The sequence below is a fragment of the Actinomadura rayongensis genome (assembly GCF_009831215.1).
GTDB lineage: Bacteria > Actinomycetota > Actinomycetes > Streptosporangiales > Streptosporangiaceae > Spirillospora > Spirillospora rayongensis.
This window is the reverse complement of the sequence record NZ_WUTW01000002.1, coordinates 1,378,954-1,435,712: the sequence shown is the minus strand read 5'-3', so window position 1 is coordinate 1,435,712 and position 56,759 is coordinate 1,378,954. Positions and strand designations below refer to the sequence as shown.

The following is a 56,759-nucleotide window of genomic DNA, read 5'->3' as shown; positions in this document are numbered from 1 at the left end:
GCGCGTGCGCCGTCCGGGGCGGCGAGCGCGGCCACGCCCGCCGGGGTCGGCGCGGCGAACAGCGCGCGGATCGGGACGTCCACCTCCAGCACGGCCCGGACGCGCGCGATCAGCCGCATCGCCAGCAGCGAGTCGCCGCCGAGCGCGAAGAACCCGTCGTCGGCGCCGACCCGCTCCAGGCCGAGGATCTCGGCGAACAGCCCGCACAGCACCTCTTCGACCGCCGTGCGCGGCTCCCGGCTCCCCACCGCGTCCGCGAAGTCCGGCGCGGGGAGCACCGCGCGGTCCAGCTTCCCGCTGGGCGTGAGGGGCAGCGCGTCCAGCGGGACGACGGCGGTGGGCACCATGTAGTCCGGGAGGACCGTGCCGGTGTAGGCCCGCAGTTCGGCGGTGTCCACGGCGCCGTTGGCCGGGACGACGTACGCGACGAGGCGCTTGTCCCCCGGCTGGTCCTCGCGGGCGATCACCGCCGCCCGCGCCACCTGGTCGTGGCCCGACAGCACCGTCTCGATCTCGGCGGGCTCGATCCGGAAGCCCCGGACCTTCACCTGCGTGTCCGCGCGGCCGACGAACACGAGCTGCCCTTCACCGTCCCATCGGACGAGGTCGCCGGTGCGGTACATCCGCTCGCCCTCGCCGTACGGACACGCGACGAACCGCTCCGCGCTCAAGCCGGGACGATCCAGATATCCCCGCGCCAGCCCGGACCCCGCGACGTACAGCTCACCGACCACGCCGACCGGCGCGGGCTGGAGATAGGCGTCCAGGACGAGTGTGCGCGTGTTGTCGCGCGGACGGCCGATCGGCAGCACCGAGGGGATCTCCGCGCCGGTCGCGAGCAGGTGCGTGGTGGCGCACAGCGTGACCTCGGTCGGCCCGTACAGATGCCGGACGGCCACGCCGGGACACGCCTCCATCACCGCAGCCACCGCGCTCGCGCTCACCACGTCGCCGCCGGTCAACACCTCGTCCAGACCCGCGAAGCAGTCCGGCGCCTCCTGCGCGAGCGCGCCCAGCAAACCCGCAGTCACATGGACGGCCGTCAGCTCGAACTCCTCGATCAGCCGCCGCAGCACCCCGGCGTCCACCGGGCCGGGCGGAGCTACGACGATCTGACCGCCCGACAGCAACGGCACCCAGATCTCATACGTCGAGGCATCGAACGCGACGGGCGCGTGCAGCAACACTCGGCTCCCCAGCTCGACGCCCCACCCGCCGTCGAGCGCCAGACCGCACACACCGCGATGCGTCGCCGCCACGCCCTTCGGCACGCCGGTCGAGCCTGACGTGTACATGACGTAGGCGAGATCGTCCGGCCCCACCACCGGCAGGGCGCTCTCCGCACCACCGGCCAGCGTCTCCACCAGCACCGCCGACGACCCCGCAGGAACCCGGTCCAGAAGGCCGGGCTCGGTCACCACCACGTCCACGTCGGCCTCGGCGAGCACCCGCTCGATCCGCGCCGCAGGCCACCCCGGATCCACCGGAACGTACGCCGCGCCCGCCTTCACGGAACCGACCAGCGCCGCCACCAGCCACGCCGACCGCTCCAGCAGCACACCGACCCGCCGCGCCCCGGCGAGGCCGGACGCGATACGCCCGGCCACCGCGTCCAACTCGGCATACGTCCACGACACGTCACCGGCCACCGCCACCGCACCCGGCGACCGCTCCACCTGCGCCGCGAACGCCGCCACCAGCGTCTCCGGCCCGGCGGGCGCGGCGGTGGTGTTCCACGACGCCACCACGAGTTCCCGCTCACCGTCACCCACCACGCCGATCCGCCCCAGCGGCAGCCACGGGTCGGCCGCGACCTGTTCGAGCACGTGCAGGAGCCGTCCGACCAGCAGGTGGGCGGTCCACGGGTCGAACAGGTCGGCGGAGTACTCCAGGACGCCGTCGATGCCCGCCGGGGCGCCGTCCGCGCCCCGGCGCTCGGCCAGGCTGAACGCCAGGTCGAACTTGGCGACCTCACCGCCGACCTCGGTGACGCGCGCGTCCAGCCCGGGCAGCTCCCACACCGTGTCGGGCGTGTTCTGGAACACCAGCATGACCTGGAACAACGGATGCCGCGCCAGGGACCGGACGGGGCTGAACTCGTCCACCAGCCGCTCGAACGGGACGTCCTGATGCGAGTACGCGGCGAGGTCGGTCTCCCGGACGCGGCCCAGCACGTCGGCGAACGGAGGATTGCCGCTGACGTCCGTCCGCAGAACCAGGGTGTTGAGGAAGAAGCCGACCAGGTCATCGAGGGCCGCGTCCGTGCGGCCGGCCGTCGCCGTGCCGATCGGGACGTCCTCGCCCGCGCCGAGCCGCGACAGCAGCACCGCCAGCGCCGCCTGGACGACCATGAACACCGTCGCCTGGCCGGTCCGCGCCACGTCGGTCAGCGCGGCGTGGACCTCGGCCGGGACCCGCACCGGCACCGTCCCGCCCCGGTGCCCGGCCACGGCGGGACGCGGCCGGTCGGTGGGCAGCGCCAGTTCCGGCGGCAGCTCGGCCAGCGCGTCCCGCCAGTGGGCGAGCTGCGCGGCGATCAGGCTGGACGGGTCGTCCTCGCTCCCGAGCGCGGCGCGCTGCCACGCCGCGAAGTCCGCGTACTGCACCGGCAGCGGCGCCCAGCCGGGGGCGCGGCCCGCGCGGCGCGCGGTGTACGCCGTCGCGAGGTCCCGGACGAGGACGTCCATCGACCACCCGTCGCCCGCGATGTGGTGCACGACCAGCAACAGCACGTACTCGTCCGGGCCGAGGACGAACAGGTGCGCCCGCCACGGCAGCTCCCGCCCCACGTCGAACCCGCGTCGCGCCGCCGCGGCCAGCGCCTCGTCCACCTCGCCCACGCCGACCAGCGCGACCGAGAGGACCGGACGGCTCTCGTCCCCGTCCAGGATCCGCTGGACGGGCGCGCCGCCGCGATCGGGGAAGATCGTCCGCAGGCTCTCGTGCCGGTCCGCGACGTCGCCCAGCGCGGCCTGGAGCGCGGCCCGGTCCAGGGGGCCCGACAGCCGCGCCGCCCACGGCATGTTGTAGACCGCGCCGGCGTCCTCCAGCCGGTTCAGGAACCACATCCGCGCCTGACCGAACGACAGCGGAACGACGTCGGGCCGTTCCACCGCCGTCAGCGCCGCCCGCGCGCCCCGCGTCCGGTGGCCCGCGACGAACGCCGCCACACCGGCCGGGGTCGGGGCCGCGAACAGCTCCCGGATCGGCACCTCGGTCCCCAGCAGCGCGCCGACCCGCGACAGCAGCCGCGTCGCCGACAGGGAGTCGCCGCCGAGGTCGAAGAAGCCGTCCTCGGCCCCGACCCGCGTCAGCCCGAGGACCTCGGCGAACAGGCCGCACAGCAGTTCCTCGACGGCCGTGCGCGGCGCCCGGCTCCCAGCCAGGTCCGCGAAGTCCGGGGCGGGCAGCGCCGCGCGGTCCAGCTTCCCGCTCCGCGTGAACGGGAACTCCGGGACGGCCACCACGGCGGCCGGCACCATGTACTCCGGCAGCACCGCCGCCACGTGCGCCCGGAGCCGCGCCGGATCCACGACGGCGGCGGGGATGACGTAGGCGACGAGCCGCCGGGTCCCCCGCTCGTCCTCGTGGGCGATCACGGCGGCCCGCGCCACCGCGTCGTGCTCGGCCAGGACCGCCTCGATCTCGCCCGGCTCGATGCGGAAGCCCCGGATCTTCACCTGCGTGTCGGCCCGGCCGAGGTACACCACCTCGCCGTCGGCGCTCCACTGCGCGACGTCCCCGGTCCGGTACATCCGCTCGCCGGGCGCGCCGAACGGGCAGGCCGTGAACCGCTCGGCGGTCAGGCCCGGCCGCTTCAGGTAGCCGCGCGCCAGGCCGGGGCCGGTGAAGTACAGCTCACCGGCCACGCCCGGCGCGACCGGCCGCAGGAACCGGTCGAGGATCAGCGCCCTTGTGTTGATCAGCGGCCGTCCGATCGGGACCTCGCCCGTGGCCGGATCGACGCCGGTCAGCGGCCCGGTGACCGCGGTCGCGATCGTCACCTCCGTGGGGCCGTAGGCGTTGATCAAGGAGCGGCCCGGGGCCCAGCGCCGGACGATCTCCGGCGCGCAGCGCTCGCCCGCCAGCAGCAGCGTCTCGACGCCGCGCAGGCTGCCGTCGGGCAGGGCGGCCACCACCGCGGGCGGCAGGGTCATGTGCGTCACGCCGAACCGCGCGGCGATGTCGGTGAGCGAGCCCTGGAGCGTCAGGCGGTCGGCGCCCGCCACCACCAGCGCCGCGCCCGACAGCAGCGCCATGCACGTCTCCCAGATCGAGACGTCGAAGCTCGGCGACGCGAACTGGAGCACCCGCGAGCCCGGCCGCGCGCCGAAATGGGCGCGCTGGCTCATCGCCAGGCTCTCCAGGCCCGCGTGCGACACGACCACGCCCTTCGGCGTGCCCGTCGACCCGGACGTGTAGATGACGTACGCCGGGTGCCGGAGCGTCAGCGGGACGGGACGGTCGGCGTCCCCGACGTCGCCGTCCGTCCCGGCGGCCAGCTCCGCGACGACGGCCGGGTCGTCCAGCACCAGCCGGGGCGGCTTGTGCGCCGGCACCTGCGCGGCGGTCGCGGCGGTGCAGAGCAGCAGGGCCGGGTCGGCGTCGCGGAGCATGAACTCGATCCGCGCCACCGGGTAGTCGGCGTCGATCGGCAGGAACGCCGCGCCGGCCTTCCCCACCGCGAGCATCGCGACCACGGTCGTGATCGAGCGGGGGAGCAGGAGCGCGACGGTCCGCTCGGGGCCGGCGCCGTGCTCGATGAGGTGCCGTGCGAGCCGGTTGGCGGCGGCGTTCAGCTCGGCGTAGGTCCATTGGACGTCGTCGTCCAGGAGCGCGATCTCGTCCGGCGTGCGGGCGGCCTGCTCGGCGAACAGGTCGGGGAACGTCCGTCCCTGCACCGGCTCGGCGGTGGCGTTCCAGTCGTCGAGCACCTGTCGGCGCTCGTCGGCGTCCAGGACGTCGACCGCGCCGAGGCGTCGGTCCGGGTCTTCCGTGACCTGGTCGAGGACGCGGACCAGGCGGGCCGCGAGCGCGTGGGCGGTGTCGGCGTCGAACAGGTCCGCCGCGTACTCCAGGTCGCCGTCGATGCCCGCCGGGACGCCGTCGGCGCGGCGCTCCGTCAGGCTGAACGCCAGGTCGAACCGGGCGGCGCCGGTGGCCGCGTCCAGCGGGCTCGCGTCGAGACCGGCGAGGTCCCAGACGGCCGCCGGGGCGTTCTGGAAGATCAGCATGGTCTGGAAGAGGGGGTGGCGGGCCAGGGAGCGGACGGGGCTGAGGTCGTCCACGAGGCGTTCGAAGGGGACGTCCTGGTGGTCGTAGGCGGCCAGGTCGGTGTCGCGGACGCGGTTCAGGATCTCTTCGAACGTGGGGTCGCCGCTGACGTCGGTGCGCAGGACGAGGGTGTTGAGGAAGAAGCCGACCAGGTCGTCCAGGGCGGCGTCGGAGCGTCCGGCGGTGGCGGTGCCGATCGGGACGTCCTCGCCTGCGCCGAGCCTGGACAGCAGCACCGCGAGTGCCGCTTGGACGACCATGAACACCGTCGCCTGGCGTTCCCGCGCCACCTCGGTGAGGCGGGCGTGGAGTTCCGCCGGGATTTGCACCGGGACCGTCCCGCCCCGGTGGCTCGCGACCGGGGGGCGCGGGCGGTCGGTGGGGAGCGTCAGTTCGGGCGGCAACTCCGCCAGGGCGTCGCGCCAGTAGGCGAGCTGACCGGCGATCACGCTGTCCGGGTCGTCCTCGCCGCCGAGCAGTTCGCGCTGCCACACGGCGAAGTCGGGGTACTGCACCGGTAACGGCGCCCAGTCGGGGGCGTCGCCGGCGCGGCGGGCGGTGTAGGCCGTCGACAGGTCGCGGGCCAGGACGCCCATGGACCAGCCGTCGCCCGCGATGTGGTGGACGACGAGCATCAGGATGTGCTCATGCTCGCCGAGGACGAACAGGTGGGCCCGCCACGGGAGTTCGCGCGCGACGTCGAAGCCCTGCCGCGCCGCCGCGCCCAGCGCCTCGTCCAAGTCGTCCGGGTTGACCTGCGTGACGGCCAGCTCGGGGCGCGCGTCCCGTCCCGCGCGGACCCACGGGATCGGCTCGCCGTCCACGTCGGGGAAGACCGTGCGCAGCGTCTCGTGCCGGTCCGCCACGTCGGCGAGGGCCGCTTGCAGGGACGTCCGGTCCAGGTCGCCCGACAGGCGGACCGTCCACGGCATGTTGTAGACGGCGCCGGTGTCCTCGAACCGGTTGAGGAACCACATCCGGGCCTGGCCGAAGGAGAGCGGGACCGTCTCGGGCCGCTCCACCGCCGCCAGCCCGGCCCGCGCGTTCGTCACGCGGTTCGTCTCCACGAACGCCGCGATCCCGGCCGGGGTCGGGTCGGCGAACAGCGTCCGGATCGGGACCTCGACGGCGAGCGCCGCGCGGATCCGCGCGATCAGCCGCATCGCGAGCAGCGAGTCGCCGCCGAGGTCGAACAGGCCGTCGTCGGCGCCGACCCGTTCCATGGCGAGGACGTCGGCGAAGAGGCCGCAGACGATTTCCTCGGTGACGGTGCGGGGCTCCCGGCCGCCCGCCGAACTGCCGAATTCGGGGGCCGGTAACGCCGCGCGGTCGAGCTTGCCGCTCGCGCTCAGCGGCCATTCCTCAACCCGAATGACGGCTGCGGGGACCATGTACTCCGGCAGGACGCGCCCCGCGTGGGCGCGGAGTTCCGCCGGATCCACCGGGGAATCCGTCCGCACGTAGGCGACGAGAATCTGGTCCGTGCCCCGGCCTTCGCGCACCAGCGTCACGGCCTCGGTGACGCCCGCGTATTCGGCCAGCGCGGCGTCGATCTCGCCGGGCTCGATGCGGAAGCCGCGAATCTTCACCTGGTCGTCGGCGCGACCCAGATACACCAGCTGACCGTCGGGGGTCCACCGGCCGATGTCGCCGGTGCGGTACATCCGCTCGCCCGAGCCGAAGGGCGACGCGACGAAGCGTTCCGCCGAAAGCCCCGGACGTCCCAGATATCCGCGCGCCAACTGGACGCCCTGGAGATACACCTCACCCGCCACGCCGGGCGGCACCGGACGCAGGAAAGCGTCCAGGACGAGAATCCGGGTGTTCCACACCGGACGCCCGATCGGCACCACGTCGAGGCTCGTCCGAGGACACTCCCACCACGTGACGTCGACCGACGCCTCCGTCGGCCCGTACAAGTTGAACAGCGGAACGTCCAACCGGGAGAAGAACCGCTCCACCAGGTCAGGCGGCAGCGCCTCACCGCTGCAGATCACGCGCCGCAGCCCCGCGCATTCCGCCACGGACGGCTCGTCCACGAAAACCCGCAGCATCGACGGCACGAAATGCGCCGTCGTGACCTTCGCGTCCCGGATCAGCCCCGCCAGGTACGCCGGGTCACGATGACTGCCCGGACGAGCCAGAACGAGCCCCGCGCCGGTCACCAGCGGCCATAACAGCTCCCACATCGACACGTCGAACCCGACCGACGTCTTGTGCAGCACCCGGTCCTCAGCCGTAAGGCCGAACTGATCCTGCATCCACAGCAGACGGTTCACGATCCCCGCCTGCGGCACCACCACGCCCTTCGGCCGCCCCGTCGAACCCGACGTGTAGATCACATACGCGGCACTGCCCGCCCACACCCGCACCCCGGGATCTCCCACAGGCCGTTCCGCGAGATCCCGCGCCAACTCAGGGCCGTCCACCACCAGGGTCGCGACAGCGTCGCCGACCATCCCCGCAGTCTCAAGCGAACACAACACCACCGCCGGAGAGCAGTTCTCCAGCACATAGTTCACCCGCCCGGACGGCCATTCAGGATCCAGCGGGACGTAAACACCGCCCGCCTTCAGCACCGCCAGCATCGACACGACCGACCACACCGACCGCTCCACCAGCACACCGACGCGCACCTCCGCGCCGACGCCCCGCTCCACCAGACACCACGCCAGCCGATTCACCAGGACGTTCAGATCGCCGTACGACCGCTCCGCACCCCCGTCCACCACCGCGACCGCGTTCTCGTCACGCACCACCTGCGCCTCAAATAAATCCACTAACGACGCGTCCGGAACCGCGACGTCCGCCCCGTCCCCGGCCGTCAGTTCCGCAAAGTCCGTCACGTCGACCTGGGCGAGCCGCCGCGCCGGGTCCGTCACCATCGCGGCGAAGAAGGAAAGAGCCGACGTGAGATGGCTCGACAGTTCGGCACCGGTGTAGCGCGCCGCGTTCCCCTCGACGACCACGCGCACGCCCTCCGGCTCGTCCCGCACGGTGAGGACGAAATCCTCGACGTGCCGCGCCGAAAGGTCCCGCAGCTGCGAAGGGAACTCCCCGAAGACCGGCGTCTCGGCCGTCTCGACGGCGACGACGGGACCGAACGACCGCCCCTCGCCCGGCCAGCCGAGGTCCACCACCGGGAACGGCCCGTGCTCGCGCGCCTCCCCGATCCGCCGCGCGGCCTCGCGCACGTACGCGCGGACCTCCAGCTCCGGCCCCACCGCGAGCCGGAGCGGTACAACGTCCGCCCTGCCTCCGGCGCGGTGCTCCGGCGCGACCGGCAGGCTCACCACCGCGTCCGTGACGTGGCCCACCCGCGCCAGATACGCCGCCATCACACCCGTGACGAGATCCGCCCAGGCCACGCCCAGCTCTCCGGACAGAACCCGCGACGCCGCGACGGCCGACGCGGGCAGCTCGCCCGCCGCCCGCAGCACGTCCGCCGCCGCGCCCGTCCGCGCCGCCGTGAGGGCGACCGGGTCAGGCCGGTCGGCGAACCGTTCCAGCCAGTACGCGCGGCCGGACTCGTCCCCGCCCGCCGGGGCCGCGACGCGCGGACCCGGCACGTCCCCGCGCACGAGCGCGGTGTAGATCTCCGCGACGCGCGCCGCGACGAGCCGCGCGCCGGAGGCGTCCAGGACGGCCGGCGCGTACCGCTGGCACCAGACGAACCGGTCGGGCGCGAGGACGAGAAGCGCGTGCGCCTGGACGCGGCCGTCCCCGGTGCCCGGCTGGGCGAACGTCCACTCCTCGGCCGCCGCGCGCGGGTCAGGGGCGTCGCGGAGATCGACGTGGACCAGCTCCGGCACGGGACGGCCGTCCACGCGCAGCGCCTCGGTCTCGCGCACCGCGGTCTCGAACGCGGCGGGATCGACCGGGCCCAGGATCTCGGTATGACGCAGCACGTCCGACGAGGACGCTCGGCTCCGGGCGATCGGCTGGGCGGCGGACTGGGGCGATCTCTTCCCGGACATCCTCATACCTCGTCCTGAGCTCGGCGGTCGGTGTCGTGCGATCGGGCTGGCGGGTCACCGCGGGTCCGGCGGCGCGGACGGCGTACGCGGCTCGCCGGACGGCGCCGGGGCGGGGAGACGGCGCGCGGACGGCCACGGGCGGCGGGCGCGGACGACGACCCGCCGCGGCGCTCCGATCATTGCGGCGACCCTCCCGCGCATTCGGTCCCAGGCCGTCCACATGTTCCGGCGAAACGATCGCCAATACCCGGGAGCAAGACGTTGATCAATTCGACTGTGAACTCTACGCGAGACCATCTCGGCCGGGAAGGCGTCCGGTTCCCGGCGCCCAACCGCCGGGAAGAGTCACTTGGACACCCCCCTGACTGTCAAAGTGAACGGTTGCCGAGAATGCGGACACCATGAGAACGTGGTGCGGCTGAGTATGCGCTGAGCAGGCATTTCACCACCCCCGCCCCAGAATCAACGGTCGGACACGGCCACTATTTCACCGATTCCCTGACGCGGGGGCTGGTCACGTACCGTTGATGCGTCATCGTTCTTCGATGACCGGCAGAAGGTGGGCGACTTGCTTCCCTCAATGGTGACCGCACCGAATCCCGGCACCGCGCTGACCGATTATCTGAGCGCGCGGCGCGCGGAGGTGGACGCTCAGTTGCGGACGTCCGGCGCGGTGCTGTTCCGGGGTTTTCCCGTCCGGTCCGCCGAGGACTTCCAGGCCGCCGTCCGGACGTTCGCCCCGGAGCTGCTCGGCTACACCTACCGGTCCACGCCGCGGTCGGAGGAGTCGCCGGGCGTCTACACCTCGACCGAGTATCCGCCGGCCGAGGAGATCCCCCAGCACAACGAGAACTCCTACGCCCACGCGTGGCCCGGCGAGGTGTGGTTCTTCTGCGAGCGGGCCGCCGCGCGGGGCGGGGAGACGCCGCTGGCCGACAGCCGCCGCGTCCTGGACCGGCTGGCCCCCGACCTGGTCGCCCGCTTCGCCGACCGGGGCGTCATGTACGTCCGCAACTACCGGGTCGGCATGGACCTGCCGTGGGAGGAGGTCTTCCAGACGTCCGACCGGGCGGCCGTGGCGGAGTTCTGCGACGCGGCGGGCATCGAGTACGCGTGGGACGGCGACGACCTGCGGACGAGCCAGGTCCGCCCCGCCGTCGCCGAGCATCCGGCGACCGGAGAACGGGTCTGGTTCAACCAGGCGCACCTCTTCCACCCGTCCGCCCTGAAAAAGGACGTCCGCGACATGCTGGTCGAGCTGTACGGCGAGGACGGCCTGCCGCGCAACGCCCGCTTCGGCGACGGCACCGCCATCCCCGAAGCGGACCTGGCCGCGATCCGCGCCGCCTACCGCGCGGAACTGGTCGCCGCCCCCTGGCAGCAGGGCGACGTGCTCGTGGTCGACAACCTGCTCACGTCCCACGGCCGCCGCCCCTTCACCCCGCCCCGCAAGGTCCTGGTCGCGATGACCGGCTGACGTCCAGCTGTCGGGCTAGAAGACCAGCCCGTAGCGGTCCGCGGGACACCTTTCCCCCGGGCCGTTCCCCGTCGAGACGGCCGACGGAGGTCAGCGGTCCCCGGCCGCGAGGGACGGTGTGCGCCCGGCGGCCAGCAGGCGCAGCGCGCGCCCCGCTCCTCTGCGCTCCTTCTGCGCCAGCGCGTCCGCGTGGACGGCGGAGCACACCATGCGGATCGTCGCCGCCGGAAGCCCGGCCTGCACGATCTCGACGCGGACGTCGAAGGTGAGGTGTTCCGGGTCGTCCAGGCCGACGGAGAGCACTTCGTATTCGATCGTCGCGGCCAGCGGAAACAGAAAGGTACGGAACTTGCTCTCCATCGACTCCAGGACATAGCCGTACCGGTTCTCCGGCCACCGGGAGGCGTGGTAGCGCTCGCTCACCGCCAGGAACATCTGCCGCGCGGCCTCCAGAAGCACCATTCCCTGGACGTGCCCGCCCTGGTGGTCGAGCAGCAGTTCCTCGTCGTTGTGCAGGCGCAGCGCCGCGCGGAACGTCGTCGCTCCGGTCTGTTCGAGGCCCGCGATGAGGACGTTCTCTTCGCGGTGCTTGTGGATTTCGGAGTCCCGGGCGAGCGGTCCCGTCGCGTTCGCGCGAATGTCGGCGGTGACGCCGGCGCGCGCGAGTTCGGCGCGAATCCGGTCCCAGTCGCGCGCGTCGACTCCCTGGCCCTCGATGAGGACCAGTTCTCCCGTGTGCAGCCGGGAGCGCAGCGCCGCCACGAGGCCCGACACCGTGTCCGCGCCGGTGCCGTCGGCGAAGGGCGCGAACCGGTCGCCCACGACGCAGAGTCTCGTGACCGTCATCCGACGGCGCTTCTTTCCCGCAGCAGGGCCGCGACGGCGCGCGCGGTCCCCGCGTCGACCAGCTCGTCCTCGAAGATCTTGACGCCGCAGGCGCGCTCCAGGACGACCGACAGTTCCAGCAGCACCAGAGAGTCGATCTCCAGATCGGCGAACCGGGAGTCGGCGGTGATCTCCGGCACCTCGCCATGGCTGTCCGCCACGATTCTGCGGAGGGTTTCGAGAACAACGTCGCCGGTCATGAAAGCTCCTTCGTCGTGGGTCGGGTCAGATGCTCAGGACGTCCGGCGCGGGCCAGCGGACGGCCGTCGATCCCCAGCTGAGGCCGCCGCCGAACGCCGTCATCAGGACGCCGTCGCCCGCGCGCAAACGCCCGGCCGAAGCGGCGTCGGTCAATGCCAAGGGAATGGACGCGGCGGACGTGTTCCCCACGCGATCCAAATGGACCAACATGCGTTCGCGCGGCAGCGCGAGAACGTCGGCGACCGTGTGGAGAATGCGCACATTGGCCTGGTGCGCCGCGCACCACGCGACGTCGTCGACGTCCCAGCCGATCCGGTCGAGCAGCCGCCGGGACGACTCGGCCATGCGGTTCACGGCGTGGGTGAACATTTCCTTTCCCTGCATGGCGAGATAGGCGTCCCCGGGACGCGGCGGCCGTCCGGCGGACAGTTCCCGGGAACCGCCGCCGGCCACCTGGGCGAGTTCGCGCCCGGAGCCGTCGCTGCCGAGGTCGAAGCCCAGGAGCGCGCCCGGTTCGTCGGCGTCGCCCGCGCGCAGAACGGCGGCGCCCGCCCCGTCGCCGAAAATGATCGCGGTGGAGCGGTCGGCGGGATCGAGCCGCGTCGACCAGACGTCCGCGCCGATCACGAGCACCCGTTCCGCGCCGCCGATCGCCAGCGCCCCGGCGGCCGAGGAGAGCGCGTAGACGAATCCGGCGCACGCGGCGGACACGTCATGGGCCGCGACGCGGTCGAGACCGAGCATTTCGGCCACCTCGGGCGCGGTGGCCGGCATGACCTGGTTGCCGGTGCTCGTCGCGAGAATGACCATGTCGACGGAATCGACGCCCGCCGATTTCAGGGCGCGCAGCCCCGCCTCGGCGGCCAGATCGCCCGTGGTGGTCCCCGGGTCGGTCCAATGGCGCCGACGAATTCCGGTCCTCGTGCGGATCCACCGGTCATCGGTGTCGAGCGACCGCGACAGTTCGTCGTTGTCCACGACGCGGGGCGGGACGACGGCGCCGATTCCTTGGAGCACTGCTGCGCGTGACACGTTGTTCCTCCTGTTCGCCGGGGCTAGGACCATCCGATGATCCGTTCGGGCCGTTCGAGAACGGCTCCGGTCCCGGCGAGCACCTTCGACCCGAGTTCTCCGTCGACCAGGCGGTGGTCGAAGGAAAGCGCCAGGGTCACGACATGGCGCGGCTTGACCTCGCCCTGGTGCACCCACGGCTTCAGCCGGATCGCGCCGACCGCGAGAATCGCGGCCTCGCCGGGATTGAGGATCGGCGTTCCGGCGTCCACGCCGAAGACCCCGATGTTCGTGATGGTGATGGTTCCGCCGGTCAGGTCGCCGGGCTCCGTGCGTCCGGACCGCGCCGTCCGCGTCAGGTCCCGCAACGCCCGCGCGAGTTCCGGCAGCGTCCGGGCCTGCGCGTCCTTGACGTTGGGGACGATGAGGCCGCGCGGCGTCGCCACGGCGATGCCGAGGTGGACCGCGTCGTGCAGGACGATCGCCCGCCCCGCCTCGTCCCACGAGGCGTTGATCTCCGGGTGCCGGCGGACCGCGACCAGCAGGGCCTTTGCGACCAGCAGCAGCGGCGTCACGCGAAGGTCCGCGTGTTCCGGATCGGCTTTGAGGTCGTCGACGAGCCGCATCGTGCGGGTCACGTCGACCGTGAGGAATTCCGTGACGTGCGGCGCGGTGAACGCGCTTTCCGTCGTGGCCCGCGCCATCGCCCGGCGCACTCCGGTGACCGGAATCCGCCTCTTCTCGGGCGCCGTGGAACGCGCGGCCGATTCGACGTCCTCGCGCGTCACGACACCGCCGGGCCCGGTGGGCACGACGGTCGCGAGGTCCAACCCGAGGTCTTTCGCCAGTTTGCGCACCGGCGGCGTCGCGGCGGCCCGGATTTCGCCGTCCGGACGTTTGCGCGGACGCCGCCGGACGGCCGGTTCACTCGCGCCATAACCGACCAGCACCGGTTCCCCGCCGGGTGACGGGTCCTCTTCCACCGTGATGAGGACGGCCCCGACGTCCACCGTCGCGCCCTGCTCGAAATGCAGCTCGTGCACCCTTCCGTCGAAGGGAATCGGCAGTTCGACCAGCGCCTTGGCCGTCTCGATCTCGCAGACGGCCATGCCGTCGCGCACCCGGTCGTCCGGCGCGACGAGCCAGCGGACGATCTCGGCCTCGGTCAGCCCTTCGCCGACGTCGGGCAGTTTGAACTCGCGGAGCCTGGTCACCGTTCCCCCTCCGTCCGGTCAGTAGGCGAGCGCTCGTTCGGCCGCGTCCAGGACGCGGTCGAGGTCGGGCAGGTAATCCCGTTCCATGCGCCCGCCCGGATACGGCATGTGATAGCCGCCGACGCGCAGGACCGGCGCCTCCAGATGGTGGAAACAGCGCTCGCTGATCCGGGCCGCGATCTCCGCGCCCGCCCCGAAGAACACCGGCGCCTCGTGGACCACGGAAAGGCGGCCGGTCCGGCGCACCGACGCCTCGATGCCGTCGAAGTCGATCGGGGAGAGCGACCGCAGATCCAGCACTTCGAGGCTGACGCCGTCCTCTTCGGCCGCCGCCGCCGCGTCGAGGCACGTCCGGACCGTCGGCCCGTAACCGACGAGCGTCATGTCGCGCCCCGGCCGGACGACGCGGACCGAATGCAGCGGCGCCGCAGGCGCGGACGTGTCGACCGGTTCCTTCTCGTAATAGCGCCGTTTCGGTTCGAGGAAGACGACCGGGTCGTCGCAGGCGATGGCCTGGCGGAGCATCCAGTAGGCATCCGCCGCGCCGGACGGCGAGACCACCCGCAGCCCGGCGACATGGGCGAACAACGCCTCCGGCGATTCGCTGTGGTGCTCGACCGCGCCGATTCCACCGCCGTACGGAATCCGGATCACCACGGGAAGTCCGAGCCGTCCGCCGGACCGGGCCCGCATCTTGGCGAGCTGCGTGACGATCTGGTCATAGGCGGGAAAGACGAATCCGTCGAACTGGATTTCCACCACCGGGCGGTAACCGCGCAGCGCGAGGCCGATCGCGGTGCCGACGATCCCGGATTCGGCGAGCGGCGTGTCCAGGACCCGGTGCTCGCCGAAGTCCTTCTGGAGCCCTTCGGTCGCGCGGAAGACGCCGCCCAGCTTCCCGATGTCCTCGCCCATCAGCACGACCTTCGGGTCGTCGGCGAGCGCGCCGCGCAGCGCCTCGTTGATCGCCCGGACCAGGCTGAGCGTCACCGGTCACCCCTCCCCTGCGGCGGCGAAGGACGCGGAGTACTCCCGGAACCACGCCAGTTCCTCCGCGACCAGCGGATGCTCGTCGCCATACGTGCGGCCGAAGGCGTCGGCCAGTCCGGGATCCGGCATCGCGCGGACGCTCGAACGCAGACGCGCCGCGAGGTCCGCCCCTTCCCGGTCCGTCCGCGCAAAGAATTCGTCGTCGGCCAGGCCGGTCTTCCGCAAATGGAGCCCGAGCCGCGCGATCGGGTCCTTGCCGCGCCATTCCTCGACCTCCACCGGATCCCGGTAGCGGGTCGCGTCGTCGGCCGTGGTGTGCGCGCCCATCCGGTAGGTGAACGCCTCGATGAGCATCGGTCCCGCACCGCTGCGGGCGCGCGCGAGGGCCGCGCGGGTCACCGCGAGACAGGCAAGCACGTCGTTGCCGTCCACCCGGACGCCCGGAAACCCGAACCCGGCGGCCCGCCGGAAGATCGGCGCCCGGAACTGCCGCTCGTTCCCGGCCGAGATCGCCCATTGGTTGTTCTGGCAGAAGAAGACCACCGGCGCGTTGTAGACGGCCGCGAAATTGAACGCCTCGCTCACGTCGCCCTGGCTCGTGGCGCCGTCGCCGAAATAGACCGCGACGGCCGTCCCCGCGTCGTCGGCGGCCACGCCCATCGCGTATCCGGTCGCGTGCAGGACCTGCGACCCGATCACCAGCGTGTAGAGGTGGAAATGGTGCTCGGCGGGATCCCAGCCGCCGTGCGTGACGCCGCGGTACAACCGGAAGATGTGCAGCGGATCGAGGCCACGGCAGAGCGCGACGCCGTGGTCCCGGTAACTCGGAAAGACGTGGTCGTCGTCGCGCAGCGCCCGCGCCGAGCCGATCTGCGCGGCCTCCTGTCCGAGCAGCGACGGCCAGAGCGCCAGTTCGCCCTGCCGTTGCAGGGTGACGCCCTCGCCGTCGGCGGCGCGCGCCAGCACCATGTCCCGGTAGAGCCCGCGCAGTTCGCCGGGCGTCGATTCCAGTTCGTAGTCGGGGTGGGGAACTCGTTCGCCGTCCGGGGTGAGAAGCCGCACCATTTCCCCCGGCGTGTGCTCGGTCAACCCGCTTCCCTCCGGTGAGAGTTCTTACGCATTGCCGCGAACGGTCTCGTCCGGGACGCGGCGCGGAATGCTGCGCTCGATCTCGGCGCGCAGCCGGTTCAGGTCGTCGGCATGGCCGTGGGCGGCGATATGGCCGTCAGGACGGACCAGGTAATAGCCCGGCCTGCCGCACAGTTCCGGCACGCCGGGGGCGACGCCGACGTTCAGCCCCGGCGCCGTCTCGGCGAGGCGGCGCAGCGCGGGCAGCAGCCGGGACGACGCGGTCAGCACCGTCCACCGGCCGTGCACGACGCCCAGCGCGTTCGCGAGCCCGTACGGCACGGCCGCGCCGGGACGCAGCCCGCCCCGCCCGCACCGCCGCGCCGGCACCTGCGCCGCGCGCGTCGGCGGATACCGCAGCCGCCGCCCCGCCATGACCGGCAGGTAGAAGCGTTCGAGCGCCCCGCTGCGGTCGGCCGCGCGGAACGCCAGGTCGCGCAGCCCCGTCCAGGGCCTGCGCCGCACCATCCACGCGCGGGTCTGCAGATCCGTCTCCCGGACGACCCGCGCCGCGACGGCCAGGCGCTCCTGCTCATAGGTGTCGAGCAGGTCGTCCGGCGCCTCGCCGTGCAGCACGGCGGCGAGCTTCCACGCCAGGTTGTGCGCGTCCTGCACGCCGGTGTTGAGCCCCTGCCCGCCCGCCGGACTGTGGACGTGCGCGGCGTCCCCCGCCAGGAACACCCGCCCGCGCCGGTAGACGTCGGCCTGCCGGGCGTGGACGCGGAACGCCGTCCGCCACACCGGCTCCGTCAGGCGCACGCCCGCCGGCCCCCGCTCGTCCACGGCCTTCTGCATCCACGGCAGGCTCAGCTCCTGTCCGGGCGGCAGGACGGAGAAGAACCGGAACGCCCCGCCCGGCAGCGCCACGACCGCCAGCACGCCCTGCGCCGACAGGTAGTAGTGGGCGCGGTCGGGCGGCAGCTCCGCGCCGGTCGGACGGCAGTCCACCAGCGCGAACGTGCTCGGGTAGGTGGCACCGGTGAAGCTCGCCCCGATCTGCCCGCGCACCGCGCTGCCCGCGCCGTCCGCGCCGATCACGAACGCGGTGCGGGTCCGCTCGACGCGCCCGTCCGGATGCTCCAGGATCGACGTGACGCCGTCGGCGCGCCCCGCGAAGTCGAGGTCGTCGAACGCCAGCAGCCGGACGCCGCGTTCGATGCGTCCCCCGAAAGCGTGCAGCCGATCGGTCAGCACCCGTTCGGTGTCGTTCTGCGGGATGCACAGCGGGACGAGTTCCTGCGGCATCGTGAACGTCGCCACGTGCGCGCGGTCGGAGAAGTAGCTGAACGCGTTGAGCCCGTGCCCGGCGGCCCGGGCCGCGTCCAGCGCGCCCAGGTCCTCCAGCAGGTCGAGCGTGCGCGGCCACAGCAACTGGGCCCGGGCGTACGGCGACGCGGCGGGGGCCCGGTCGACCAGCCGCACGCCGACGCCCCGGCGGAGCAGTTCGCACGCGGCGACGAGCCCGGTGGGACCGGCTCCGACGATGAGGACCTGGGCGTCCACCACTTCTCCTCCCGACTGACGGTTCGGCACGGCCGGGCTCAGTCCCGCCAGCCGGGGTTCTCGTCGATCGCGACGACCGCGCAGGTCGTCGCGACGCCGCCGCCCTGCGCGAGGAGCAGCACATGGTCGCCCGGCCCGACCTGCCCGGTCCGCACCAGGTGCTCCAGCCCGACGACCTGGTCGTTGACGGTGAGGTGGCCGAACTGCCGGCCGAACTCCAGCAGCCCGTGGGCGGTGCTGAACCCCAGCGGGTCGAGCATCGTCTTCAGGTAGGTCTCCTGGCCCGTGAAGATGTGCGCGACCCGCGTGATGTCCGCCAGGTCGAGATCCGCCTCGGCGACGGTGCGCGTCGCGAGATCGATCCGCAGGTCGGTCTGGCGGCGGACGATCTCCGCCAGCGTCTCGTCCAGCCCGCCGGCCGCCGCCAGCCGGGCGTTGAGGTCGACGGCGTCCTCGGGCGTGGCCCGGTGGGGCGGGAACAGCGGCCACGGCCCGCGGAACTGCTCCTCGACCTCGGCCGTCGACCCCGAGTTGATCGCCAGCAGACGCCCGAACCCCGACCGGGTGGACAGCACGACGGCGCTCCCCGCGTCGCCGACGACGCCGTTCTGGAGCCCCAGCGCCCAGCGGTTGAAGCCCGGGACGCCGGTGTTGTCCGCACCCGTCACCAGCGCGGCCCGGCGCTCGGGGCTCGCCAGCAGATGGGACGCCGCCAGCTCGACGGCCCCGATCATCCCGCTGCACGCCTGCCACACCCGGAACGACGGCACGTCCTTGTCGGTCAGGTGCCGCAGGATGTAGTGCTGCGCCGGCCATCCCTCGGGGCCCTGCTCGTGGCCGCACGCGTGGAAGTGCACGTCGAGGTCGTCCCCGAGCACGCCGGACCGCGCCATCGCCTGCCGGGCCGCCGTCACGGCCATGTCGGGCGCGGGCCGGTCGCCGGCGACCGCCGCGCCGGTCCAGCCGTACACCTCGTGGTGGGCGGGGTCGTAGAGGCCGAGTTCGACGGCCTCGCGCGCGTCGACGATCGGCGGGATGTCGACGCCCAGGCCCGCCACGTGGATTCCGGGGGTCTTCACGCCGCGCCCTCCGCCTTCAGCTCGCGGATGGCCTCGGCGACGGAGGCGATGCTGCCGCCCTTGAGGAGTTTGACGATGGGGAGCTTCGTCCCGAGCTCCCGTTCCACGCGGTTGCGCAGCTCTACTGCCATGAGCGAGTCGAGACCCATCTTGTTGAGGGGACGTTTGGTGTTGATGCGCTCCGGCTTGAGGCCGAGCACTTCCGCGACCTTGTCGAGCAGGACGCCTTCGACGTCGTCGGCCACCGCCGCCGGAACCGCGACCGGAACCGCCGCCCGAACCGGGGGAGGCGCGGCCGGGCGCGGAACCTGCGCGGCCGGGCGCGGAACCTGCGCGGCCGGGCGCGGAACCTGCGCGGCGGGGCGCGGCGTCGGCGCGGCCGGATGCGGGGGCGTCGCCGGAGGCGAGGTCGGCGCCGCCGGACGCGGACTCGGCGCGGCCGGGCGGGGAGTCGTCGCAGCCGGGCGCGGCGGCGCCGGGGAGGTGCCGGGGACGAGGCCGCTGAGCAGCCGGGACGTCGCCGCCTCCGGATAGGCCGCGGCCCATTCCGCCCAGTCGGCCGGGAGCACGGCCGTCTGGGGCGCGTCGGCCGCGATGAGTTCGGCGAGAATCGCCAGTCCGGTGTCCGCGTCGAAGCTCCTCATCCCGGTCGGGACGAGGCTCCGGCCGTCCTCCTGCTCGCGCCGGGCCACCATGCCGACGTCGCCCCAGAACCCCCAGTTGACGACCGTCGCGGGCACGCCGCGCGCACGGCGCCGGTGCGCGAGTGCGTCCAGGAAGGCGTTCCCGGCGGCGTAACCGCCGAGGAACGGCGAGCCGAGCAGCGCCGAACCGGACGAGAACAGGACGAAGTGGTCCAGCCCGGCGGGTGCGAGCCGGTCCAGGTTGAGCGTCCCCCGGATCTTGGGTCGCAGCAGCGCGTCGAGATCGGCCCCGTCGATCTCGCGCAACGGCGCATAGTCGACCGTTCCCGCGGCGTGGAACACACCGCGCAGATCCGGGAAGCGGGCGAAGAGATCGCGCATCGCGTCGGCGTCGGCCACGTCCACGGCGGCGTAGGCGCACTCGGCGCCCCGCGCCCGCAGCCCGGCGAGCACGGGATGCTCCGGGTCCGCCGCGCTGCGCCCGGTCAGGACCAGGCGCCGGGCCCCGTGGTCGACGAGCCAGTCCGCGACCTTCGCGCCGATCCCGCCGAGACCGCCGGTGACCAGGTACGACGCGTCCGGACGGAAGACCGGCGCGGCAACGGCGGCCGACGGCTCCTCGAACGACACGACGATCTTCCCGGTGTGCCGCGCCTGCCCCATGAGCAGGAACGCCTCGGCCGCCCGCGACGCCGGGTACTGGACGAACGGCAGCGGGTCGAGCACGCCGTCGTCCACGAGCGCGCACACCTCGCGCAGGACCCGCCCGGGACGTTCGGGCACCTCGGCCATCATCGCGACGAGGTCGACGGCGTGGAAGCTGAGGTTCCGGGCGAAGTGCGCCAGCGAGACGCCGTTCCCTTCGAGGATGTCCCGCTTGCTGATCTCCAGGTAGCGGCCATAGGGCGCCATCAAAGAAAGGTTCGCGTCCACCGCGGGCCCGGTGAGCGTGTTGAGGATCAGGTCGAAGCCGACGCCCGCGAAGTCCTCCGCGAAGGCCGTCGACCGCGACGTGGACGTCCCGGCGACCCCGAGGTCGTCCAGGAACCGCCGCTTCTCGGGACTTCCGGCGGTGCCGTAGACCACCGCGTTCTTCCACCGCGCGATCTGGAGTGCCGCGAGCCCGACGCCTCCGGTCGCGGTGTGGACGAGCACCTTGTCACCCGCGCCGATCCCACCGAGGTCGCACAGCGCGTAGTAGGCCGTGATGTAGGCGGCGGGAAGCGTGACGGCCTCGGCCGCGGTGATGCGGCGCGGCTTGGGCGCGACCAGCACGGACGGGGCCACGACCCGCGACGCGAGCGCCCCCTCCGCGATGGCGACGACCTCCTCGCCGACGGCCACGTCGCGGACCCGGGCGCCCACGGCCGCGACCGTCCCCGCGCACTCCCAGCCGAGCTTCGGGCTCGCGGTGAGCGACTGACCGGGGTACATCCCGACGGCCATGAGCACGTCGCGGTAGTTCAGGGCGGCGTGCGAGACGTCGATGACGACCTCGTCCGGCCCCGGCACGAGCGGCCCGACCGGCACTTCCGTCAGGTCGTCCAGGACGCCCGGCACCGGCATGGTCACCTTCCGCGCGCCGCGCCCCGCCGCCGCGCGATGCTCGACGAGCCGCGCGGTGTACGCGTGCCCGCGCCGGACGGCGAGCTGGTCCTCGGCCGTGTCGCCGAGCAGCAGGTCCGCCGCCGTGCGGGCGCTGTCGGGATCCCGGTCGAGATCGAGGAGACCGACGCGCAGGCTCCGGTGCTCGGCGGCGGCGGTCCGACCGAGGCCCCACAGCGGCGCCTGGAGAGCGCCCGTCACCTCGTCGCCGGGGAGCGCCCGCTGCGCGTCCCGGGTGACGAGCCACAGCCGCGGATCACCGGGCAGGCCGAGGTCCTCCAGCGCCTGCACCAGATGGACGGCGGACCGGCACGCCAGCAGCGCGGCCCGGTCGATCTCCTTGCCGGACGGGTCCGGCGCGACCGTGACGTCGGCCGACCAGAGATGGACGACGCCGCCGATCGCGCCGCGCGAGGCGATCTCCGTGAGCGCCGCCCGGTAGTCCGCCGGCCGATCGGGGTCGATGCGGAACCGGTCCGCCGCCCCGGCGTGGAAGCGCTCGGCGGCGCTGATCACGACCGCGTCCGCGCCCCGCTCGCGCAGGGCCGCGAGCACGCGCCGTCCCACCGTGCCGCTGTCGGTCAGGACGACCCAGGTGCCCGTCCGGCCGGCCACCGGCGCCGGTGCCGCGCAGGGGGCGAACTCCACGTCGTACAGCCACCGCGCGTGCTCGCTCTCCGGCGCGGACGCGGCGTCGGCGCTCGCCCCGAGGAGGTATTGGAGGCGCCCGCCTCGCAGCTCGCCCACCAGATTGTCCTCCTCATCGTAGATTTCGACTTCACCGGTGAACGAGTCGTCGCGGGCGGAGCGCGTGAGCAGCGCGTGGCTGTGGCAGCGCGTGGTCGGCCGGCCGTAGACGCGCACCTCCGCGATGCTTCCGAGGACGAACACCTGGTCCTGGCCCGCGGCGACGTCGGGCCGGGCCGCGACGATCGACTGCCCGGCGGCGTCCAGGAGGGCGGGGTGGAACTCGTGCTCGGCGAGCGAGGCGCGCAGCGCGGCGGGGCAGTCCAGGCGCGCCAGGGCCTCGCCCTCCCGCCGCCACACGTCCGCGATGCCCTGGAACGTCCCGTTCCACTGGTTGCCCCGGGCGGCGTGCGTCGGATAGAACGCGGCGCGGTCCTGGTGCTCGGGGCAGCGCGCCTTGATCGCATCCCACGACGCGCCGGCCGCCCGCGCGGGACGCTCGATGCGCCGCGCGACGCCGCGGCTGTGCGCGACCCATTCGCCCTCGTCCGTGCGGGACCGGATCTCGCAGCGCACGGAGCCGTCCGGCGCGGGCACGGCGGTGACGCGGACCTCGCCGCCGGGCTCGCCCTCGTCCAGGAAGACGGCGCGCTCGAAGTGGACGTCGGCGAGCGCGACCGGCCCGGCGCCGAGGATCGGCCGCGCCGCCGCGAGCATCATCTCGACATGGGCGGTGCCCGGAAGGATCACCGTCTCCTGCACCCGGTGGTCCAGGAGATAGGCGTTGCGCCGCAGGTCGATGGGCCCCGTGTAGACGAGTCCACCGTCCGGGCCGGCGGATTTCACGCCGAGCAGCGGATGCCCGGCCGGCGCGGGCCGCTCGGGCAGCCAGAAGTCCGTGCGCCGCCACGGGTGGTGCGGGACGGGAACGAACTCGCCCCCACCGAACAGCGCCGCATAGTCGACCGGCACTGCCGCCGTGAACAGCGCCCCCACACCGGCGAGCAGGGCGGCGCGTTCCGGCTCGTCCCGGCGCAGCGACCCCACCGAGACCGTCTCGGCCCCGTGCGCCCGCGCGGTCTCCTTCACGGCGTTGACCAGCAGCGGATGCGGGCTCATCTCGACGAAGACGGTGTCCTCGGCGTCGAGTTGCGCGCCCACCGCGCCGACGAAGTCGACGGGCTCGCGGATGTTGCGGACCCAGTAGTCCGCGTCCAGCTCGGCCCCGGAGAGCGGTTCGCCGAGCAGCGTGGAGTGCAGCGGGATCGTTCCCGCCCGGGGCGCGACGTCCTTCAGCTCCCGGCGCAGGTCGTCGGCGATGCGGTCGATCTGCGGGCAGTGCGACGCGAAGTCGACGCGGACGACGCGGTTGACGACGTCGCGGCGGTCGAGGTCGGCCAGGATCGACCGGACGGCGTCCGCGTCCCCGGAGATGAGCGTGGACGTCGGGCTGTTGCACGCCGCGACGGCGACCGACCGCTCGTGCCCCGCGATCGCGGCGGCGGCCTCGGCCCCCGACAGCGCGACCCAGGCCATGATCCCCTGCCCGGCCAGCCGCTCGGCGAGCTTGCTGCGTCGGCAGATGACGGCGGCGGCGTCCGCCAGGCTGAGCGCCCCGGAGACGTGCGCGGCGGCGGCCTCGCCCATGCTGTGCCCGATGACGACGTCGGGTTCCACGCCCCACGACCGCCAGAGCGCGGCGAGGGCGATCTCCATCGCCCACAGCGTCGGCTGGACGATCGAGGTCAGCTCGAACCAGTCGCCGGTGCCGTCCGCCAGGAGGTCGAGCAGGGACCACCCGGCCTCCTTCTCGATGGCGCCCGAGCACGCGCGGATCGCGTCGGCGAACACCGGCTCGGACGCCAGCAGCTCCCGTCCCATCCCGACCCACTGCGACCCCTGGCCGGGGAAGACGAACGCCACGCGCGGACGGCTCGCGGCGTCGGTGTACTCGCTGGTGGACAGGTCCGGCGCGTCGCTGCCCGCGACGAACTCGCGGAGCGCGTCCACGGCCTGCTCGCGCGACGCGACGGGCACCGCGAGCCGACTCTCCAGGTGGGACCGGCGCGTGGCCAGCGAGAAGCACACGTCGTGCAGGGAGTCCCCGGTCCCGGCCAGGTGCTCGGCGGTGCGGGCGGCGAGTTCCGTCAGCGCCTCCGGGTCGGCCGCCGCGAGCAGCAGCAGCTCGTCGCGCTCGGGCGCCGGAGCGGAAGCGGGCCGCTCGGGCGCCGCCGTCAGGACGAGGTGGGCGTTGGTCCCGCTGAAGCCGAAGCTGCTGATGCTCGCGACGGCGGGACGCCCCCGCTCGGGCAGGTCCGTGGCCTCGGTCGCGATCGCGAGGGGGAGGTCGTCCCAGGCCACCTCGGGGTTGGGGTCGCGCAGGTGCAGGCTCGGCGGCACCGTCCCGTGCTCCAGGCTCAGCACCGTCTTGATGAGCGAGGCGATGCCTGCGGCGGCCTCCGCGTGCCCGATGTTGGTCTTGACCGACCCGACGAGGAACGGCCGGTCCGGACGGCGTCCCGCGCCCAGCACCGCGGCGAGGGCGGCCAGTTCGACGGGGTCCCCGGCGGGCGTGCCCGTGCCGTGCGCCTCGACGTAGTCGGTGTCGGCGGGGTCGATACCTGCGTCGGCGTAGGCGCGGCGGATGACGTCGCTCTGCCCCTCCACCGCCGGGGTGACCAGGAAGCCGCTGCTGCGGCCGTCGTTGCCGACCGCCGTGCCCCGCAGGACGGCGCGGATCCTGTCCCCGTCGGCGAGCGCCCGCGCCAGCGGCTTGAGGAAGACCGCGCCGACGCCGTCGCTGCGGACGAAGCCGTCGCCGGAGGCGTCCCCGAACTTGCAGCGGCCGTCCTCGGCGAGCATCCCCACCCCGGAGTAGGCCACGCCCTCCTCCGGCAGCAGGATGAGGTTCACGCCCGCCGCGATCGCGAGGCCGCACTCGCCCAGCCGGATCGCCTGCACGGCCTGGTGCACCGCGACGAGCGACGACGCGCACGCGGTGTCGACGGCGAGGCTCGGCCCGCGCAGGTCGTAGGCGAACGACACGCGGCCCGCCGTGATGGCGCGGGACGCCGCCCCGGTCATCGCGTAGAGGTCGAGAGATTCGGGGTGCCGGTATTGCAGGTGCCAGTAGTCGCTGCCGATCTGGCCCACGAACACGCCGGTGTCGCTGCCGGCGAGGTCTTCGAGCCGCTGCCCGGCGTCCTCCAGCGCCTCGTGGGAGACCTCCAGCAGGAGCCGCTGCTGCGGATCCATGAGCGCCGCCTCTTTGGGCGCGATGCCGAAGAACTCGGCGTCGAATCCCCGGATGTCGTCCAGGAGACCGCCCCATCTGCTCACGGTCTTTCCGGGCGTCCGCGGGACGGGGTCGTAGACGGCGTCGACGTCATAACGGGACGGCGGGATCTCCGTGACGGCGTCCGTTCCGGAGACGAGCAGTTCCCAGAACGCGTCGAGGTCGTCCGCCCCGGCGAAGCGGCCTGCCATTCCGACGATCGCGATGGGCTCCGCCGGGCGGGCACGCGAGATATCAGCGGACATCATGGTTCCTTTTCCAGCGTTCGGTTGCGGAAATGGGCGTCCCGGCTCAGGCGGCGGCCGACTCCAGGAGGGTCCAGCCGTGACGGCGGGCGTGGGCGGTCAGGACGGGGTCCGCGCCGACGACGACGGGACGTCCGACCGCCTCCAGCAGCGGAAGATCGCTCACGTGGTCGCCGTAGGCCGCGCACGCCGCGCGGGGGACGCCGGTGACCACGGTCGCCGCGCGGGCGGCGCGGCCCTTCGCGGCGCCGATCATCGGCACCAGCACCTCGCCGGTCAGCCGGCCGTACCGCAGGAGCGGACGGGTGCCGAGCGTCCAGTCGGCGCCGACGGCGGCGGCGATCGGGTCCAGGCAGGGGAAGAACGACCCCGACAGCAGCACGATCCGGTCCCCCGCCGCGCGGTGGCGCCGCAGCGCCTCGACCGTGCGGGGGTTGAACAGGCGGTCGTCCTGCGCGTCGAACCAGTACCGGCCCGAGTCGGACAGGCGGAGCGCCGACTCGCCCGCGAGGAAGCGGTAGTAGGAGCGGTTCACCTCGGCGCGGGGGACGCCCCGGGCCGCCGCCGCCCGCAGGCTCGCCGCGATCCGTTCGTAGGCGCCCGGCGGTTCGCCGCGCCAGCGCAGGTGGAACTCCAGGAAGGAGAACATGCTCTTGATCGAGATCAGGGTCTCGTCGACGTCGAAGAAGGCGATCACGGGACCTCCGCGGGTGCGCGGGCGGATCAGGGCTGCGCTCACCAGGCGACGGGAACCTCGAAGACCCCGAAGGCCTCGGAATTCTCCTTGAAGACGAGATCGTCCACCGGAACCGTGAGCCGCAGTTCCGGCGCCCGCGCGAACAGGGTCTCCAGGACCAGTTCCATTTCGACGCGGGCGAGGTGCTGGCCGAGGCAGTTGTGGATTCCGTGGCCGAAGCTCAGCTGCTGCTGGGCGTTCTGCGTCAGGTCCAGCGAGTCCGGCGTTGTGAAGACCGACTCGTCCCGGTTGGCCGAACCGAGGCACAGCGCCACACCGTCACCGGCCTTGATGACGACGCCGTCGATCTCGATGTCCTCCACCGCGACGCGGAAGACGATGTCCACGATCGAGAAGTAGCGCAGCAGTTCCTCGACCGCGCCGGGAAGCAGGTCCAGGTTCGCGAGGAGCGTTTCCCGCTGCTCCCGGTCGCTCAGCAGCTTGGCCACCCCGAGGGCGATGCTGTTCGCGGTCGTCTCGTAGCCCGAGACGAACAGCAGGATCGTGATTCCGACGAGCGCCTTGTGGTCGAGCACGCCGTCCACGCGATTGCGCAGGATCAGCCGTCCCAACATGGTGTCCTCGTCGGGATCGGCCTCCTGGGCGGTGACGAGCCGGTCCATGTACTCGTGGACCCTGAGCACCGCCACGGTGCGCTGTTCGAGCGTGCTCGACCGGTTCAGGACCGTGGTGGCGTGCTTCTGGAACGCGGCGCGATCCTCGTAGGGGACGCCGAGCATTTCGCAGATCACCAGCGAAGGGAGCGGAATCGCCAGGGCCTCGACGAGGTCGGCCGTCCGGCCGGGGGCGGACAGCATCTCGGTGATGACGCCGTCCACGATCTCCTGGAGCCGGGGCCGCATCGCCCGCACCCGGAAGGCGGTGAACTCTCCCGCCAGCATCCGCCGATGGGCGAGGTGCTGGGGGGCGTCGAGACCCAGCAGCGTCCGCGTGACGCTGTTGACGCCTTCCTTCATCGCCGGCGGGAGCGTCACCATCACCGGGTAGTCGGGGTTGTCGTGATCCGAGCTGAGCCGGGGATCGACGAGCAGTTGCCGGACATGACGATGCCGCGTGACGAACCAGGGCCGCATGCCGCTCGGCAGCGTCACCCGGGCGATGGGGTTCTCCGCGCGCATGTCGCGGTAGCCCGCCGGAACGTCGAAGGGACACTCCCTCGGCATGGGGAGGGCCGGCCCGCCATCGACGTCGACCACAGACTCAGACATTTTGCCCATTTCTCCTGCCACGTTCGTTTCGTACGGCTGAAAATCAGGACTATCCGGTCATTCACTCGGGCTGTGCGTGGATCGCTCCGATCCGGCGACGCGGTCGGCACGACGCCGCCCGCCCGGCGCCGCGCCCGTCACGGACGCTAGCAGACGATGTTGTCTGTTTGAGAACGCCCACGGCGGCCCACACCCCGTTCCCCCTCGTAGATCCGGACGAAAAGGAAGTTACGGAGCCGCCCGGCGGGGGTCGTCACCGCCGGGAGGGAGCGCCGTCCCCCGCGCGGGGGACGGCCGCGCGGACCGGGCGGACGGCGCGGCGAGCCTTTAGACTCGCGGTGTGATCTTCAAGGCGGTGGGCGACGGGAAGCCGTACCCCGAGCACCGGCTCTCCTCGGGGGACTGGGCCCGGATCCCCCCGCGCCAGGTGCGGCTGGACCAGCTCATCAGCACCAAGCGCGAACTCGATCTCCAGTCGCTGCTGGCCAAGGACTCGACGTTCTACGGCGACCTGTTCCCGCACGTCGTCCAGTGGCGGGGCGACCTCTACCTGGAGGACGGCCTGCACCGCGCGCTGCGGGCCGCGCTCCAGCAGCGGCAGGTCCTGCACGCGCGGGTGCTCGACCTGGACGCGATCGACCTCTAGCGGACGGCGACCGGCTCCGCCGCCGGGACGGGCGCGCCGACGGTCCGGACGAACCCCGGACGCGCCGCGACCAGCCCGAACACGACCTCGGGCACGACGAGGACGAGCAGCAGCGCGAGCGAGACCGTCCAGCCGCCGGTGGCGTCGCGCAGCACGCCGACCGCGAGCGGTCCGAATCCGGCCAGCAGGTAGCCGCCCGTCTGCGCCATCCCCGACAGCCGCGCCGCGACGGCCGGGCTCGGCGAGCGCAGCGTGAGCAGCGTGTAGGCGAGCGGGAACGCGCTGCCGGTCGCGACGCCGAGCAGCACCACCCAGGCCCAGCCGAGCCCGGGCGCGACGATCAGCCCGCCGACCCCGGCGACCATGCAGCCGCCCACGGCCAGCACGAGGACGCGCTGGTCCGCCAGCCGCGCCGCGAACACCGGCACGACGTAGCCGAGCGGGATGCCGATGAGCAGCATCGCGGACATCATGATCCCGGCCGTCGAGGCGGCGACGCCGTGGTCGCGCATGATCTCCGGCAGCCACGACATCAGGACGTAGAACATCAGCGACGCCAGGCCCATGAACGTCGCGACGGCCCAGGCGAGCGGGCTCCGCAGCAGCGACACGGGAACGTTCCGGGACGACGACGGCGGCGCGGGCGGCGCGGACCGCCGGGCGAGCGGCCCCCACACCAGCAGGGCGACCAGCGACGGCACGGCCCAGACGGCGAGCGCGAACCGCCAGCCGCCCGCGTCGTCCAGCGGGACGGCCAGCGCCGCAGCGAACGCCCCGCTCCACGCCATCAGCATCATCGCGAGGCCCGTCAGCGGCCCGACGCGGTCCGGGAACGCCCGCTTGATGACGGCGGGCAGCAGGACGTTCCCGAGCGCGATCCCGGCCCCGGCGACGACCGTCCCGGCGAACAGCGCGACCGCCGACGGCACCAGCCGCAGCGCGATCCCGCCGGTGATGAGCGCGAGCGCCCCGGCGATGGCGGTCTCCGTCCCGAACCGCCGCGCGGCGGCCGGCGCGAGCGAGGCGAACGCGCCGAGGCACAGCACGGGCAGCGTGGTGAGCACGCTGACCTCGACCCCGGACAGGCCGAGCGCCGTGCGCAGGTCGGCGAGGACGGGCGCGACGCCGGTGATGGCGGCGCGCAGGTTGACGGCGAGCAGGACGAGACCCGCGAGGGTCCACAGGGCGGTGAGACGGGCGTGCGACATGGGCCTTGAGTTCTGCGCGAACGCGGTAGGGGGCGGTCAGAGGGTCCGCAGGATGTGGTCGAGGCAGCTCTGCGCGGCGGCAGCGGCGGCGGACGCGTCACCGGCGCGGACGGCGGCGGCGATCGGCTCGTGCGGGACGTCGGTGTGGTCCAGCGCCTCCCCGGCCCCGCCGATGCTCAGTTTCAGCGCGGCGCCGAAGTCCCGGTAGAGGTCGGTGAGCACCCGGTTGTGGGTGGCGTCCACGACGGCGGTGTGGAAGGCGAGGTCGGCGTCCACGAACGCGTCGCGGTCCCCGGCGGCGAACGCCGCGTCCCGGCGGACGAGCGCGGCGTCGATCGCGGCGATGTCGGCGTCGGTGCGGCGGACGGCCGCGAGCCGCGCCGCCTCGACCTCCAGCCCGCGCCGGACCTCCAGGATCTCGATCAGCTCGGCCGTCGCCAGCCGCCGCCGGACGGCGCCCGACAGCTCGCTGGTCGCGATGACGTAGGTGCCGTCGCCCTGGCGTCCCGCGAGCAGGCCCGCGTGGGTCAGCGCGCGGACGGCCTCGCGGACGGTGTTGCGTCCCACGCCGAGCTGTTCGACCAGCGCCGGTTCGGCGGGGATCCGGCCGCCGAGGGGCCAGGCGCCGGAGGCGATCTCGGCGCGCATCTGGTCGATGACCTGCTCGACCAGTGAGGAACGTCGAGCCGCCTGCAACGTCATGGTGTCTCCCAGGTCTGCCGGTAACCCAATCATCCCATGTTTGCGCCACCACGGAACCGTGACGCTCGTCGCACCGGGCGCCGGTCCCCGGGGACCGGCGCCCGGTGCGTCAGACGCGCGGCAGGTCGGCGCCGGCCGGAACCGGACGCGTCGCGCGCAGCCCGGTCGCCTCCAGCGCCCGGCGGTAGGCGTCGGCCGCCGCCGGACGGTCGCCCGCGGCTTCGAACAGTTCACCCAGCTCACGGGCCAGATGCGCGGCCGGGCGGCCCGGCGGCAGCGTCGCGAGCTGCCCGGCGGCGGCGCGCAGGACGACCAGCGCCGCCGCGCCGTCCCGCTGCGCGACGCGCGCCCGCGCGAGGACGAGCCTGGCCTGCACGGTCGTCCGCGTCCGGGCGGACGGGGCACCGTCCGGACGGGTGGCCGTGCTCTCCGGCGCCGCGAGCGCGAACCCGGTGTCGAGGAACTCCTCCAGCGCCGCGATGGCCGCGCCGACGTCCCCGGCGAGCACCAGCCCGCGCGCCCGCTCGATCGTGGCCTCGGCCGCCTCGCCGCCGACGAGCGCGTCCGTCCCGGCGAGCAGGTCGAGCGCCGCCCGGGCCGCCGCGGCGCTCGGCACGGCGCGCGGGGCGGCCGGGTCGAGCGGTTCGGGCGTGGCGGCGTCGGTGAACGGCGGGACGCCGCGCAGCAGCGCCCGCGCGGCGGCCAGCCGCAGCCGCGCCTCGGCCCGCTCGGCCTCCTCGCCGCCGCGCGTGGCGAGGGCCTGGTCGGCGAAGTACAGCGCGTCGCCGATCGCGCCCTCGTCCAGCGCCCGCGTGCTGGCCTGCCGGTAGTGCGCGCACAGCGGCATGACCTCGGCCGGGGGCGCCAGCAGGCGGCGGCCGAGGGCGTGGGCGCGCACGACGTCCGCGCGGTCCAGGTAGCCGGTGAGCAGGACCCGGCCCGCCTCGGCGCGCTCGGCGCCGACGGTGAGGCCGAGTTCGGTGAGCCGGTCGAGCGCGCGTTCGGCCAGCGCGATGGCCTGGCCGAGGTCGCCGACGGCGTGGTAGCAGCGGGCCAGCGCGATCACGGCGGGCAGCCGGCTGGACCGGCCCGGGTCGCGGTCGGCCTGCTCGCGCAGGTCCTCGAAGAGGGCGATGGCCTCCTCCACCCGGCCCAGCTCCTCCAGGGCGCGGGCACGGCCCCAGCGGGCGCGCGCGACGAGGTCGGCGTCGTCGCTGCGGTCCAGGACGTCCTCGAAGGCGGCCTCGGCCGCGGCGGCGTCGCCCGCGAGCAGGGTGAGGTGCGCGTGCCGCTCCCGGACTTCGAGATGGGCGCGCTGTTCGGGCTCGACGCCCTCGGCGAGGTATTCGGGGGTGCAGCCGAGGCGTTCGGCGAGCATCCGCAGGACGGTGGGGGTCGGAGTCCGCTTACCGGACTCGATCAACGAGATGTAGCTGTCGGAGAGGTCGTGACCGGCGAGCTGCGCCTGCGAGAGGCGTCTGGTCAGCCGCAGGTTGCGGACGCGTTCGCCGACATTGCCTGGACCCGGCATGTGGACTCACTTAGCGGAAGTATTCAGGCGGCTGGGGTGCCGACATGATGGCACATTGCCGGATATCGCACACCGGAAGTCACCCGATCGGTCCCCGGCCCGCCGTCGCTCGGCAGGTCAGCAGCACGGCCGCCGCCGCACCGCCTCCGGCGCAGCGAAACCACGCTGTACTCCGACATTATCGGACGTTGACCGGGTCTCCGGCCACCGCACCGGAATGGGTCAGGACGGTCGAGCGCGGATCAGCCGTCCGCGTTCTTGTTCGGGAAGATCATTTCGCAGACCTCCAGGTACAACTGCTCCGGATACGGCAGGTACGGAACGCGGTCCAGCGCCTGGTCCTGGCCGGCGGACTCCATGATGAACTCGCCGTAGCCGAGCATCCGCCCCGCCAGCGACCGCTTGAAGCCCATGTCGGTGACCTTCGCCAGCGGCATCATCGCGACGTTGCGCGTGATGATCCCGGTGGTCAGCAGCATCCGCTGGTTGGTGATGACGAAGTAGTCGACCGACCACTCCGCGACCCGCCACACGAACCAGGCCAGCAGCGCCAGCCACGCCCACCAGATGTAGCTGATCGCGCTGCCCGCGCCGGACCCGGCGCCGATGTTGCTGAGCACGCCCGCGACGATCAGCCCGCCGAGCACCAGCCCGACCGGGACCATCAGGACGGCCGGGTGCCGCCGGACGGTGATCACCTGCGTCTCGTGCGGCAGCAGGTACTTGTTGACGGACGCGGGGGCGGAGTCTCCGGGGGTGACCAGTCGCATGGCGTCCTCAGCCCAGCTCGGTGACGAAGGTCGCGAACGCGTCGCCGGCCCGGGCCAGCGCGCCCGCCGCCTCGTTGAGGGACTGCGTGGCCTCGGCCGGACGGCGGATCACGACGAACACGACGAGCGCCGCGGCGGCCCACGTCAGGTACTTTCTGGCGGGCACGTCAGCCTCCCGGAGCGATCACCCACAGACCCCCGGCAAGTCTCGCACAGCCGGGAGTCGGCGCAAAGCGCCCGTCACGGCGCGTTGCCGAGGGTGCTGCGCGGCCGTCGCCGTCGCCGCTCGGCCGCGACGAGCGCGAGCACCTCCAGGTGTTTTCGCGCGATCCGTTCCACCAGGCCGGGTTCGGCCGACCCCACGACCTCCAGCGCCCCGTAGCGGGCGGCGGCGACGCAGCGCGCCACGGTCTCGGGCGGGTGCGCCGCGGCGAACTCGGCGGCCAGGCGCTGCTCGACGTCCTCGTACGGCTGGCGTTCGTCATCCCCTGGGTGAGTCATCACGCATCCTCGCGACTCGCTCGCGCCGCCCGGTCCGAAACCGATCCCCTGTGCGCCGGGACGACGGACGGAACGATTCTGACGTTCCGTTATTCGCTATTACCCAAGGTGATGCGTCGGCGAACATGCGGAGAGGCCGTGCAAAGCGGTCGTCGCCGGTACGGATGGTGACGTCCCGTCCGCTGTGAAGTCAGGTAACTCTCACTTCGTCGGCCGATCGGACGACGAATCCCCCTTTATTGGACGGACTATGAAATAGGTGTTCAGACCACACCGTAGAGCCGGTCGCCCGCGTCGCCGAGGCCCGGGACGATGAAACCGCGTTCGTTGAGACGCTCGTCCAGGCCCGCCGTCACGACGCGAATGGGCGCCCGCGTCCCGGCGAACGCGTCCTCCAGGAAGCGCAGGCCCTCGGGGGCGGCGAGGAGGCACAGCGCCGTCACGTCGTCCGCGCCCCGGTCCAGCAGCAGCCGGATCGCGGCGGCCAGCGTGCCGCCCGTCGCGAGCATCGGGTCCAGGACGTAGCACTGGCGGCCGGACAGGTCGTCGGGCAGCCGCGACGCGTACGTCTCCGCCTGGAGGGTGCCCTCGTCGCGGACCATGCCGAGGAAGCCGACCTCGGCGGTGGGCAGCAGGCGCGTCATGCCGTCCAGCATCCCGAGGCCCGCGCGCAGGATCGGGACGACCAGCGGCTTCGGGCTCGCGAGCTGCACACCGTGCGTCCGCGTGACGGGCGTCTGCACCTCCACGTCGGTGACGCGGACGTCCCGGGTGGCCTCGTAGGCGAGCAGCGTGACCAGCTCGTCGGCCAGCCGCCGGAACGTCGGCGAATCGGTCCGGACGTCCCGCAGCGTGGTCAGCTTGTGCGCGACGAGCGGGTGATCGACGGCGAGGGTCTGCATGCGCTCACCGTACCGGCACGGCAACCGGCACCGAACTGATCGGCCGCGGCAGGATAGGGAGCGTTCCGTTCGGGCAGTATGGCGATATGACCAGCCATCGGGAGCAGGAGAACCCGCAGGTCGGAGACCCTCGACGGGACGATCCGGACCGTCGGTCCGGCACGGCGCCGACCCCGGAGGAGGTCCGCGAGCGGCTCCGCCGCCGGGCCGTCTTCCTCCGGGAACTGGCCGAGGCCCGCGAGCTGCGCCGCCGCGTCACGCCGCACCGGTCGCGGCGGGCCCGCATCCACGCCGCCCTTCGCAGGCGTACCTTCCGCATCAATTAACGGCGTCCGGTAGGTTTCGTCCGGCGGCGCCGCCCATGGCGCCGCCCATCCGCCGCCGGACGGAGTTCGGCGGTGATGGCCGCGAGGGCGCGCTGCATCTGCGACCATGCCCTGGCAGGAGACGGGCCGGTGGGGTGGAGATGACGGATGTTGACGACGCGACGGATTTCGCCGTCGTCGTGTATCGCGAGGACGAACGCTGGGAAGCGGAGATCCTCCCGGTCGCGCTGACGGAGGACCTCGACGGGCTCGTCCACGCCCTGCGCCAGCAGCCCAGCCTCGGCGGCACGATCGGGCTCGTCGCGGTCGGCGACGACTTCTTCGTCGCGATCCGGCTGCTCGGCGACGAGACGATGATCTTCCTGTCGGACGTGACCGCGTCCGTGGACTGGTCGCTCGCCCGCCAGGTCCTCGACCGGCTCGACATCCCCGTCCCCGACGACGAGGAACTCGACCAGGTCCTGCCCGTCGGCGACATGTCGATCTTCGCCGACCTCGGGCTGGACGAGATGGAGCTCGGCGCCATCTCCGGCGACCTGGAGCTGTACCCGGACGAGATGCTGCTCAGCATCGCCGGCCGCCTCGGCTTCGCCCAGGCCTTCGAACGCGCCCTGGACGCCCTCGGCTGAGCCAACTCTTCGTCTTGCCTTGGCCGGGCCGGGGCCTCGGCTGCGAGAATGAGACGGTGCACACATTCGCGGCCGTCTTCGCCCGCGCGCCGGAAGGCTGGTCGGGCGCCGAGACCCCGCTGGACGAAGCCGAGGACGTCGCCGACGTCGCCGACCTGATGCGCGGCGTCGCCGCCGAGACCGCCGGGGATCCCGTCCTCCTCCTCGTCGAGGAGGACGACGACTGGTTCGGCGTCCTGCGCATGGACGCGATGGGCGAACCCCGCGCCTACGTCTCGGCCGTCCGCGACGACGGGCTCGGCGCGCTGTTCCGCCCGCTGTTCGAGGACGTCCCCACCGGATCCGCCGGAGGCGACCCCGCCGTGCTGCGCGACCTCGGCGTCGACCCCGCCCGCCTCGGCGACCTCGGCGACCGCGCACTCCCCGGCGACCCGCTCGGCGCCCTCGCCGAACTGGCGGGCTTCGCCGACGAGTTCGACCGACTGCGCGACGCATGACCGACCCACCGTCCGCCCGCCCCAGGCCCGACCCGTCCACGGCCCGCCGCGGCAGCGACCTGTCCGCAGCCGACCCCGGGCCCGACCCGTCCGCCGCCCACCCCGAGTACGTGCCCGCGATGCGCCGCGCCCTGGCCGAGGCGCGCGCGGCGGCCGAGCACGGCGACATCCCCGTCGGCGCCGTCGTCCTGGACGCCGCCGGAACCGTCCTCGGCACCGGCCACAACGACCGCGAACGCACCGGCGACCCCACCGGCCACGCCGAGATCATCGCCCTGCGCGCCGCCGCCACGACCCACGCCGACGGCTGGCGCCTCACCGGCTGCACGCTCGTCGTGACCCTGGAACCCTGCACCATGTGCGCCGGCGCCGCCGTCGCCGCCCGCGTCGCCCGCATCGTCTACGGCGCCCCCGACCCCAAGGCCGGCGCCGCCGGCTCCCTCTGGGACGTCGTCCGCGACCGCCGCCTCAACCACCGCCCCGAAGTCCTCGCCGACTACCTCGCCGCCGACTGCGCCGAACCCCTTATCGAGTTCTTCGCGCACCGCAGAGTCCGGTAAGCTCTCCGGCGGTGGTGTCGCCTAGTGGACGAGGGCGCACGCCTCGAAAGCGTGTGAAGTGCAAGCTTCCGTGGGTTCGAATCCCACCACCACCGCTGGGTCCGCCTACTCGCCGCTGAGGCGGCTTCGCTGTCGCGTTGGCGGTCTTTCTCCCGGGGGACGACCCCCGGACCCCCGATGTGGGGGCTCCGCCCCCACGCCCCCGCGCGTGGGTTGCGGTCTCCATTTATCTTCCATTTCTGGTCGGTGCGGCACTGCTCGTAGACGGCGCGGGCGTGATGCGTTTCCGTCAGGTGATGCGTCAGCCCACGGTGACCAGGGTTACGCCTGCCACCGCCAAGGCCATGCCCACGCGTTGGATCGCGCGGAGGCGCTCGCTGAAGGCGAAGCGGGCGAGCAGGACGGTCACCGCCGGGTACAGGGACGTCAGCACCGCCGCCAGGCTCAGCATCCCGGACTGGGCCGCGAGGAAGTAGAAGGCGTTGGCGCCCGCGTCCAGCGTTCCCGACAGGAGCGTCAGGCCCAGGAGTTTGCGGCCTCGGATCGGTGTTCCGGGGAGGCCGCCGTGCGCGCGGAGCAGGATCACGGCCGCTGCCGCCACTACCGCGAGATTTCCCAGGCGGGACGCCAGGATCGGCCAGAGGCCGCCGTCGCCGCCCGCCTCTTTCAGCAGGATGAAGAAGATCCCGAAGGACACGCCCGAGACGCCCGCCATGATGGGGCCGTTGTCGAACGCGCGGCGGCCCGCCACGGCCCGTTCCTCGTCGCCCTTCTCCATGCTCACGAGGCCGATCGCCACCAGGCACAGCAGGACTCCGAGCAGGACGGGCACGCCGAGCCGTTCCCCGCGCAGCACGCCCGCCGCGACCGGCAACACGGCCGCCGCCAGCGCCGATACGGGCGCGACCACGCTCATCGGTCCCCGCGCCAGCGCCCGGTAGAACGCGAGCATGCCCGCCCCGCCCGACAGGCCGGCGCCGAAGCCCCAGGCGATGCCGTGCCACGTCGGTGCCGCGCCGGTCAGCGCCACGGCGAGCATCACCGCGATTCCCGCCGGGACGCTCACCAGCAGCACGCGCACGGCGGTCGAGCGCCGGGACACCGATCCGCCCAGGAAATCCGCGACGCCGTACACGATCGCGGCTCCCAGGGCCAGCAACGTCACCACAAGCCACACTCCCGTCCGCCGCACGCCGACGCGCTCACCGACCGCACAAGTCGGCGGCCGGGCCGACGCATTCCCTCCGCGCGTTGTCCGCGCCGGGTTCGGGCGCGGCTGCCGTGCTCGGGTCGGTCGGCATCCTGCCGTGCGGTCATTTTAATGAACTACATGGTTCATCATACCGAACCGTCGTCAGGATCGTTAGGCTGAGCCGGGTGAGCGACCAGGAGGCGATCGGCGCGGCCGTCGCGCGCACCGTCCGATCGCTGCGCGCCGGGCACGGCTGGAGCCTGGACGAGCTGGCCGGACGCGCCGGGGTCAGCAAGGGCGTCCTCGTCGGGCTCGAACAAGGCCGCGGCAATCCCAACCTCGGCACGCTCATCCGCATTTCCGAGGCGCTGCGCGTGCCGCTCACCCGGCTCGTCCAGGTGGAGGAGACGCCGCCGGTGCAGGTCTTCCCGCCGGAGCGGCACGTCGTCCTGTGGCGCGGCGACGACGGCGGCACCGGGACGCTGCTCGCGGGCAGCGACCCGCGGCCGTCACTGGAGCTGTGGAACTGGCTGCTGCGGCCCGGCGAGACGCGCAGTACCGAGGCGCATGCGCCCGGCGTCCGGGAAGCCCTCTACGTGCAGCACGGCACGCTGACGCTCACCGTCGACGACCGGACGGACCGGATCCCGCCGGGCGGCGCGGCCGTGTTCGTCGGCGACCGTCCGCACGCCTACGGCAACGAGACCGACGCGGACGTCCGGTTCGTCCTCGCCGTGCTGGACCCCTAGAACGCTCGGGACGTCCTTGCCGTGCCGGATCCCGTGAACGGCTGGGACGTCGGGCGGATCGGCCTCGTCCGTGCGGTGCTGGATCCGTCAGCGGTCAGGACGTCAGGCGGATCGGCATGACCAGGTAGCGGAAGCCGGTGTCGGCGTCCTCGTCGGGTTCCTCGTCTCCCTCCGGGTCGGGGATGCCGGTGAGCAGCGCGGCCTTCGTGGACGTCGTGCACTCCAGCCGCGCGTACCGGCCGTGGACGCCCGCGAGGCCGTCCAGCAGGTACTGCGGGCTGAACGCGATGTCGAGGTCCGCGCCGTCGAGCCGCGCGGACACCTCCTCGTTGGCGCGCGCCGCGTCGCCCGCCGCCGCGCGGACGCGCACGCGGTCGCCGGTGAACTCCAGCCGGACGGGCGTGGCGCGGTCCGCGACGAGCGCCACGCGGCGGATCGCCTCGGTGAACGGGCCCGTCTCGACGCGCGCGACCGACGACCACGTGCCGGTGAGCCGGGAGCGGTAGTCGATGAACTGGTCGTCCAGCAGCCGCGTCGTCATGCTGCGGCCCCCGCCGGACACGCCGATCAGCGTCGCGCCGTGCCCGGCGAGGCCGATCGTGACCTCGGCGCCGGGGCGGATGGCCTTGGCCGTGTCGGCGAGCGTCCGGGCCGGGACGACGACGCCCGCCGCGAACTCGGGGTCGGCGGGCTTCCAGGCGACCTCGCGGGCGGCGATGCGGTAGCGGTCGGTGCAGGCCAGCCGCATCGTCGCCCCGTCGAAGTCGATGCGGACGCCGGTCAGCATCGGCAGCGTGTCGTCGCGTCCGGCGGCGGGCGTGACCTGCGCGACGGCCGCCGCGAACTCCTCGGCGGGGATCGTCCCGGCGGGGGCGGGCGGTTCGGGCAGCGCCGGGTAGTCCTCGACGGGCAGGATCTGCAGGCCGAACTCGGCGCTCCCGCAGCGCAGCACGACCTCCGACCCCGTCGCCGTGACCTCCACCGGCTGCGCGGGCAGGCTCCGGACGATCTCGGTGAGCAGCCGGCCGGGCACGAGCGCGCGGCCCGGCACCGCGACGTCCGCGTCGATCTCGGCGCGCGCAGAGACCTCCAGGTCGAACCCGGCGACCGTCACCGTGCCCGCTTCGTCCGCCGTCAGCAGCAGGCCCGCCAGGACGGGCAGCGCGGGCCGGGACGGGACGGTCCGCACGGCCCACGCCACGCCGTCCGCCAGCGTCTGCCGGTCCACCCGGAACTCCACGATGCTCTCCCTCGCTCGGTGCGTCCCCCGCACGGTAACTCTCGGGTCCGACAGTTCAGAAAAGGGCGCCGCCGCGCTCGAAGTCCAGCAGCGCCCGCTTGCGCTCCAGCCCGCCGCCGTAGCCGGTGAGGCTGCCGGACGCGCCGATCACCCGGTGGCACGGGACGATGATCGACACCGGGTTCTTGCCGTTGGCGAGCCCGACCGCCCGTGCCCCGCCGGGGCTGCCGATCGCATCGGCGAGCTGCCCGTAGCTCCACGTCGTGCCGTACGGGATGGTGAGCAGCCCTTCCCAGACGCGGCGCTGGAACGGCGTGCCGTGCAAGGACAGCGGAACGTCGAACGTGGTGAGGTCGCCCGCGAAGTAGGCGTCGAGCTGCTTGCGGACGGCGTCGAACGGTCCGTCGTCGGGTGGACCGAACGTCTCCTCGTCGGGCAGGTGCCGCTGCCGGTTCATGTAGAGGCCGCGCAGTCCGTCGTCGTCCGCGACGAGCGTCAACGGACCGATCGGGCTGTCCACGACGGTGTGCACAACGCTCATGCGAGGTCCTTTCCGGGGAGATGGTTGATGGCGTGGTCGCCCGCCGCCCACAAATACTGGACGGCGTACGCCCGCCACGGCCGCCAGGCCGCCGACCGGACGGTCAGCGCGCCCGGCGTTGCGGGCAGCCCGAGGTCGCGGGCCGCCGCGCGGACGCCGAGGTCGCCGGGGACGAACGCGTCGGGGTCGCCGAGCGCGCGCATGGCGATGGTCTCGATCGTCCAGGGTCCGATGCCGGGCAGCTCCGCGAGCCGGGCGCGGGCCTCGGTCCAGTCGCTGCCGACGCCGAGGTCGAGGCCAGGGAGCGCGGCGACGAGCGCGGTCAGGGCCGTCCGCCGCGCGCCGGGGACCGCGAGCTGCGCCGGGTCGAGGTCCGCGAGGGCCGCCGGGCTCGGGAACAGGTGCGTCAGCCCGCCGGACGGGTCGGCGACCGGTTCGCCGTGCGCGGTGACGAGCCGGGCCGCGAGCGTGCGGGCGGCGGCGGTCGACACCTGCTGGCCGAGGACGGCCCGGACGGCGAACTCCGCCCCGTCCACCGTGCGCGGCACCCGGCGGCCCGGCGCCTTGTCGACCAGCGGGGCGAGGACGGGGTCGGCGCGCAGCAGGTCGTCCACGGCGACCGGGTCGGCGTCCAGGTCGAGCAGCCGGCGGCAGCGGGCGATGGCGACGCCGAGGTCGCGGTGGTCGGCGAGGGTGAGGGTCAGCGCGACGTGCTCGGGACGCGGGCGCAGCGCGGCGATGCCGGGGCCGTGCGGGAGCCGCAGCGTCCGCCGGTAGGCGCCGTCGCGCCACTCCTCGACGCCCGGGACGCCCGTCGCGGCCAGATGACCGAAGAGGTTGTCCGGGTTGAGTGGTTTGCGGAACGGCAGCCGGAGCGCGATCGTGCCGGGCGCGGCGGCCGGGGCGCTCGCGCGGCGGGCGCGGAGCTGGGTGGGCGTCAGCGCGAACACCGCGCGGACGGTCTCGTTGAACGCCCGGATGCTGGCGAACCCGGCGGCGAAGGCGATGTCCGACATCGGGAGCGCGGTCGTCTCGATGAGGATGCGCGCGGTCTGGGAGCGCTGGGCGCGGGCGAGCGAGCGCGGCCCGGCGCCGAGTTCGGCGGTGAGCTGCCGCTCGATCTGCCGGGCGCTGTAGCCGAGGCGTGCGGCCAGACCGGGCAGGCCCTCACGGTCCATGACTCCATCGGCGATGAGTCGCATCGCGCGGGCCACGACGTCGGCGCGGTGGTTCCATTCGGGGGAGCCGGGACTGGTGTCCGGACGGCACCGCTTACACGCCCGGAACCCGGCTTCGGACGCCGCCGCCGCGCTCGGGTAGAAGCGCATGTTCTCGGGCTTCGGCGGGACGGCGGGGCAGCTCGGACGGCAGTAGATCCCGGTGGTTATCACGGCCGTGAAGAACCAGCCGTCGAACCGGTCGTCCTTGGCCTGGACCACCCGTACGCATCGTTCCACGTCCTCGTGCATGTCCCCCAGCATCACCGATCGGTGCTGGTGCTCACTGGCGGAAATCCGACATCGACCTCATGACCTCTGAGGTCATCGCCTCCGTGCGGTGGGTGCCGCGAAGCTGAGGGCGTCGAAAGGAGCAGGACATGAGCGACGTGCACGAACTGGTGGAACGGTACCTGGCGGCCTGGAACGAGACGGACCCGGCGGCGCGGCGCGCGGCCGTCGAGGCGGTCTTCGCGGACGGCGCCGTCTACGTCGACCCGCTGGCCGTCGCGGAGGGCCGGGACGCCCTCGACGCGACGATCGGAGCCGTCCAGGGCCAGTTCCCCGGCTTCGTCTTCCGGCTGGTCGGCGCGGTGGACGCCCACCACGACATCGCGCGCTTCACCTGGGAACTCGGGCCCGCGGACGGGCCGGCGCCGATCGAGGGGTTCGACGTCGCCGAGATCGCGGACGGGCGCTTCGTCCGCGTCAACGGGTTCCTCAACCGCGTCCCGGGCTGACGTCGCGGAAGTGGGCGTCGCGGTCCACCGCAGCGACCAGCGCGTTAACGACCGCGACGCCTACGAACACGGCACCCCACACGGTGTGGCCGACGCCGTGCAGGGCCAGTCCCGCCGCAACGAACACGATGGCTTTGACCGCCAGGATCCCCGCGAGGGGCAGCCGCACCCGCGCCTTGGGCGCGGCGAACAACCCCCAGAGCACGGCGGCGGCCACGGGCGCGGCAATACCGAGCAGCACGCCGCCGACGCCGCCAATCGCGAACCCCCACCAGGCGAGCGCGGCGAGCGCCGCGAGTTCCAGAACGAACGCCAGCCCCTCGTTCGCCAGGTGCAGCGGGCCGGGAAGACGCATCAATCCCCCCTTTCGGTCAGCCCTGATCGTCTCACTCCGGGCTGCGAACTGGAAGGATCACCCCTGTGGCCGACGTGATCGAGTGGGACGAGACGGGCACCGCGCGATCGGCCGCCTGGCGGTCGGCGGCCGGTGCGCCACCACCGCGCCGCGTCGTGGCGGCCGACGATTCACTGCGCGCCGACGACGCGTACCGGCTCGTCTCACAGGGGACGGCCGTGCTGTGGCGCGGCGACTACCAGAACGCCCGGACGCTGCTCCAGGCGCTCGCACGGCGCGCGGACCGGCCGAAACGACGCCCGAAGGCCGTCCCAGAAGGCCCGCAGGCCTTCCACCTGTTCCGCCAGGCCCGCGCGCAGCGATCGCGGCTTCTCGGGTCGCTGCTCGTCCCGTTCGCACCCGACCACCGGCTGGACCTGCGCCGCGCACCGGACGTCCGGACGGCCTGCGCCGAGGTGCACGGCCCGTCCGACGAGCCGTACGTGACGTCGCTGCGCGAGGTCCTCGGCCTGATCGGCGCACACGAGTGGCGCGTGAAGGGCGTGCCGATCCCCGCCCTGGACGGCGACCGAATCCACCCGCACTACGGCGTCTTCTCCCCGGTCCGCGGCGAATACGTGGACCTGGTGGCGCAAGCCCCGCTCCCGTCGTCAACAAGGGCCTTCGACATAGGAACGGGCACAGGCGTCCTGGCAGCCGTCCTGGCAAGACGCGGCGTCCACGAAATCGTGGCCACCGACCAAGACCCACGCGCCCTCACCTGCGCCCGCACGAACCTGGACCGCCTCGGCTACGCCCGCACCGCGCAGGTCGTCCGCGCCGACCTGTTCCCCGCCGGCCGCGCCCCCCTGATCGTCTGCAACCCACCGTGGCTCCCCGGCAAACCCGCCTCACCCCTGGAACACGCCGTCTACGACCCCGAAGGCCGCATGCTCCAGGCTTTCCTCACCGGCCTGACCGCCCACCTGGAACCCGGCGGCGAAGGCTGGCTGATCCTCTCCGACCTGGCCGAACACCTGGGCCTGCGCACCCGCGAAACCCTCCTGGCCCAGTTCCGAGCGGCGAACCTGACCGTCCTGGCACGCGACGACATCCGCCCCCGCCACCCCAAGGCCCTGGACCCCACCGACCCCCTCCACAAAGCCCGCGCCGCCGAAACAACCTCCCTCTGGCGCCTCACCCCCACCTAGCCACCCCGGCAGTGCGGACGCAGGGCAGTGCGGACGCAGGGCAGTGCGGACGCAGGGCAGTGCGGACGCAGGGCAGTGCGGACGCAGGGCAGTGCGGGCGCGGGGCAGAGCGAGTGCGGGTGAGCGGTGGGTGCGGGTGAGCGGTGGGTTGGGGTCAGAGGCGGGTGCGGGCTCGGGTGGTCAGGGCGCGGGCGGCGGGGTTCGCCGGGCCGTCGGAGCGCCAGGCCAGGACGAGGCGTCCGCGTAGGACGCCGCCCTCGATCAGGACGCGGCGCCACTCGTTCGGGTGGGCGTCGGCGAGGGAGCGGGGGACGAGGGCCACGCCCAGGCCGCGGGCCGCGAGTTGCGCGACGACGTAGGGGTCGGCGGCCTCGAACGCCACGTGGGGGGTGAGGCCCGCGGCGGCGAAGGCGCGTTCCACCGCGTCGCGGACGCCCGTGCCGGTGGGCAGGACGGCCAGGGCGCGGTCGCGGAGGGCGGACAGGGGGATGGTGTCCGCGGACGCCAGGGGGTCGTCCCGGGCGACCACGGCTGCGAACTCCTCGTCTCGGACTGTCTGCACGCCTACGCCCGCGGGCGGCTCTCCCGCCAGGCCTACGAAGACCAGGTCGAGCGCGCCTGACAGGAGGTCGCGCAGAAGGCTGTGCGAGTTGCCCTCGACCAGCCGGATCTCGACGTTCGGGTGGTCGCGGTGGAAGCCCGCGAGCAGGTCCGGGACGATGTCGGACGGCATCGACGTCACCATCCCGATCGACACGCGTCCCCGGACGAGGCCCGCCAGCTCGGCGACGGCGTCCTTCGCGCCGTCCACCGCCGCGAGCGCCGCCCGCGCGTAGGGGAGAACCGCCTCGCCCGCCGCCGTGAGGCGGACGACGCGTCCCGTCCGGTCGAGCAGTTCCGCGCCCAGCTCGCGTTCCAGCAGCCGGATCTGCGCGCTGATCCCCGGCTGCGCGACGTGCAGCCGCTCGGCCGCGCGCGTGAAGCCGCTTTCTTCGACAACGGCGACGAAGTACCTGAACCGGCGCAGCTCCATGAGCCGATCAAACCATCGGACCTCCCGCGATCAGGGACGAAGGACGACCTTTCCGAGGTTGGCGCGCGCCTCGATGATTTCGTGCGCGCGGGCGGCGTCGGCCAGCGGGATCTCCGCGTGGACGACCGCCTTCAACCGTCCTTCGCGATGGTAGGTCCAGAGCTCGCCGGTGTGCCGCTCGTACTCGTCCCTGTGGATAACCGAGAACCGCCCCATGGTCAGCCCGGTGATCGTCTTGCCGCCGGCGAGCAGTTCGTACGCCGGGACGGTCCCGCCGCCGGAGCCGAAGAACACGAGCCGTCCGCCCGGGGCGAGCGCGGCGAGGGCGCGCGGCAGGACGTCGCCGCCGACGCCGTCCAGGACGACATCGACCGGTTCGCCCCAGTCGTCCTCGTCATAGGCGACCACCTCGTCCGCGCCGAGCCCGCGCAGGAAGTCCTCCTTGGCGCGCGAGCCGACCGCGGCGACCACCCGCCGCACGCCGTGCAGCTTCGCGAGCTGCACGGCGAGGTGCCCGGCGCCGCTCGCCGCCCCGGTGATCAGGACGGCGTCCGACGGCGCGACCGCCCCGGTGGACAGCGCGGCGAGCGCGACGTGCCCGCCCCGGACGAGCGCGACCGCGGCCACGGCGTCCGCATCGTCCGGAATGCGGCTGGCGAGGAACGTCGGGGCGACGACGACGTCGGCGTACGAACCGCTCAGCGTGAGCGAAGTCACGCGGTCACCCACCGCGAAGTCGTCCACCCCGGCGCCGACCGCGAGCACGGGTCCGGCGACCTCGCCGCCGAGCACGCCGGGCAGCGCGGTCCGCTCGTCGCGCACCTTGCGCACCGACGGAAGCGTCACCCCGATCGCCTCCGCGCGGACCAGCAGCTCGCCCGGGCCGGGTTCGGGGACGTCGGCCTCCTCCAGCCGCAGCACCTCGGGACCGCCGTGCTCGTGGTGACGGATACGTCGCACGCACTCTCTCCTTTCATTGGGTGCCCCAACATTATCATGGGTCACACCAACGACTTCGGGGATACGATTTCCCCATGCCCGACGCTCCCGCCGCACCCCAGACCATCCGCGCGCTCCCGAGCTGGCTGCTCGGCCGCGCCGCCGCCCGTGGTCACCGCCTCGTCGCCGCCGCCCTCGCCCGCGCGGACCTGCGGATGACCCACCACGCCGTCCTCGCCGCCGTCGCCGAACGCGCCCCCGTCTCCCAGGCCGACCTCGGCCGCAGCCTCGGCGTCGACCCGAAGGACATGGTCGTGATCCTCAACGACCTTCAGGCCGACGGGCTGGTCACCCGTCGGCCCGATCCGCGCGACCGCCGCAAGAACGCGATCGAGCTGTCCCCCGAGGGACGGCGGCGGCTCGACCTCACCGAACGGCTCGGCCGCGAGGCCAACGCCGAACTCGTCGCGCCGCTCACCCCGGCGGAGCGCGAACAGCTCGTGGCGCTGCTGACGCGAATCATCGACCCGGACGAGCCGTGTCGGCCCGCCCGGGTGTGAGGACCGGTCAGCGGCGCGCGCTGCGGACGATCGAGATCCCGAGCGCGAGCAGCCAGTAGCTGAGGATCGCGCCCATCAGGGCCGTGGTCGCCCAGCCGTTCGCGGCGTAGAAATGGGCGGGCTCGTTCCCGAAGAAAAGGGACGGGATGAACGCCGCGTTCACCGCCGCGAACACGAAGGCGGAAATGCTCGTCCAGCGCGGCAGGGCGCGCGTCCGGGAGATCGCGAAACCGATCGAGGTGAGGAACATCGCGAGGAGCATACGGCCGATCGAGCCGTACAGAATATAAGTGCCGTGGACGGTGATGGTCGGGTCGATGGACGCGTCCGTCGCGATGACGTCCCCCGCCTCCAGTCCGCTGGAGACGAGCGTGACCACGGAGTACGCGAGCCCGGTCGCGAATGTGAGCGTCCCGATCCATTCGTGCTCCGGGCTCACCCGCTTGATCAGCTCGCGGAACCCCGTCGCGAAGACGAGCAGGCAGCCGAGGGCGATGATGCCGAACAGCAGGCGGCCGAGAATGTTGGAGTCCGGCGGCGGACCCGAGTAGACGAAATACAGCGGCACTTCGACGATCAGCGCGATGGCGGCGCCGAGCGCGGCGCAGCCGGTGAACCGGCGGGCGAGGACCTCGTTCATGGGGGGCTCCGTTTCTTTCGACTTCCTGAATCCTCGCCCGCGGGAACCGTGCCTGTCGGTGGGCGTGAGGGCCGTGTCACGGTGGGTCTAGGCCCACCCCCATTTCCCAGAAAAGTTCCAGCCTCCGGCGTCCGAATGCGGACCTGAACTTCGCCCGCGTCCGGCGGCGTCTCATCGACGTCTCCGCCCCCCTGGGGCGCCGATTCACGGAGGATCGTCATGAACGGAATTTCGCGTCCGGGCCGTCCGGTCGTGCTCACCGTCGCGGGACTCGCCGCGCTCGCCGTCACCGGCGCGCCCGCGGCCCAGGCGGCTCCGGCGCACGGCGGACTCGACCTGATCGCGGCGTCGTCCGAGGTCACGCTCACGCAGTACAAGGACTGGCCGCGCGTCGATCTCGACCTCGGCGTCTACCTCGGCGCGACCGGGACGCCGTTCGAGATCCGCGCCCAGCGGAAGTCCTACAAGGATCCGATCACCGCGAACCGCATCGTCCGGACGGGCGGGAAAACGCGCACGGAACCGTTGCCCGCCGGCCTCGTCAAGAATTTCGGCGGCTTCTCGCGCTTCCTGCATGTGACGCTGACCGACGCCAAGGGCAAGAAGGTCGTCGACCGGTACCAGGACGTATGCCCCTCGTCCTCACCCGCCCGCGTCAAACCCGGCGCACCGGACAAGAGCCCGTATCCCGACGGCTGCTCCGACAACCCGTGGACGCTCGGCTCGATCTGGGGCGTCCAGAGCGGTTGGGCGACGGCCCTCACCGGCTACAACCAGGCGAACCCCCAGGTGAAGCTGGCGGACGGGACGTACACCGCGACCGTCAGCGTCACCGCGCCCTACCAGCGGCAGTTCGGGATCTCCGCCGCCGCGAAGAAGATCAGGGTGAAGGTGCGGACCCTCAGCGACGACGAGGGCCGCCCCCGCGCCAGCGGAACACCGGCGCTGAAGGCCGGCCCGAAGCCGTCCGGCGCGGGCGCCGTGCCGAAGGGCCCGAAGCCCGACCTGCGCGCCCTGCCCGCGTGGAACATCGAGGTGAACCACAACACCGAGGGCCACGGCACGGCAGCGGCACCGCACGACTACCTCGCGTTCGCCGCCAATGTGTGGAACGCCGGGCCGTCGCCGCTGGTCGTGGACGGGTTCCGCGTCAAGCAGGGCCTGATGGACGCCTACCAGTACTTCTTCGACGGCAACGGCCGCCAGGTCGGCTACGCCCGGACGGGCGGCATGGAATGGGACGCCCGCCACGGCCACGAGCACTGGCACTTCAAGGACTTCGCGAGTTACCGGCTGCTCGGCGCGGACAAGAAAGAGGTCGTGCGCAGCCAGAAAGAAGCGTTCTGCCTCGCCAACACCGACGCGATCAACCTGCTCGTCCGCAACGCCAACTGGAAGCCCGAGAACACCGACCTGCACACCGCGTGCGGTGACCTCTCGTCGCTGTCGGTGCGCGAAGTGCTGGACGTCGGTTCCGGCGACAGCTACGTCCAGGATCTGCCGGGCCAGTCGTTCGACATCTCCAAGCTCAAAAACGGCACCTACTACATCCAGGTCATAGCCAACCCGGCCCACCGCCTGTTCGAGGGAAACCTGAACAACAACGTGTCACTGCGCAAGGTGATCCTCGGCGGCAAGCCCGGAAAGCGCACCGTGAAGGTGCCGCCGGTAGGCCTCGTCAACGCCCCCTGACCCCCCGCGCCGCCGGGACCCTCCAGCCCCGGCGGCGCCCCGCGTTCACCGAAAAGCGATCCAGCGCTCTGCCTCACGAGCCCAACTTCGTTATCTCCACGGACCCTCCTTCGGCTGGAGGGGCTCCGACAAGGCCGCATAGTCTCTCGACCTCCCGCCGCAGCTTCGCGATGTCAGGGGCGTACTCGTTGGTCCATTGGTCCCAAAGCCCGCCCGGGACGAGAAACGCTGCGGCGCGGTCGCGGCCCGTCTTGTCGTCCAGGTAGAGGAGCGAGCCCATAGCCCAGTACTGGTCGTATCGGCATTCGGGACGGCGAAGGTAGCGGTCCAGGTACTCGACGAGCAGGTCGGCGTCCTTATCGGTGCCGAAGAGAGCCAAAGCGATGCAGTAGCCCTGGCCCGCGAAACAGACTTCGCTGCCCAACAGCAGCTCGCCGAGCCGCGCCCGGAAGGCTGAGCGGCGGCCGATGCCGATGAGCCAGGCCGCAGTGAGGCGGGGCCGCCAGTTCGGCTCGAAAAGAAGAGTGAGTTCGTCGTCGCTGATCTCTCGTGCGTCGCGCCGGAGGTCTCGGACGAACTCGGCACGTCCCGGCTTTCGGGCGAAGTTGCCGTTCAGCAGCCTCAGATAGCGGCTTCCGGGGCCCGGGTTAGGGCTGGCGATGACGTAGCGGCGTATCAGGTCGAGGTTTGCCGGCGCCGGATCGGACATGAGAGGCATCTTCGCGTCGCTCAAGGCCACGGGTCCACCGAGTTGTTCGTCAGCCGTCCTGGACGCACTCGTCGGCCCCAGCGCGAGCCGGCTGTCGTGAGCGGGATCATGGTGGTGTGCCGGATCTGCTGTGGGATGAGGTCAAGAGCTTCTTCGACGCTGAGCTGATGGGTGCTCTGCCGGACGTTGAGATCGTCGGCAGCTCGGTCGCGGATTGGCAGGCGCTGTTCGACCTGGTCCGGTCGGGCGGATGGGCGTGGGAGTACGCCGAAGGCGGCGCCGTCAGGGCGTTGCCGCTGGCAGAGGCTGTGTTCTCTCGTCCTGCCGGGGCTGAGTCGGCGGAGTTGCGGGTATGGCCTCACCCTGCGGTATTGGCGGTCTTTCGGCTGTATTCGGACGAGCGGATCGACTTCGATGTCGACGTTCGGGAGCTGCAGGGACAGGAACGGCTTGATGTTCTGTGCGGTTTTCTGACCGTGCTCGGCCGAAGGCTGGGCAAGGCTGTGGAGATGTCCGCCGAGGGCGACAGCGGCGAACCGGTGATCGGGTTCAGCCCTGACGCCGATCGCGTGGTGCTGCTTGCCGACCCGCGCTTTCCCTGATCGTCTCTTTCGTTGGAGACGGATGTCGGGTGGTCCGCCTCATGGCGGCGCGGCGGTTACTGGGCCATGTCTACGAAGCGGCTGTAGTGGCCTTGGAAGGCTACTGTCACGGTTGCGGTCGGGCCGTTGCGGTGTTTGGCGACGATCAGGTCGGCCTCGCCGGCGCGTGGGGACTCCTTTTCGTAGGCGTCCTCGCGGTGGAGGAGGATCACCATGTCGGCATCCTGTTCGATCGAACCGGACTCGCGTAGGTCTGACACCATCGGCTTTTTGTCGTTGCGCTGTTCGGGGCCTCGGTTGAGCTGCGACAGTGCTATGACCGGGACGCCTAGTTCCTTCGCCAGCAGTTTCAGTGAGCGGGAGAATTCCGAGACCTCTACCTGGCGCGACTCTACGCGTTTTCCGGACGACATCAGCTGTAGGTAGTCGATGATGACCAGCCGCAGGTCGTGTTGCTGCTTCAGTCGGCGGCATTTGGCTCGGATCTCCATCATCGACATGTTCGGCGAGTCGTCGATGAAGAGGGGGGCCTCGGCCACCTCGCTCATTCGGCGGGCTAGGCGTGTCCAGTCTTCGTCCTGCATGGTGCCTGAGCGCATCGCGTGCAGTGCCACGCGTGCCTCGGCGGAGAGCAGGCGCATCGTGATCTCGTTGCGGCCCATCTCCAGGCTGAAGAACGCCGAGGTCAGGCCGTGTTTGATCGAGGCTGCTCGGGCGAAGTCCAGTGCGAGGGTGGAGTTGTGCGTCGGGACGCATGACCGGCCCGCTAGGTACAGGTGGTCGGCGTTGTCCACCTGGACGCAGCGGACGGGCACGCTGTGCACCGGACGTACCGCGACGATCGTGCGGCCCGTCCCGGCGGAGATCGCCACGTGGTAGCCGTCCGGCTCGGCGGTGACGACCGCGTGTCGGCCTAGGCCTAGTGCGAGTTCCCGGACGTCGTGTGCCAGGGCTTCGTTCGCGCAGGTGAACGTTTCGGGCGATGCGCCGAGGAGGCCTTGCAGGAGCGCGCGGCGCTGTTCGGCGGACGCGCGTAGGTACCGTGCCGGGATCCGCGTGCCTTGTCGCTTTGCTAGGCGGACGCCGAGCGTGAGCGGGTCCGTGGGGAGGTCGGCGTGGGGCAGCGTGAACGACGCCGCGTGCTCGACCACGTGGCGGACGCCGCGCCGTAGGTCGTCCGCGATGGTCCGCGTCACCGTCACGCCCGCCTCGGCCCGGCACGTCCCGACCGCGCGCCGTCCCGGCGAACCCGTACGAACCGCCCCCCGGGCGCAGCCGCCCGGCAGAACAACGGTCCGCCCGTGCCCGCTGCCACGCCCAGCGACGGCGTGGGGCGCGTTGATGTGGACGCTGAGGCCGTGGGTGTGGACGAGTGGGCGGTGGTGGCGTGTGCGGGTGGCTGGGGACGGGTGGGCGGTGGTGCGCCACTGGTGGTCGGCGTCGGCGACGATGGTCTCGCCGTCGCAGAACTCGATCTCGAAGCAGGGGCGGCCCGCCATGACCTCGGTCGCCGCGACGACGCGCGTCGGGCGGCCGTCGGCGCCGATCAGGCGGTCGCCGACGCGGACGCGGCCCATCGTCGTCCAGCCGGTCGGCGTCGGGAGCGGGGTGTCGAGGGCGAGCGCCTTGCCCATCGCCGGACGGGCCGCGACGACGATCATCTGTCCGGCGTGCAGCCCGTTGGTCAGCGAGTCCAGGTCGGCGAACCCCGTGGGGACGCCGGTCATCTGGCCCCCGCGGCTGCCGATCGCCTCGATCTCGTCCAGCGCGTCCGGCATGATCTCGCTGAGCGGCAGGTAGTCCTCGCCGGAGCGCTTCTCGGCGATGGCGAAGACCTCCGCCTGGGCGCGGTCGAGGACGTCGTCGGCGTCGGCGCCGTCGGCCGCGTAGCCCATCTGGACGATCCGCGTCCCGGTCTCGACCAGTTTGCGCAGCACGGACCGCTCGCGGACGATCTTGGCGTAGTAGCCCGCGTTCGCCGCCGTCGGCACCGACGAGATCAGCGTGTGCAGGTAGGGCGCGCCGCCGACGCGTCCGATCTCGCCCCGTTTGGTCAGCTCGCCCGCGACCGTGACGGCGTCGGCGGGCTCGCCCCGGCCGTACAGGTCGAGGACGGCGTCGTAGAGGATCTGGTGCGCGGGCCGGTAGAAGTCGGCGGTGCGCAGCACCTCGACCACCTCGGCGATCGCGTCCTGGGAGAGCAGCATCCCGCCGAGCACGCCCTGTTCCGCGGCGATGTCGTGCGGCGGGGTGCGTTCGAACCCGCGCTCCTCCGAGCCGAGGTCCGTGACGCTCATGGCGGCCCCCTCCCTCGGCGCCGGCGGCCCCGTTCGCCGTCGCCGTGTGTTCATCCCACGTCTATCCCGAGCGTCTGACATTCTCTGAGCCGCCGCGCCCGGGGAGCAAAGAGAGCTGTGGACGGTCCTGTGGATAACCTGTGCAGACACGCCGTCAAACGTGTGCAGGACCTGTGGACAACCCCTGTGGACAACAACTGCCACACCTCCACAACCATCGGCTGACCTGCACGGACTTCATCCACCGGGTGTGGGCGAAAGAAAGTTCGCCCTAATTGTCCGGTAAGCGATAAAATAAGGTGGTCGGTTACCGTGAGGAGGATCATGCTCGGCCCCCGCGACCGGGAGATCCTCCGCCTCGCCGTCCCGGCCTTCGGCGCCCTCGTCGCCGAACCACTGTTCCTGCTGTCCGACTCCGCGATCGTCGGGCGCCTCGGCACCGCGAGCCTCGGCGCGCTCGGCGTCGCCGGGCAGATCCTCGCCACGCTCGTCTACCTCTGCGTCTTCCTCGCCTACGGCACGACGGCCGGGGTCGCGCGGCAGGTCGGCGCGGGCGACCTGCGCGCCGCCGTCCGGCAGGGCGTGGACGGCGTCTGGCTCGCCGCCGCGATCGGCGCCGCGCTGGTCGTGCTCGGGTTCCCGCTCGTCCCGGCGCTCGTGGACCTGTTCGGCGCGTCCGCCGAAGTCGCCCCGCACGCCGAGACGTACCTGCGCGTCAGCCTGTTCGGGATCCCCGGGATGCTGGTCGTCCTCGCCGGGACGGGCGTCCTGCGCGGCCTCCAGGACACCCGCACGCCCCTCGCCGTCTCCGTCGGCGGCTTCTCGGTCAACCTCGCGCTCAACGCGCTGTTCGTGCTGGCCCTGCACCGGGGCATCGCCGGATCCGCCGCTGGAACGGTCCTGGCGCAGACCGGGAGCGCCGCCGTCTACGTCGCGGTCGTGCTCCGCGCCGCGCGAAGGCACGGCGCGTCCGTCCGCCCCGACGCGGCGGGCCTGCGCACCGCCGCGACCGCCGGAGCGGCCCTGCTGCTGCGAACGGCCGCGCTCCGCGTCGTCCTGCTCGTCGGGACGTCCGTCGCCGCGCGCATGGGCGACCCGCAGATCGCCGCCTACCAGGTCGGCTTCCAGATCTGGACGCTGCTCGCCTTCGCGCTGGACGCCATCGCCATCGCCGGCCAGGCCGTCACCGGCCGGTACCTCGGCGCGGCGGACCCGGCGGGCGCGCGCGACGCGACCCGCCGCATGCTGCGCTGGGGGGTCGGCTGCGGGATCGTGTTCGGCGCGCTCGTCCTCGCCGTCCGGCCGTGGCTGCCCGGCCTGTTCACCCACGACGCGGACGTGCGGCGCCTGCTGCTGGCGTCCCTGATCGTCGTCGCGCTCCTCCAGCCGGTCGCGGGCGCGGTCTTCGTCCTGGACGGCATCCTCATCGGCGCGGGCGACGGCGCGTACCTCGCCCGGACGACCGTCCTCGCCACAGCCGTCTTCCTCCCCGCCGCGCTCGCCGCCCGCCACGCCGGGCTGATCGCGCTCTGGCTCGCGATCGGCCTGTGGATGACGGCCCGCCTGGTCACGCTGACCGCACGCGCCCGCGGCGACGCCTGGCTCGTCACGGGTGCCGTGCGTCACTAGCGCGAACCCGGACGCAACAGTGATCACTCTCGCTACCATCCGAACATGTGTTCTACGTACGGCGAGCGGATGGCCCGGCTCCAGCAGGCCATCGACGATCTCGCGGCCGACGGTCCCGCCGGCCTGCCGCCGGACGTGCTGGTGGAACGCATCGCCCTGCTCTGGACGCTCGTCGAGACCGTCGACCCCGACATCGCCCGCCGCCGCAAGGGCTACCGACACGACTGACCTCAGTCGCGGCGGAACGCGCCGTGCCGCCCCGCCACGCGCCCCCGCCGGACGGCCCGCACCCGCCGGCCGAGCAGCGCCCCCACCTCCTGCCGCAGCTCCGGCAGCCGCGCGTACAGGACGTCGCCGGGGCAGTCCGTGGCGTTGAGGTCGCGGTGCCCGATGATCGCGTCGTCCGGATCCAGGTCGTACGCCGCGCACAGCCACGCGCACGTCTCGGCCAGGGACGTCCACAGCGGCTCGGGGACGTCCACGTCCATGTACGTGCCCTCGTTCTCGATCCCGAGCGTGTGCTCGTTGTGGCCGAGGACCTGCGCGCCGACGGTCAGCCGCCCGGACGCGATCGAGGCGAGACTGCCCGTCCGGCCCTCCATGACATGGCCGCCCCGGCTGATCGTGAGCTGCTCCCCGATGTCGCTCCAGCCGCGCCCCTCCATGTGGAAGCGCTGAATGGAACGTGACAACGCATAGGCGTGCGCGACCGAGTCGTCCGTCGCGTTCGCGCCGCCCGTGTGGTGGACGATGATGCGGTCCGGCGCGCGGTCCAGCACCCGGATCGCGGCCGTCGCCGCAACGGCCCCCCACTGCTCCCGCGTCGCCACCACGGGCCGGCGCGCCCGCCGCGCCGACGCCGCCGCCCTGCCGCCGCCCAGCCCGAGCGGCACCGCCGCCAGGCCCCCGAGCAGCGTCCGCCGTGTGAACTCCACCGGCCACCCCCGTCCGACATGATCGTGTAACGGACGGTAATCGACGCGGGCCGTACAGCCCGGCAACCAGATGATCTTGGGCGTTGCGCCGGAACGCGAGAACGGCCGGGCCCCCGTCGCGGGGACCCGGCCGTCCGGTGCTGCGTTCGCGTCAGGCGGACACGACGTTGACGTCGATCGTCGCGCTGACCTCCGCGTGGAGGCGGACGCTGACCTGGTGCGTGCCGGTCGTCTTGATCGGGTTGCCGATCTCGATGCGGCGGCGGTCCAGGTCGGGGCCGTCGGCGTCCTTGACGGCCGCGGCGATGTCGGCGGCGGTCACGGCGCCGAACAGGCGGCCGTTGGCGCCGGTCCGGGTCCGCAGCGTCACCTTGATCGCCTTGAGCTGCCCGGCGACCTCCTTGGCGTGCTCGACGGTCGCGATCTCGCGCGCCGACCGGGCCTTCTTGATCGACTCGACCTGCGACTCCGCGCCGCGCGTCCACTTGATCGCGAACCCGCGCGGCACGAGGTAGTTGCGGCCGTAGCCGTCGCGGACCTCGATCACGTCACCGGGCTCGCCGAGCCCGGACACCTGCTGAGTCAGGATGAGCTTCATCGGAACGACTCCCCTTCTCAGCGCGCGGTGCTGGTGTACGGCAGCAGCGCCATTTCGCGCGCGTTCTTGATCGCCGTGGCGACGTCGCGCTGGTGCTGCGTGCAGTTGCCGGTCACGCGACGGGCACGGATCTTGCCGCGGTCGGAGATGAACTTCCGCAGCAGACCGGTGTCCTTGTAGTCGACGTAGGAGATCTTCTCCTGGCAGAAAACGCAAACCTTCTTCTTGGGCTTGCGGGGAGGTGGCTTCGCCATCGTGGTGCTCCTTAGAGAGAGCCCCGCTCACGCGGGAATGGACGTGTGATTCTCGTACAAGTGCCGGTTAGAACGGCGGGTCGTCGGAGTAGCCTCCGCCGCCACCGCCGCCACCGCCGGTGGCCCAGGGGTCGTCGGCCGGGGCGCCGCCCTGACCGCCGCCCCCGCCGAAGCCGCCGCCGCCCTGACCGCCGCCGAAGCCGCCGCCCTGGCCGCCGCCGCCACCGTTGAAGCCGCCGCCGCCCTGGCCGCCGCCGAACCCGCCGCCGCCCTGCCGCTGGGTCTTGTTGACCTTCGCGGTGGCGTTGCGGAGGGACGGGCCGACCTCGTCGACCTCGACCTCGAACACGGTGCGCTTCTCACCTTCGCGCGTCTCGTACGACCGCTGCTTGAGCCGGCCCTGCACGATGACCCGCATGCCGCGGGTGAGGCTCTCGGCGCAGTTCTCCGCCGCCTGCCGCCACACGTTGCAGGTCAGGAACAGCGCCTCCCCGTCCTTCCACTCGTTCGCCTGGCGGTCGAAGAACCGCGGGGTCGACGCGAGACGGAACGACGCGACCGCCTGGCCGCTCGGGGTGAAACGCAGATTGGGATCCTCCACGAGGTTCCCGACGATGGTGATGACGGTGTCGCCTGCCATTGGGGCTCGCTCCGGCTGGTGTGAGGGCTGGCCGTGGCTCAGTGGACCTCGGGGCGGATGACCTTGGTGCGGAGGACCGACTCGCTCAGGTTGAGCTGACGGTCCATTTCCTTGACCGTGGCAGGCTCAGCCGACAGGTCGACCACCGCGTAGATGCCTTCGGACTTCTTCTGGATGTCGTACGCCAGCCGGCGCCGACCCCAGACGTCGACCTTTTCGACGCTGCCGCCGTCGGCCTTGACCACGTTCAGGAACGGCTCCAGGGCCGCTCCGGCGGTGCGCTCGTCGATGGCCGGGTCGAGAATGGTCATGACTTCGTAACGACGCATGCTGTGTCCCTACCTCCTCTGGACTGGTGCGGTCACGGTCTTTCCGTGACAGGAGGGCTCGTGCGTCCACCGCGGCCGTCGGCTCCAGGGATGGGGCGACCCGCCGCGGGACCGCTACAGGCTACCAAGCGCCGGTGACAACCGCGCCGGCCTCGGCGAACCCGGTCAGCGCCGGTGCGGACGCGGCGGATGCGCCGGACGGGACGGCGGCGGTGTCCGGTGCGTCCGCCGACGGTCGAGTTCGGCCATGATGTCCGCCATCCGGGCGCGCATCCGCGCCGTCTGGGTCGTCAGGATCGACAGCTCCTCGACCAGCTCCGCGTCGCCGATGACCGCCAGCTCGCTCTCCCGCATCGTGCACCGCCCTCCCGGCCTCTCGAAATCTTGTTCGACCGTACCCCTGCCGCCGACGTTTTCGCCGACCGGTCCCCGGTTGATCCCAGATCATCCGGGAATCTCTACGGGACCGGCGTGGAAGCGCCGCCGCGCCGGGTCCTACCGAAAGGGGAGGTCGGCATGACGCAGCACGTCACCGGCGGCCACGAGAGCGGAGCGGGCGACACCACGGCCGCCGCGCACGCCCGCGTCGTCGCGCGGTTCAACATGATCGCCGCGGTCGCGTTCGTCCTCGGCGTCGCCGCCCTGTTCCTCGGGTTCATCTCGGCCACGCACGTCGCCGGGCTCGTCCTCGGGATCATCGGGCTGCCCGTCGCGCTGTACTCGCAGATGATGTCGGTCACCACCGGGCAGCGGTGGCTGAACGTCATCGGCATGGTCGGCGCGTTCGTGGGCGCCGGATTCGCGCTGCGGCACGGCGGCTTCTCCATGTGACCTCCGGGTGAGCCGGTCCGGGCGTTCGGACGCGTCCCGTCCCGAGCCCGGCTACTCTCGAAAACATGCGCATCGGAGCCCATGTCGATCAGAACCGGCCGATCGAGAGCGCCCGCGAGCGCGGCGCGGACGTCGTCCAGTTCTTCCTCGGCGACCCGCAGGGCTGGAAGAAGCCGGTCCTGCCGGAGGGGATCGAGGCCGTCCGGGACGCGGACGTGGAGGTGTTCGTCCACGCCCCGTACGTCATCAACGTGGCGACGTCCAACAACCGCATCCGGATCCCGAGCCGCAAGCTGCTCCAGCAGCAGCTGGAGGCGGCGGCCGGGATCGGGGCGAAGGCGCTGATCGTCCACGGCGGGCATGTCCTCAAGGACGACGACCCCGAGAGCGGCTTC

The 56,759-nt window shown here is 72.7% G+C and carries 51 protein-coding genes and 1 tRNA gene (2 of these 52 only partly in view); 17 read left to right on the top strand and 35 right to left on the bottom strand.

From position 1 onward, the window contains the following. Positions 1–9,251, bottom strand: partial view of a non-ribosomal peptide synthetase gene (locus GQ466_RS16035; protein ID WP_202420454.1) — the 5' portion only. The gene continues 4,657 nt to the left of window position 1, outside the view; 9,251 of the gene's 13,908 nt are visible here — the first part of the coding sequence; the start codon lies at positions 9,249–9,251; its stop codon lies off the left edge, out of view. 580 nt (positions 9,252–9,831) lie between these two features. Here GQ466_RS16035 and GQ466_RS16030 point away from each other — a divergent pair. Further along, positions 9,832–10,728: a TauD/TfdA family dioxygenase gene (locus GQ466_RS16030; protein ID WP_161103620.1), complete on the top strand. Its 897-nt coding sequence runs from the start codon at positions 9,832–9,834 to the stop codon at positions 10,726–10,728. A gap of 90 nt (positions 10,729–10,818) precedes the next feature. Here GQ466_RS16030 and GQ466_RS16025 read toward each other — a convergent pair whose 3' ends face one another. The 11 genes from GQ466_RS16025 to GQ466_RS15975 are packed head-to-tail and all read right to left on the bottom strand — an operon-like array spanning position 10,819 to position 27,180. Continuing rightward, positions 10,819–11,574, bottom strand: coding sequence for an AfsA-related hotdog domain-containing protein (locus GQ466_RS16025; RefSeq protein WP_161103619.1), 756 nt, complete (start codon positions 11,572–11,574; stop codon positions 10,819–10,821). Next, positions 11,571–11,813 (bottom strand): phosphopantetheine-binding protein, encoded by a 243-nt coding sequence (locus tag GQ466_RS16020; protein ID WP_161103618.1) that lies wholly within the window; start codon positions 11,811–11,813, stop codon positions 11,571–11,573. The genes GQ466_RS16025 and GQ466_RS16020 overlap by 4 nt, the downstream gene beginning before the upstream one ends. A 25-nt stretch (positions 11,814–11,838) precedes the next feature. Beyond that, on the bottom strand, positions 11,839–12,846 hold the full coding sequence (locus GQ466_RS16015) for a beta-ketoacyl-ACP synthase 3 (RefSeq protein WP_161103617.1): 1,008 nt from the start codon (positions 12,844–12,846) through the stop codon (positions 11,839–11,841). Between the two features lie 23 nt (positions 12,847–12,869). Then, a complete protein-coding gene (locus tag GQ466_RS16010; RefSeq protein WP_161103616.1) occupies positions 12,870–14,039 on the bottom strand; it encodes a 2-oxo acid dehydrogenase subunit E2 in 1,170 nt (389 codons plus the stop codon). 18 nt (positions 14,040–14,057) lie between these two features. Continuing rightward, entirely contained in the window at positions 14,058–15,029 is a 972-nt protein-coding gene (locus tag GQ466_RS16005; RefSeq protein ID WP_337193490.1) for an alpha-ketoacid dehydrogenase subunit beta, read from the bottom strand. 3 nt (positions 15,030–15,032) lie between these two features. Continuing rightward, entirely contained in the window at positions 15,033–16,094 is a 1,062-nt protein-coding gene (gene pdhA, locus GQ466_RS16000) for a pyruvate dehydrogenase (acetyl-transferring) E1 component subunit alpha (protein WP_161103935.1), read from the bottom strand. A 48-nt stretch (positions 16,095–16,142) separates the two neighbouring features. Further along, positions 16,143–17,660 carry an FAD-dependent monooxygenase gene (locus GQ466_RS15995; RefSeq protein ID WP_337193489.1) on the bottom strand — a complete coding sequence of 506 codons (1,518 nt, stop codon included), beginning with the start codon at positions 17,658–17,660 and terminating at the stop codon, positions 16,143–16,145. 38 nt (positions 17,661–17,698) lie between these two features. Beyond that, positions 17,699–18,739, bottom strand: coding sequence for a 3-oxoacyl-[acyl-carrier-protein] synthase III C-terminal domain-containing protein (locus GQ466_RS32360; RefSeq protein WP_161103615.1), 1,041 nt, complete (start codon positions 18,737–18,739; stop codon positions 17,699–17,701). Next, positions 18,736–25,215: a type I polyketide synthase gene (locus GQ466_RS15985; RefSeq protein ID WP_161103614.1), complete on the bottom strand. Its 6,480-nt coding sequence runs from the start codon at positions 25,213–25,215 to the stop codon at positions 18,736–18,738. The genes GQ466_RS32360 and GQ466_RS15985 overlap by 4 nt, the downstream gene beginning before the upstream one ends. Positions 25,216–25,261: 46 nt before the next feature. Next, a complete protein-coding gene (locus GQ466_RS15980) occupies positions 25,262–25,912 on the bottom strand; it encodes an HAD family hydrolase (protein ID WP_337193488.1) in 651 nt (216 codons plus the stop codon). 38 nt (positions 25,913–25,950) lie between these two features. Next, a complete protein-coding gene (locus GQ466_RS15975; RefSeq protein WP_161103613.1) occupies positions 25,951–27,180 on the bottom strand; it encodes a cytochrome P450 in 1,230 nt (409 codons plus the stop codon). A 340-nt stretch (positions 27,181–27,520) separates the two neighbouring features. Between GQ466_RS15975 and GQ466_RS15970 the strand changes: the two genes are divergently transcribed. Further along, the gene (locus tag GQ466_RS15970) at positions 27,521–27,826 is read left to right on the top strand and encodes a type II toxin-antitoxin system VapB family antitoxin (protein ID WP_161103612.1); all 306 of its coding nucleotides are present in this window, start codon (positions 27,521–27,523) and stop codon (positions 27,824–27,826) included. Here the strand turns inward: GQ466_RS15970 and GQ466_RS15965 are convergent. The 7 genes from GQ466_RS15965 to upp form a co-directional block, all read right to left on the bottom strand. Beyond that, positions 27,823–29,034, bottom strand: coding sequence for a CynX/NimT family MFS transporter (locus tag GQ466_RS15965; RefSeq protein WP_161103611.1), 1,212 nt, complete (start codon positions 29,032–29,034; stop codon positions 27,823–27,825). The genes GQ466_RS15970 and GQ466_RS15965 overlap by 4 nt on opposite strands. A gap of 36 nt (positions 29,035–29,070) precedes the next feature. After that, positions 29,071–29,736, bottom strand: coding sequence for a FadR/GntR family transcriptional regulator (locus tag GQ466_RS15960; protein WP_161103610.1), 666 nt, complete (start codon positions 29,734–29,736; stop codon positions 29,071–29,073). Positions 29,737–29,845: 109 nt separating this feature from the next. Then, complete coding sequence (locus GQ466_RS15955; RefSeq protein ID WP_161103609.1) at positions 29,846–31,267, bottom strand: helix-turn-helix transcriptional regulator; 1,422 nt, start codon at positions 31,265–31,267, stop codon at positions 29,846–29,848. Between the two features lie 242 nt (positions 31,268–31,509). Continuing rightward, a complete protein-coding gene (locus tag GQ466_RS15950; protein ID WP_161103608.1) occupies positions 31,510–32,037 on the bottom strand; it encodes a PH domain-containing protein in 528 nt (175 codons plus the stop codon). Positions 32,038–32,044: 7 nt separating this feature from the next. Then, a complete protein-coding gene (locus GQ466_RS15945; protein WP_161103607.1) occupies positions 32,045–32,203 on the bottom strand; it encodes a hypothetical protein in 159 nt (52 codons plus the stop codon). Positions 32,204–32,277: 74 nt separating this feature from the next. Beyond that, positions 32,278–32,538 (bottom strand): three-helix bundle dimerization domain-containing protein, encoded by a 261-nt coding sequence (locus GQ466_RS15940; protein ID WP_103561342.1) that lies wholly within the window; start codon positions 32,536–32,538, stop codon positions 32,278–32,280. Between the two features lie 263 nt (positions 32,539–32,801). After that, a complete protein-coding gene (gene upp / locus GQ466_RS15935) occupies positions 32,802–33,440 on the bottom strand; it encodes a uracil phosphoribosyltransferase (protein ID WP_161103606.1) in 639 nt (212 codons plus the stop codon). Positions 33,441–33,526: 86 nt separating this feature from the next. Between upp and GQ466_RS15930 the strand changes: the two genes are divergently transcribed. The 5 genes from GQ466_RS15930 (at position 33,527) to GQ466_RS15910 (ending at position 35,547) form a co-directional block, all read left to right on the top strand. Continuing rightward, positions 33,527–33,766 carry a hypothetical protein gene (locus tag GQ466_RS15930; protein WP_161103605.1) on the top strand — a complete coding sequence of 80 codons (240 nt, stop codon included), beginning with the start codon at positions 33,527–33,529 and terminating at the stop codon, positions 33,764–33,766. Between the two features lie 140 nt (positions 33,767–33,906). Continuing rightward, the gene (locus tag GQ466_RS15925) at positions 33,907–34,395 is read left to right on the top strand and encodes a tRNA adenosine deaminase-associated protein (protein WP_161103604.1); all 489 of its coding nucleotides are present in this window, start codon (positions 33,907–33,909) and stop codon (positions 34,393–34,395) included. Between the two features lie 56 nt (positions 34,396–34,451). Continuing rightward, entirely contained in the window at positions 34,452–34,892 is a 441-nt protein-coding gene (locus tag GQ466_RS15920; RefSeq protein ID WP_161103603.1) for a tRNA adenosine deaminase-associated protein, read from the top strand. Positions 34,893–35,011: 119 nt separating this feature from the next. Next, a complete protein-coding gene (locus GQ466_RS15915; RefSeq protein WP_161103932.1) occupies positions 35,012–35,452 on the top strand; it encodes a nucleoside deaminase in 441 nt (146 codons plus the stop codon). A gap of 10 nt (positions 35,453–35,462) precedes the next feature. Next, a tRNA-Ser gene (locus GQ466_RS15910) sits at positions 35,463–35,547 on the top strand. Between the two features lie 206 nt (positions 35,548–35,753). On the opposite strand, the gene GQ466_RS15905 is transcribed toward GQ466_RS15910, so the two are convergent. Further along, positions 35,754–36,617, bottom strand: coding sequence for an EamA family transporter (locus tag GQ466_RS15905; protein ID WP_337193487.1), 864 nt, complete (start codon positions 36,615–36,617; stop codon positions 35,754–35,756). Positions 36,618–36,829: 212 nt separating this feature from the next. Between GQ466_RS15905 and GQ466_RS15900 the strand changes: the two genes are divergently transcribed. Further along, the gene (locus tag GQ466_RS15900) at positions 36,830–37,393 is read left to right on the top strand and encodes a helix-turn-helix domain-containing protein (RefSeq protein WP_161103601.1); all 564 of its coding nucleotides are present in this window, start codon (positions 36,830–36,832) and stop codon (positions 37,391–37,393) included. 94 nt (positions 37,394–37,487) lie between these two features. Here GQ466_RS15900 and dnaN read toward each other — a convergent pair whose 3' ends face one another. From dnaN to GQ466_RS15885, 3 genes are read right to left on the bottom strand one after another with little or no spacing between them, the layout of a single operon-like run. Further along, positions 37,488–38,633, bottom strand: coding sequence for a DNA polymerase III subunit beta (gene dnaN / locus GQ466_RS15895; protein WP_161103600.1), 1,146 nt, complete (start codon positions 38,631–38,633; stop codon positions 37,488–37,490). A 55-nt stretch (positions 38,634–38,688) separates the two neighbouring features. Next, positions 38,689–39,174 (bottom strand): methylated-DNA--[protein]-cysteine S-methyltransferase, encoded by a 486-nt coding sequence (locus GQ466_RS15890; RefSeq protein ID WP_161103599.1) that lies wholly within the window; start codon positions 39,172–39,174, stop codon positions 38,689–38,691. After that, the gene (locus tag GQ466_RS15885; protein ID WP_161103598.1) at positions 39,171–40,643 is read right to left on the bottom strand and encodes an AlkA N-terminal domain-containing protein; all 1,473 of its coding nucleotides are present in this window, start codon (positions 40,641–40,643) and stop codon (positions 39,171–39,173) included. Before GQ466_RS15885 ends, GQ466_RS15890 begins: the two co-directional genes overlap by 4 nt. A gap of 128 nt (positions 40,644–40,771) precedes the next feature. On the opposite strand from GQ466_RS15885, the gene GQ466_RS15880 reads away from it, so the two are divergent. After that, positions 40,772–41,131, top strand: a complete 360-nt coding sequence (locus tag GQ466_RS15880; RefSeq protein ID WP_161103597.1) for a nuclear transport factor 2 family protein — start codon at positions 40,772–40,774, stop codon at positions 41,129–41,131. Here the strand turns inward: GQ466_RS15880 and GQ466_RS15875 are convergent. Then, on the bottom strand, positions 41,112–41,486 hold the full coding sequence (locus GQ466_RS15875; RefSeq protein WP_161103596.1) for a YrdB family protein: 375 nt from the start codon (positions 41,484–41,486) through the stop codon (positions 41,112–41,114). The two genes, GQ466_RS15880 and GQ466_RS15875, sit on opposite strands and share 20 nt — an antisense overlap. Before the next feature lie 65 nt (positions 41,487–41,551). Here GQ466_RS15875 and GQ466_RS32800 point away from each other — a divergent pair, with 65 nt between their 5' ends. Beyond that, complete coding sequence (locus tag GQ466_RS32800) at positions 41,552–42,676, top strand: methyltransferase (protein WP_161103595.1); 1,125 nt, start codon at positions 41,552–41,554, stop codon at positions 42,674–42,676. A gap of 154 nt (positions 42,677–42,830) precedes the next feature. Here the strand turns inward: GQ466_RS32800 and GQ466_RS15865 are convergent, their stop codons facing one another. After that, a complete protein-coding gene (locus tag GQ466_RS15865) occupies positions 42,831–43,709 on the bottom strand; it encodes a LysR family transcriptional regulator (protein ID WP_161103594.1) in 879 nt (292 codons plus the stop codon). Positions 43,710–43,739: 30 nt separating this feature from the next. Then, positions 43,740–44,669, bottom strand: a complete 930-nt coding sequence (locus GQ466_RS15860) for a zinc-binding dehydrogenase (protein ID WP_161103593.1) — start codon at positions 44,667–44,669, stop codon at positions 43,740–43,742. A gap of 74 nt (positions 44,670–44,743) precedes the next feature. Here GQ466_RS15860 and GQ466_RS15855 point away from each other — a divergent pair, with 74 nt between their 5' ends. Next, positions 44,744–45,208 (top strand): MarR family winged helix-turn-helix transcriptional regulator, encoded by a 465-nt coding sequence (locus tag GQ466_RS15855; RefSeq protein ID WP_161103592.1) that lies wholly within the window; start codon positions 44,744–44,746, stop codon positions 45,206–45,208. A 7-nt stretch (positions 45,209–45,215) separates the two neighbouring features. On the opposite strand, the gene GQ466_RS15850 is transcribed toward GQ466_RS15855, so the two are convergent. Then, entirely contained in the window at positions 45,216–45,848 is a 633-nt protein-coding gene (locus GQ466_RS15850) for a hypothetical protein (protein WP_161103591.1), read from the bottom strand. Between the two features lie 219 nt (positions 45,849–46,067). Between GQ466_RS15850 and GQ466_RS15845 the strand changes: the two genes are divergently transcribed. Then, positions 46,068–47,540 carry a lysyl oxidase family protein gene (locus GQ466_RS15845; RefSeq protein ID WP_161103590.1) on the top strand — a complete coding sequence of 491 codons (1,473 nt, stop codon included), beginning with the start codon at positions 46,068–46,070 and terminating at the stop codon, positions 47,538–47,540. Between the two features lie 73 nt (positions 47,541–47,613). Here GQ466_RS15845 and GQ466_RS15840 read toward each other — a convergent pair whose 3' ends face one another. Then, positions 47,614–48,249: a DUF6000 family protein gene (locus tag GQ466_RS15840; RefSeq protein WP_161103589.1), complete on the bottom strand. Its 636-nt coding sequence runs from the start codon at positions 48,247–48,249 to the stop codon at positions 47,614–47,616. A 116-nt stretch (positions 48,250–48,365) separates the two neighbouring features. Between GQ466_RS15840 and GQ466_RS15835 the strand changes: the two genes are divergently transcribed. After that, positions 48,366–48,851 (top strand): hypothetical protein, encoded by a 486-nt coding sequence (locus tag GQ466_RS15835; RefSeq protein WP_161103588.1) that lies wholly within the window; start codon positions 48,366–48,368, stop codon positions 48,849–48,851. Between the two features lie 56 nt (positions 48,852–48,907). Here the strand turns inward: GQ466_RS15835 and dnaB are convergent, their stop codons facing one another. Beyond that, positions 48,908–51,148 carry a replicative DNA helicase gene (gene dnaB / locus GQ466_RS15830; RefSeq protein WP_202420451.1) on the bottom strand — a complete coding sequence of 747 codons (2,241 nt, stop codon included), beginning with the start codon at positions 51,146–51,148 and terminating at the stop codon, positions 48,908–48,910. 324 nt (positions 51,149–51,472) lie between these two features. On the opposite strand from dnaB, the gene GQ466_RS15825 reads away from it, so the two are divergent. After that, positions 51,473–52,777 (top strand): MATE family efflux transporter, encoded by a 1,305-nt coding sequence (locus tag GQ466_RS15825; protein ID WP_161103586.1) that lies wholly within the window; start codon positions 51,473–51,475, stop codon positions 52,775–52,777. Between the two features lie 45 nt (positions 52,778–52,822). Next, entirely contained in the window at positions 52,823–53,005 is a 183-nt protein-coding gene (locus GQ466_RS30740; RefSeq protein WP_202420701.1) for a hypothetical protein, read from the top strand. A 2-nt stretch (positions 53,006–53,007) separates the two neighbouring features. Here the strand turns inward: GQ466_RS30740 and GQ466_RS15820 are convergent, their stop codons facing one another. From GQ466_RS15820 to GQ466_RS15795, 6 genes are all read right to left on the bottom strand, one after another. Continuing rightward, positions 53,008–53,712, bottom strand: coding sequence for an N-acetylmuramoyl-L-alanine amidase (locus GQ466_RS15820; RefSeq protein ID WP_161103585.1), 705 nt, complete (start codon positions 53,710–53,712; stop codon positions 53,008–53,010). 151 nt (positions 53,713–53,863) lie between these two features. Then, positions 53,864–54,310, bottom strand: coding sequence for a 50S ribosomal protein L9 (gene rplI, locus GQ466_RS15815; protein WP_161103584.1), 447 nt, complete (start codon positions 54,308–54,310; stop codon positions 53,864–53,866). 17 nt (positions 54,311–54,327) lie between these two features. Further along, entirely contained in the window at positions 54,328–54,564 is a 237-nt protein-coding gene (gene rpsR / locus GQ466_RS15810) for a 30S ribosomal protein S18 (protein WP_019631633.1), read from the bottom strand. Positions 54,565–54,631: 67 nt separating this feature from the next. Further along, entirely contained in the window at positions 54,632–55,204 is a 573-nt protein-coding gene (locus GQ466_RS15805) for a single-stranded DNA-binding protein (RefSeq protein ID WP_161103583.1), read from the bottom strand. A 38-nt stretch (positions 55,205–55,242) separates the two neighbouring features. After that, positions 55,243–55,533: a 30S ribosomal protein S6 gene (rpsF, locus tag GQ466_RS15800; protein WP_161103582.1), complete on the bottom strand. Its 291-nt coding sequence runs from the start codon at positions 55,531–55,533 to the stop codon at positions 55,243–55,245. 165 nt (positions 55,534–55,698) lie between these two features. Beyond that, the gene (locus tag GQ466_RS15795; RefSeq protein WP_161103581.1) at positions 55,699–55,887 is read right to left on the bottom strand and encodes a hypothetical protein; all 189 of its coding nucleotides are present in this window, start codon (positions 55,885–55,887) and stop codon (positions 55,699–55,701) included. Between the two features lie 162 nt (positions 55,888–56,049). Between GQ466_RS15795 and GQ466_RS15790 the strand changes: the two genes are divergently transcribed. Together GQ466_RS15790 and GQ466_RS15785 are read left to right on the top strand one after the other, a co-directional pair. Then, entirely contained in the window at positions 56,050–56,364 is a 315-nt protein-coding gene (locus GQ466_RS15790; protein WP_161103580.1) for a hypothetical protein, read from the top strand. Between the two features lie 65 nt (positions 56,365–56,429). Then, a protein-coding gene (locus GQ466_RS15785; RefSeq protein ID WP_161103579.1) for a deoxyribonuclease IV crosses the window boundary here: on the top strand, positions 56,430–56,759 show its start. The gene runs 441 nt beyond the window's last position; 330 of the gene's 771 nt are visible here — the first part of the coding sequence; it begins with the start codon at positions 56,430–56,432; its stop codon lies beyond the right edge, outside the window.

Coding starts and splice junctions, on each gene's coding strand:
- GQ466_RS16030 (WP_161103620.1), top strand. CDS start 9,832: ATGGTGACCGCACCGAATCCCGGCACCGCGCTGACCGATTATCTGAGC.
- GQ466_RS16025 (WP_161103619.1), bottom strand. CDS start 11,574: ATGACGGTCACGAGACTCTGCGTCGTGGGCGACCGGTTCGCGCCCTTC.
- GQ466_RS16020 (WP_161103618.1), bottom strand. CDS start 11,813: ATGACCGGCGACGTTGTTCTCGAAACCCTCCGCAGAATCGTGGCGGAC.
- pdhA (WP_161103935.1), bottom strand. CDS start 16,094: ATGGTGCGGCTTCTCACCCCGGACGGCGAACGAGTTCCCCACCCCGAC.
- GQ466_RS15985 (WP_161103614.1), bottom strand. CDS start 25,215: ATGTCCGCTGATATCTCGCGTGCCCGCCCGGCGGAGCCCATCGCGATC.
- GQ466_RS15975 (WP_161103613.1), bottom strand. CDS start 27,180: ATGTCTGAGTCTGTGGTCGACGTCGATGGCGGGCCGGCCCTCCCCATG.
- GQ466_RS15965 (WP_161103611.1), bottom strand. CDS start 29,034: ATGTCGCACGCCCGTCTCACCGCCCTGTGGACCCTCGCGGGTCTCGTC.
- GQ466_RS15960 (WP_161103610.1), bottom strand. CDS start 29,736: ATGACGTTGCAGGCGGCTCGACGTTCCTCACTGGTCGAGCAGGTCATC.
- GQ466_RS15955 (WP_161103609.1), bottom strand. CDS start 31,267: ATGCCGGGTCCAGGCAATGTCGGCGAACGCGTCCGCAACCTGCGGCTG.
- GQ466_RS15950 (WP_161103608.1), bottom strand. CDS start 32,037: ATGCGACTGGTCACCCCCGGAGACTCCGCCCCCGCGTCCGTCAACAAG.
- GQ466_RS15940 (WP_103561342.1), bottom strand. CDS start 32,538: ATGACTCACCCAGGGGATGACGAACGCCAGCCGTACGAGGACGTCGAG.
- upp (WP_161103606.1), bottom strand. CDS start 33,440: ATGCAGACCCTCGCCGTCGATCACCCGCTCGTCGCGCACAAGCTGACC.
- GQ466_RS15930 (WP_161103605.1), top strand. CDS start 33,527: ATGACCAGCCATCGGGAGCAGGAGAACCCGCAGGTCGGAGACCCTCGA.
- GQ466_RS15925 (WP_161103604.1), top strand. CDS start 33,907: ATGACGGATGTTGACGACGCGACGGATTTCGCCGTCGTCGTGTATCGC.
- GQ466_RS15915 (WP_161103932.1), top strand. CDS start 35,012: ATGCGCCGCGCCCTGGCCGAGGCGCGCGCGGCGGCCGAGCACGGCGAC.
- GQ466_RS15890 (WP_161103599.1), bottom strand. CDS start 39,174: ATGAGCGTTGTGCACACCGTCGTGGACAGCCCGATCGGTCCGTTGACG.
- GQ466_RS15885 (WP_161103598.1), bottom strand. CDS start 40,643: ATGCACGAGGACGTGGAACGATGCGTACGGGTGGTCCAGGCCAAGGAC.
- GQ466_RS15880 (WP_161103597.1), top strand. CDS start 40,772: ATGAGCGACGTGCACGAACTGGTGGAACGGTACCTGGCGGCCTGGAAC.
- GQ466_RS15875 (WP_161103596.1), bottom strand. CDS start 41,486: ATGCGTCTTCCCGGCCCGCTGCACCTGGCGAACGAGGGGCTGGCGTTC.
- GQ466_RS15865 (WP_161103594.1), bottom strand. CDS start 43,709: ATGGAGCTGCGCCGGTTCAGGTACTTCGTCGCCGTTGTCGAAGAAAGC.
- GQ466_RS15855 (WP_161103592.1), top strand. CDS start 44,744: ATGCCCGACGCTCCCGCCGCACCCCAGACCATCCGCGCGCTCCCGAGC.
- GQ466_RS15850 (WP_161103591.1), bottom strand. CDS start 45,848: ATGAACGAGGTCCTCGCCCGCCGGTTCACCGGCTGCGCCGCGCTCGGC.
- GQ466_RS15845 (WP_161103590.1), top strand. CDS start 46,068: ATGAACGGAATTTCGCGTCCGGGCCGTCCGGTCGTGCTCACCGTCGCG.
- GQ466_RS15840 (WP_161103589.1), bottom strand. CDS start 48,249: ATGTCCGATCCGGCGCCGGCAAACCTCGACCTGATACGCCGCTACGTC.
- dnaB (WP_202420451.1), bottom strand. CDS start 51,148: ATGAGCGTCACGGACCTCGGCTCGGAGGAGCGCGGGTTCGAACGCACC.
- GQ466_RS15825 (WP_161103586.1), top strand. CDS start 51,473: ATGCTCGGCCCCCGCGACCGGGAGATCCTCCGCCTCGCCGTCCCGGCC.
- GQ466_RS30740 (WP_202420701.1), top strand. CDS start 52,823: ATGTGTTCTACGTACGGCGAGCGGATGGCCCGGCTCCAGCAGGCCATC.
- rplI (WP_161103584.1), bottom strand. CDS start 54,310: ATGAAGCTCATCCTGACTCAGCAGGTGTCCGGGCTCGGCGAGCCCGGT.
- rpsR (WP_019631633.1), bottom strand. CDS start 54,564: ATGGCGAAGCCACCTCCCCGCAAGCCCAAGAAGAAGGTTTGCGTTTTC.
- GQ466_RS15805 (WP_161103583.1), bottom strand. CDS start 55,204: ATGGCAGGCGACACCGTCATCACCATCGTCGGGAACCTCGTGGAGGAT.
- rpsF (WP_161103582.1), bottom strand. CDS start 55,533: ATGCGTCGTTACGAAGTCATGACCATTCTCGACCCGGCCATCGACGAG.
- GQ466_RS15795 (WP_161103581.1), bottom strand. CDS start 55,887: ATGCGGGAGAGCGAGCTGGCGGTCATCGGCGACGCGGAGCTGGTCGAG.
- GQ466_RS15790 (WP_161103580.1), top strand. CDS start 56,050: ATGACGCAGCACGTCACCGGCGGCCACGAGAGCGGAGCGGGCGACACC.